This window comes from Arthrobacter sp. YAF17, assembly GCF_052113365.1.
GTDB lineage: Bacteria > Actinomycetota > Actinomycetes > Actinomycetales > Micrococcaceae > Arthrobacter.
Map to the genome: position 1 here is coordinate 56728 of NZ_JBFRDB010000010.1, position 56827 is coordinate 113554.

49 protein-coding genes, 1 tRNA gene and 1 other RNA gene (2 of these 51 running past the window's edge) are annotated in these 56827 nt (G+C 66.7%); 31 read left to right on the plus strand and 20 right to left on the minus strand.

Annotated features, from left to right (window positions below; translation table 11 throughout):
* On the plus strand, window positions 1-1061 hold the 3' portion of the coding sequence (gene tgt, locus AB4Y67_RS10175; protein WP_441405653.1) for a tRNA guanosine(34) transglycosylase Tgt. The gene continues 238 nt to the left of window position 1, outside the view; the window shows 1061 of its 1299 coding nt (coding positions 239-1299); its start codon lies beyond the left edge, outside the window; it ends in the stop codon at window positions 1059-1061.
* Between the two features lie 165 nt (window positions 1062-1226).
* On the opposite strand, the gene AB4Y67_RS10180 is transcribed toward tgt, so the two are convergent.
* Together AB4Y67_RS10180 and AB4Y67_RS10185 are read right to left on the minus strand one after the other, a co-directional pair.
* On the minus strand, window positions 1227-2246 hold the full coding sequence (locus tag AB4Y67_RS10180) for a sugar phosphate isomerase/epimerase family protein (protein ID WP_441405654.1): 1020 nt from the start codon (window positions 2244-2246) through the stop codon (window positions 1227-1229).
* A complete protein-coding gene (locus tag AB4Y67_RS10185) occupies window positions 2243-3421 on the minus strand; it encodes a Gfo/Idh/MocA family protein (RefSeq protein ID WP_441405655.1) in 1179 nt (392 codons plus the stop codon). Before AB4Y67_RS10185 ends, AB4Y67_RS10180 begins: the two co-directional genes overlap by 4 nt.
* Before the next feature lie 152 nt (window positions 3422-3573).
* Between AB4Y67_RS10185 and AB4Y67_RS10190 the strand changes: the two genes are divergently transcribed.
* Entirely contained in the window at window positions 3574-4587 is a 1014-nt protein-coding gene (locus AB4Y67_RS10190; protein ID WP_441405656.1) for a LacI family DNA-binding transcriptional regulator, read from the plus strand.
* Window positions 4588-4782: 195 nt separating this feature from the next.
* Complete coding sequence (locus AB4Y67_RS10195; RefSeq protein WP_441405657.1) at window positions 4783-5724, plus strand: type IV toxin-antitoxin system AbiEi family antitoxin domain-containing protein; 942 nt, start codon at window positions 4783-4785, stop codon at window positions 5722-5724.
* 106 nt (window positions 5725-5830) lie between these two features.
* On the opposite strand, the gene AB4Y67_RS10200 is transcribed toward AB4Y67_RS10195, so the two are convergent.
* Together AB4Y67_RS10200 and AB4Y67_RS10205 are read right to left on the minus strand one after the other, a co-directional pair.
* Window positions 5831-6526 (minus strand): queuosine precursor transporter, encoded by a 696-nt coding sequence (locus tag AB4Y67_RS10200; protein WP_441405658.1) that lies wholly within the window; start codon window positions 6524-6526, stop codon window positions 5831-5833.
* Window positions 6527-6763: 237 nt separating this feature from the next.
* The gene (locus AB4Y67_RS10205; RefSeq protein WP_441405659.1) at window positions 6764-8176 is read right to left on the minus strand and encodes an MFS transporter; all 1413 of its coding nucleotides are present in this window, start codon (window positions 8174-8176) and stop codon (window positions 6764-6766) included.
* 142 nt (window positions 8177-8318) lie between these two features.
* Between AB4Y67_RS10205 and AB4Y67_RS10210 the strand changes: the two genes are divergently transcribed.
* Together AB4Y67_RS10210 and AB4Y67_RS10215 are read left to right on the plus strand one after the other, a co-directional pair.
* Window positions 8319-9191 (plus strand): hydroxymethylpyrimidine/phosphomethylpyrimidine kinase, encoded by an 873-nt coding sequence (locus AB4Y67_RS10210; protein WP_441405660.1) that lies wholly within the window; start codon window positions 8319-8321, stop codon window positions 9189-9191.
* 30 nt (window positions 9192-9221) lie between these two features.
* Entirely contained in the window at window positions 9222-9584 is a 363-nt protein-coding gene (locus AB4Y67_RS10215) for an iron chaperone (protein ID WP_441405661.1), read from the plus strand.
* A gap of 41 nt (window positions 9585-9625) precedes the next feature.
* On the opposite strand, the gene AB4Y67_RS10220 is transcribed toward AB4Y67_RS10215, so the two are convergent.
* From AB4Y67_RS10220 to AB4Y67_RS10230, 3 genes are all read right to left on the minus strand, one after another.
* Entirely contained in the window at window positions 9626-10903 is a 1278-nt protein-coding gene (locus AB4Y67_RS10220) for a serpin family protein (protein ID WP_441405662.1), read from the minus strand.
* A gap of 252 nt (window positions 10904-11155) precedes the next feature.
* Entirely contained in the window at window positions 11156-12904 is a 1749-nt protein-coding gene (locus tag AB4Y67_RS10225) for a pyruvate dehydrogenase (RefSeq protein ID WP_441405663.1), read from the minus strand.
* A gap of 274 nt (window positions 12905-13178) precedes the next feature.
* A complete protein-coding gene (locus AB4Y67_RS10230; protein ID WP_441405664.1) occupies window positions 13179-14687 on the minus strand; it encodes a helix-turn-helix domain-containing protein in 1509 nt (502 codons plus the stop codon).
* Between the two features lie 140 nt (window positions 14688-14827).
* Here AB4Y67_RS10230 and aceA point away from each other — a divergent pair, with 140 nt between their 5' ends.
* From aceA to AB4Y67_RS10255, 5 genes are all read left to right on the plus strand, one after another.
* Window positions 14828-16156 carry an isocitrate lyase gene (aceA, locus tag AB4Y67_RS10235; protein WP_441405665.1) on the plus strand — a complete coding sequence of 443 codons (1329 nt, stop codon included), beginning with the start codon at window positions 14828-14830 and terminating at the stop codon, window positions 16154-16156.
* Window positions 16157-16405: 249 nt separating this feature from the next.
* A complete protein-coding gene (gene aceB / locus AB4Y67_RS10240; protein ID WP_441405666.1) occupies window positions 16406-18070 on the plus strand; it encodes a malate synthase A in 1665 nt (554 codons plus the stop codon).
* A gap of 428 nt (window positions 18071-18498) precedes the next feature.
* Entirely contained in the window at window positions 18499-19317 is an 819-nt protein-coding gene (locus AB4Y67_RS10245; RefSeq protein WP_441405667.1) for a hypothetical protein, read from the plus strand.
* A 2-nt stretch (window positions 19318-19319) separates the two neighbouring features.
* Window positions 19320-20639 carry an O-antigen ligase family protein gene (locus AB4Y67_RS10250; protein ID WP_441405668.1) on the plus strand — a complete coding sequence of 440 codons (1320 nt, stop codon included), beginning with the start codon at window positions 19320-19322 and terminating at the stop codon, window positions 20637-20639.
* Between the two features lie 236 nt (window positions 20640-20875).
* Window positions 20876-21385, plus strand: a complete 510-nt coding sequence (locus tag AB4Y67_RS10255; protein WP_441405669.1) for a hypothetical protein — start codon at window positions 20876-20878, stop codon at window positions 21383-21385.
* Between the two features lie 29 nt (window positions 21386-21414).
* Here the strand turns inward: AB4Y67_RS10255 and AB4Y67_RS10260 are convergent, their stop codons facing one another.
* The 3 genes from AB4Y67_RS10260 to AB4Y67_RS10270 all read right to left on the minus strand — a co-directional run bounded on the left by AB4Y67_RS10260 (window position 21415) and on the right by AB4Y67_RS10270 (window position 25245).
* On the minus strand, window positions 21415-22434 hold the full coding sequence (locus AB4Y67_RS10260) for a glycosyltransferase family 4 protein (protein ID WP_441405670.1): 1020 nt from the start codon (window positions 22432-22434) through the stop codon (window positions 21415-21417).
* Window positions 22435-22730: 296 nt separating this feature from the next.
* A complete protein-coding gene (locus AB4Y67_RS10265; protein WP_441405671.1) occupies window positions 22731-23924 on the minus strand; it encodes an MFS transporter in 1194 nt (397 codons plus the stop codon).
* A 109-nt stretch (window positions 23925-24033) separates the two neighbouring features.
* A complete protein-coding gene (locus tag AB4Y67_RS10270) occupies window positions 24034-25245 on the minus strand; it encodes an ROK family transcriptional regulator (RefSeq protein ID WP_441405672.1) in 1212 nt (403 codons plus the stop codon).
* Between the two features lie 261 nt (window positions 25246-25506).
* Between AB4Y67_RS10270 and AB4Y67_RS10275 the strand changes: the two genes are divergently transcribed.
* The 10 genes from AB4Y67_RS10275 to AB4Y67_RS10320 all read left to right on the plus strand — a co-directional run bounded on the left by AB4Y67_RS10275 (window position 25507) and on the right by AB4Y67_RS10320 (window position 35746).
* On the plus strand, window positions 25507-26703 hold the full coding sequence (locus AB4Y67_RS10275) for a Gfo/Idh/MocA family protein (protein WP_441405673.1): 1197 nt from the start codon (window positions 25507-25509) through the stop codon (window positions 26701-26703).
* 1 nt (window position 26704) lies between these two features.
* Window positions 26705-27724, plus strand: coding sequence for a sugar phosphate isomerase/epimerase family protein (locus AB4Y67_RS10280; RefSeq protein ID WP_441405674.1), 1020 nt, complete (start codon window positions 26705-26707; stop codon window positions 27722-27724).
* Window positions 27725-27792: 68 nt separating this feature from the next.
* Window positions 27793-29331: a sugar ABC transporter ATP-binding protein gene (locus AB4Y67_RS10285; protein WP_441405675.1), complete on the plus strand. Its 1539-nt coding sequence runs from the start codon at window positions 27793-27795 to the stop codon at window positions 29329-29331.
* Window positions 29328-30365 carry an ABC transporter permease gene (locus tag AB4Y67_RS10290; RefSeq protein WP_441405676.1) on the plus strand — a complete coding sequence of 346 codons (1038 nt, stop codon included), beginning with the start codon at window positions 29328-29330 and terminating at the stop codon, window positions 30363-30365. The genes AB4Y67_RS10285 and AB4Y67_RS10290 overlap by 4 nt, the downstream gene beginning before the upstream one ends.
* The gene (locus AB4Y67_RS10295) at window positions 30362-31474 is read left to right on the plus strand and encodes an ABC transporter permease (RefSeq protein ID WP_441405677.1); all 1113 of its coding nucleotides are present in this window, start codon (window positions 30362-30364) and stop codon (window positions 31472-31474) included. Before AB4Y67_RS10290 ends, AB4Y67_RS10295 begins: the two co-directional genes overlap by 4 nt.
* The gene (locus AB4Y67_RS10300; protein ID WP_441405678.1) at window positions 31474-32697 is read left to right on the plus strand and encodes a substrate-binding domain-containing protein; all 1224 of its coding nucleotides are present in this window, start codon (window positions 31474-31476) and stop codon (window positions 32695-32697) included. The genes AB4Y67_RS10295 and AB4Y67_RS10300 overlap by 1 nt, the downstream gene beginning before the upstream one ends.
* Window positions 32698-32827: 130 nt before the next feature.
* Window positions 32828-33649, plus strand: a complete 822-nt coding sequence (locus tag AB4Y67_RS10305; protein ID WP_441405679.1) for a sugar phosphate isomerase/epimerase family protein — start codon at window positions 32828-32830, stop codon at window positions 33647-33649.
* Window positions 33646-34182 carry a GNAT family N-acetyltransferase gene (locus AB4Y67_RS10310; RefSeq protein WP_441405680.1) on the plus strand — a complete coding sequence of 179 codons (537 nt, stop codon included), beginning with the start codon at window positions 33646-33648 and terminating at the stop codon, window positions 34180-34182. The genes AB4Y67_RS10305 and AB4Y67_RS10310 overlap by 4 nt, the downstream gene beginning before the upstream one ends.
* 55 nt (window positions 34183-34237) lie before the next feature.
* A complete protein-coding gene (locus tag AB4Y67_RS10315) occupies window positions 34238-34969 on the plus strand; it encodes a DsbA family oxidoreductase (RefSeq protein WP_441405681.1) in 732 nt (243 codons plus the stop codon).
* Between the two features lie 138 nt (window positions 34970-35107).
* Complete coding sequence (locus tag AB4Y67_RS10320; protein WP_441405682.1) at window positions 35108-35746, plus strand: TetR/AcrR family transcriptional regulator; 639 nt, start codon at window positions 35108-35110, stop codon at window positions 35744-35746.
* Window positions 35747-35780: 34 nt separating this feature from the next.
* Here the strand turns inward: AB4Y67_RS10320 and AB4Y67_RS10325 are convergent, their stop codons facing one another.
* A complete protein-coding gene (locus tag AB4Y67_RS10325; RefSeq protein WP_441405683.1) occupies window positions 35781-36461 on the minus strand; it encodes a LytR C-terminal domain-containing protein in 681 nt (226 codons plus the stop codon).
* Complete coding sequence (locus AB4Y67_RS10330; protein WP_354350719.1) at window positions 36454-36753, minus strand: type II toxin-antitoxin system VapB family antitoxin; 300 nt, start codon at window positions 36751-36753, stop codon at window positions 36454-36456. Before AB4Y67_RS10330 ends, AB4Y67_RS10325 begins: the two co-directional genes overlap by 8 nt.
* Before the next feature lie 179 nt (window positions 36754-36932).
* On the opposite strand from AB4Y67_RS10330, the gene AB4Y67_RS10335 reads away from it, so the two are divergent.
* Together AB4Y67_RS10335 and AB4Y67_RS10340 are read left to right on the plus strand one after the other, a co-directional pair.
* On the plus strand, window positions 36933-37847 hold the full coding sequence (locus tag AB4Y67_RS10335) for a hypothetical protein (RefSeq protein WP_441405684.1): 915 nt from the start codon (window positions 36933-36935) through the stop codon (window positions 37845-37847).
* A gap of 121 nt (window positions 37848-37968) precedes the next feature.
* Window positions 37969-39603: a stealth family protein gene (locus tag AB4Y67_RS10340; protein ID WP_441405685.1), complete on the plus strand. Its 1635-nt coding sequence runs from the start codon at window positions 37969-37971 to the stop codon at window positions 39601-39603.
* Window positions 39604-39634: 31 nt separating this feature from the next.
* On the opposite strand, the gene AB4Y67_RS10345 is transcribed toward AB4Y67_RS10340, so the two are convergent.
* From AB4Y67_RS10345 to AB4Y67_RS10360, 4 genes are all read right to left on the minus strand, one after another.
* Window positions 39635-40576 (minus strand): phosphodiesterase, encoded by a 942-nt coding sequence (locus AB4Y67_RS10345; protein ID WP_441405686.1) that lies wholly within the window; start codon window positions 40574-40576, stop codon window positions 39635-39637.
* 196 nt (window positions 40577-40772) lie between these two features.
* Window positions 40773-41984 carry a formaldehyde dehydrogenase, glutathione-independent gene (gene fdhA / locus AB4Y67_RS10350; protein ID WP_441405687.1) on the minus strand — a complete coding sequence of 404 codons (1212 nt, stop codon included), beginning with the start codon at window positions 41982-41984 and terminating at the stop codon, window positions 40773-40775.
* Window positions 41985-42208: 224 nt separating this feature from the next.
* Complete coding sequence (locus tag AB4Y67_RS10355; RefSeq protein ID WP_441405688.1) at window positions 42209-42694, minus strand: glutathione peroxidase; 486 nt, start codon at window positions 42692-42694, stop codon at window positions 42209-42211.
* Between the two features lie 108 nt (window positions 42695-42802).
* Window positions 42803-43954 carry a M23 family metallopeptidase gene (locus tag AB4Y67_RS10360; protein WP_441405704.1) on the minus strand — a complete coding sequence of 384 codons (1152 nt, stop codon included), beginning with the start codon at window positions 43952-43954 and terminating at the stop codon, window positions 42803-42805.
* A gap of 564 nt (window positions 43955-44518) precedes the next feature.
* On the opposite strand from AB4Y67_RS10360, the gene AB4Y67_RS10365 reads away from it, so the two are divergent.
* Window positions 44519-45430 (plus strand): oxygenase MpaB family protein, encoded by a 912-nt coding sequence (locus AB4Y67_RS10365; protein WP_441405689.1) that lies wholly within the window; start codon window positions 44519-44521, stop codon window positions 45428-45430.
* A gap of 106 nt (window positions 45431-45536) precedes the next feature.
* Here the strand turns inward: AB4Y67_RS10365 and AB4Y67_RS10370 are convergent.
* A tRNA-Ser gene (locus AB4Y67_RS10370) sits at window positions 45537-45621 on the minus strand.
* A 227-nt stretch (window positions 45622-45848) separates the two neighbouring features.
* On the opposite strand from AB4Y67_RS10370, the gene ffs reads away from it, so the two are divergent.
* The 4 genes from ffs (at window position 45849) to AB4Y67_RS10390 (ending at window position 51422) form a co-directional block, all read left to right on the plus strand.
* An RNA gene (ffs, locus tag AB4Y67_RS10375) (signal recognition particle sRNA small type) lies at window positions 45849-45945 on the plus strand.
* Window positions 45946-45972: 27 nt separating this feature from the next.
* Window positions 45973-49089, plus strand: coding sequence for a DNA polymerase III subunit gamma and tau (locus AB4Y67_RS10380; RefSeq protein WP_441405690.1), 3117 nt, complete (start codon window positions 45973-45975; stop codon window positions 49087-49089).
* Between the two features lie 48 nt (window positions 49090-49137).
* Window positions 49138-49737 (plus strand): recombination mediator RecR, encoded by a 600-nt coding sequence (gene recR / locus AB4Y67_RS10385; RefSeq protein ID WP_069950546.1) that lies wholly within the window; start codon window positions 49138-49140, stop codon window positions 49735-49737.
* A 326-nt stretch (window positions 49738-50063) separates the two neighbouring features.
* Window positions 50064-51422 carry an aspartate kinase gene (locus AB4Y67_RS10390; RefSeq protein WP_441405691.1) on the plus strand — a complete coding sequence of 453 codons (1359 nt, stop codon included), beginning with the start codon at window positions 50064-50066 and terminating at the stop codon, window positions 51420-51422.
* Window positions 51423-51542: 120 nt separating this feature from the next.
* Here the strand turns inward: AB4Y67_RS10390 and AB4Y67_RS10395 are convergent, their stop codons facing one another.
* Window positions 51543-51668, minus strand: a complete 126-nt coding sequence (locus AB4Y67_RS10395; protein WP_441405692.1) for a hypothetical protein — start codon at window positions 51666-51668, stop codon at window positions 51543-51545.
* Window positions 51669-51904: 236 nt separating this feature from the next.
* Window positions 51905-52138 carry a hypothetical protein gene (locus AB4Y67_RS10400; RefSeq protein ID WP_441405693.1) on the minus strand — a complete coding sequence of 78 codons (234 nt, stop codon included), beginning with the start codon at window positions 52136-52138 and terminating at the stop codon, window positions 51905-51907.
* Between the two features lie 80 nt (window positions 52139-52218).
* On the opposite strand from AB4Y67_RS10400, the gene AB4Y67_RS10405 reads away from it, so the two are divergent.
* Genes AB4Y67_RS10405 through AB4Y67_RS10420 form a run of 4 tightly spaced genes read left to right on the plus strand, consistent with a single transcriptional unit; the run spans window position 52219 to window position 54603 of the window.
* The gene (locus AB4Y67_RS10405) at window positions 52219-52692 is read left to right on the plus strand and encodes a MarR family winged helix-turn-helix transcriptional regulator (protein WP_441405694.1); all 474 of its coding nucleotides are present in this window, start codon (window positions 52219-52221) and stop codon (window positions 52690-52692) included.
* A 27-nt stretch (window positions 52693-52719) separates the two neighbouring features.
* Window positions 52720-53271 (plus strand): SSI family serine proteinase inhibitor, encoded by a 552-nt coding sequence (locus AB4Y67_RS10410; RefSeq protein WP_441405695.1) that lies wholly within the window; start codon window positions 52720-52722, stop codon window positions 53269-53271.
* Window positions 53240-54226, plus strand: coding sequence for a 3-methyladenine DNA glycosylase (locus tag AB4Y67_RS10415; protein ID WP_441405696.1), 987 nt, complete (start codon window positions 53240-53242; stop codon window positions 54224-54226). The genes AB4Y67_RS10410 and AB4Y67_RS10415 overlap by 32 nt, the downstream gene beginning before the upstream one ends.
* A complete protein-coding gene (locus AB4Y67_RS10420; RefSeq protein WP_441405697.1) occupies window positions 54223-54603 on the plus strand; it encodes a serine protease inhibitor in 381 nt (126 codons plus the stop codon). Before AB4Y67_RS10415 ends, AB4Y67_RS10420 begins: the two co-directional genes overlap by 4 nt.
* Before the next feature lie 97 nt (window positions 54604-54700).
* Here AB4Y67_RS10420 and AB4Y67_RS10425 read toward each other — a convergent pair whose 3' ends face one another.
* Window positions 54701-56827, minus strand: partial view of a S8 family serine peptidase gene (locus AB4Y67_RS10425; RefSeq protein WP_441405698.1) — the 3' portion only. It continues 1071 nt past the right edge of the window; 2127 of the gene's 3198 nt are visible here — the last part of the coding sequence; its start codon lies beyond the right edge, outside the window; its stop codon occupies window positions 54701-54703.

Below are 56827 nucleotides of genomic sequence, written 5' to 3' on the forward strand. Positions count from 1 at the left end.
AGTCAGTCGCCGAACTCGGCGCGCAGGCCGTGCTGGCCAACGCCTACCACCTGTACCTGCAGCCCGGGGCGGACATCCTGGATGAGGCCGGAGGCCTCGGTGCCTTCATGAACTGGCGCGGCCCCACCTTTACGGATTCCGGCGGGTTCCAGGTGATGAGCCTCGGCTCGGGATTCAAAAAAGTCATCGACATGAAGTCGGTGGACAATTCCGGGCCCGACGACGCCGTCGCCCCCGGCAAGGAGCGCCTGGCCCACGTGGACGAGGAAGGCGTGTGGTTCAAGAGCCACCTCAACGGCGACCGGCACCGCTTCAGCCCCGAGATCTCCATGAACGTCCAGCACCAGATCGGCGCGGACATCATGTTCGCGTTCGACGAGCTGACCACGCTGCAGAACTCCCGCGGCTATCAGGAGGAATCGCTGGAGCGGACCCGGCGCTGGGCCGAGCGCTGCATCACCGAGCACTTCCGGCTCACGTCCGAGCGCGCCGGCAAGCCCTACCAGGCCCTGTTCGGGGTGATCCAGGGCGCGCAGTACGAGGACCTGCGCCGGAAGGCGTGCCGCGATCTCGGCGCGATGAACTTCGACGGCTTCGGCATCGGCGGGGCGCTGGAGAAGGAGAACCTGGGCACGATCGTGCGCTGGTGCAATGAGGAGCTGCCGGAGAACAAGCCCCGGCACCTGCTGGGCATCTCCGAACCGGACGACATCTTCACCGCGATCGAAAACGGCGCCGACACCTTCGACTGCGTCTCCCCCACCCGGGTGGCCCGCAACTCGGCGTTCTACCACCCCACCGGCCGGTACAACCTCTCCGGCGCCATGTACAAGCGCGACTTCGGCCCGCTGCAGGAAGGCTGCGACTGCTACGCCTGCCTGAACTACTCGCGGGCCTACATCCACCACCTGTTCAAGGCCAAGGAAATGGTCTCCGCCACGCTGATCTCGATCCACAACGAGCGCTTCGTGGTGAAGATGGTCGACGACGCCCGGCTCGCCATCGAGGCTGGTAACTTCTTCGAGTTCAAGGCCGAGACCCTGGGCCGCTACTACTCGTAGGGGCCGCCGCCGCCGTCGCCGTCCCGCACTCTTGGGGCATCCCGCAGTCCAGGGCGTCCCGCCGTCATGGGCCGTCCGCCGTCGAGATCGCCGGAAGCGTGCGGGATCGCCGGAACGTTCCGGCGACCCCGCAGCTTTCCGGCGATCTCGCGGGCTACCGGGCCGTCAGGCCGTCGGGTGCAGCGACGCCGTCAACGCTGAGTCGGCGTCGCGCAGGACCTTGGCCGCCACCTGGAGCCCCTCGATCCGGCCCAGGGACACGTCCTCGTGCTCGATGTTGACCAGCATGTCCGGGTCCACCTCGTACAGGGCTCGGAGGAATTCGGTCCAGTAGGCGGTGTCGTGCCCGCGGCCGAGGGCCACGAAGTCCCAGGCGGAGTTCCTGGGCCACTCGTTGGCCCACTCGTCGCCGCCGAGGTTGGTGCGGTTTTCATCCGGCGAGAGCCGGCGGAAGCTGTTGTCGAGGACCCCGTAGACCGCTGCGTTCGCGGTGTTGACGCGGACGTCCTTCGCGGCTGCCTGAAAGACCAGCGGGCCGAGTTCGCGGACCACGGCGACCGGATCCATTTGCTGCCAGAACAGGTGCGAGGCGTCCAGTTCGACGCCGACATGGGTCGCGCCGGTGAGTTCAATGAGCCTGTGGACATCGGCGGTGTTGAACACGATGTTCTGCGGGTGCAGTTCCAGTGCAACCTTCACCCCGTGGTCCGCGGCGAGGCGGTCGGTCTCCTTCCAGAAGTCGGCCGCGATGCCCCACTGGTAGTCGAGCACGTCCAGTGCGGCCGAGTTCCAGGCGTTGACCACCCAGTTGACCGTGGTGGCCCCGGGCTCGCCGCCGGGCAGGCCGGACATGGTCACCACCCGGTCCTGGCCCAGCCGCTGCGCCAGCCGGATGGAGCGTCGGATATCCTCGGCATGTTTCTCGCCGATCTCACGCTTGGGGTGCAGCGGGTTGCCGTTGCAGTTCAGGCCGGCGATCGAGACGCCGGTCCCCTCAAAGATCGCCAGGTAGTCGTCGCGGGCAGCGTCGCTTTCCAGGATCTGGTCCATGTTGGGCACGTGGACGGCCGGCAGGAACCCGCCCGTGTTGATTTCGATGCCGGTGAGCCCCAGGCCGGCTATGACCTTGAGGGCCTCGGGAAGGGGCCGGTCGTGCAGGATCGCGTTGTAGACGCCGAGTTTCATAGCGTGATCTTCTTTCCGTTGTTGAGCGCGGATTCCGTGACGGCGCCGAGCAGTTCCATGTTTCGCACGCCCTCATCGAAGGTGGCGCAGCGGGGCAGCGAGTCGACTTCGCTGTGGCCGGCGACCTCCTCGAGGAACGCCCGGGCCTGGTAGCCGAAGGCGTCGTTCTGGCCGAACCCGACGCTGGGCGCGTCCATGGCCAGGCCGCCCGCGATGTAGGGGTGTCCGGGCCCGAGGATGACCTGGCGGTAGCCGTTCTCATTGGCCGGGCCGTCGTTGAGGAACAGTTCGATCTCGGCAGGGCGGCGTTGGTCGAACCGGGCGGCGCCGTTCTCGCAGAAGACTTCAAAAATGAGGCTGTTGGCGTGGCCGGCCGCGACCCGGGAGACCTCGAATCCGCCGGCGCCGTTCTCGAATTCGGCGGAGAACACGGCGTAGTCGTCGTTGTCGACTGGCTCGAAGGTGTCGCTGACCGCGGCATGGTCGTGGCCCATAACGGCGCCGAGCGGCAGCGGGCGCTTGTCGATCACGGTGCTGAGGCGCCCGCCGCTGATGGACTTGATGTCGCCGCAGAGGAACTCGGCAACGTACGTCAGGTGGCTTCCGACGTCGGCCAGCGCACCGGAACCGGGTCCGCCCTTGTACCGCCAGCTCATCGGGGCCGACGGGCTGAACCCGTAGTCGGTCCAGTAGCGACCGCTGAAGTGCAGGACATTGCCGAGGACACCGGACCGGATGAGGTCGCGGATGTAGGCGATGCCGGGGGTGCGGCGGAAAGTGAACCCGATGCGGGCAATCGAGCTGGCGTTGCGGGCCGCGTCCGCCATGGCGCGGGCGTCCTCGAGGGAGTCGCTCAGCGGCTTTTCGCACAGCACGTGCTTGCCGGCGGCGATCAGGCCCTCCACGACTTCGCGGTGAAGGGAGTTCGCAATGACCACGCTCACGACGTCGACGTCGTCGGCTTCGGCGATCGCCTGCCAGGACGTGTCGTTGCGTTCGTAGCCGAATCGCTGCGCTGCCAGGGAACCGAACTCGGCATTGACATCGCCGATGGAGACCAGCCGGATGGGCGGAAGGACCGGGCTGTAGAGCGCCGATGCCGTGCGGTATGCGGCCGCGTGGGCCTTGCCCGCCATGCCGGCGCCGATTACGGCGACCCCTAGACTGTCAGCCATCGATTTCTCCTTTGAAATTCGGCCAGGCCGCGGCCCGACTCCTAAAATTGGAGCGCTACAAAATGTGTTACTGATTAGAAGATTAGCTATGTCCATATGTCCTGTCAATGGTCGACTGGTTATCCTCGGATGAGACATGAAAGGCTCTGCAGATGACGCTGAACACCTCTCGAAACCGCCGCCCGACGATCTACGACGTCGCCAAGACCGCGGGCGTCTCGCCGTCGCTGGTGTCCCTGGTGCTGCAAAACCCGTCAAAGGTCAGCGAGAAGCGCAGGGCGGCCGTTCTGGCGGCGATGTCCGAGCTGGGCTACCGGCCGAGCCGCGCGGCGACGACGCTCGCCAGCAGCCAGACGAAAAGCATCGGGCTGGTCATTGACGACTTCCGCAACCTCTGGTTCGTGGACCTCCTGCGCGGGCTGGAATCCGCCCTCTCCCCCCACGGCTACCAGGTCACCCTCGCGGACTCGCGGCCGGGCGAGAACCGCATTACGGAAGCGACGGACGGCCTGCTGTCCATGCAGGTGGAGGGCCTCGTCATCGCGGCCGAACCGAGTGAGCCGATGATGGCCGGAACCTGGGTTCCCGCCGTCGTCGCGGGCTGGCGGGACGGTGTCCCCGCCGGGGCGGGCCTCATCACGAATGACGACGACGGCGGCGGCCGGATGGCGGCGGAGCACCTGCTGGGGCTCGGCCACACCCGGATCGGGCACCTCTCGGGCACCGGCGGTGCTGCCTACCACCGGCGGGAAGGCTTCCGCGGCCGCATTGTGGAGGCCGGCGTCGAGGTCCGGATCGCCGGCGAGTCCCAGGGGACCTCCGAGGAGGACGGCTACGCGGCCGCCTGCTGGATCCTTGACCACCACCCGGACACGACGGCACTGTTCGCGGCCAACGACTCCATGGCCCTGGGCGCCCTCGCCGCCGCCAAGGCACGCGGCCTGTCCGTCCCCGCGGACCTCTCGGTGATTGGCTACGACAACTCCCAGCTGGCCAAGTCGCGGTACCTGGACATGTCCACCGTGGACAACCGTAGCGACCTTGTCGGCGTCGACGTCGCCAACACCCTGTTGGCGCGGATCCAGGACCCCACGCTCGAGCCTGGGCGCAAGCTGATCGAGCCTGCCCTCGTCGCCCGCGGCACCACGGCCCGCGTTTCCGGCTGAGGGCCGGGGCCCCGGCGTCGCCGACCGGCCGCAGCCTGCGGCCCTGCACGGCGCCCTGCCGACGCCGAGATCGCCGGAAGCGTGCCAGATCGCCGGACGGTTACGGCGACCCCGCAACGAACCGGCGACCTCGCGTTGTCCACATAACGACGGCGGCTCCTCCCGCGTCCTCCGGCGGCCCGCGAAGCTGGTGGCATGACGCAAAACCACCCGCTGGAGTTGCCGCCGACGGGCAACCTCTGGCGCACGGAACAACTGCTCGACCTCGGCTACGGATCGCGGGCCATCCGCTCGCACCTGGATGCAGATACCCTCGTCCGGCTCAGGCACGGCTGCTATATACGCGCCAGTCTTTGGCAGGCCCAGTCATCGGCCGCCCGGAGCAGGCAGCTCATCTACGCCCATGCCCACGGAACGCGTACGACGTCGACCGGCGCCTTCCTCTACAGCCACACCTCGGCAGCGCGCCTGCGTCACCTCTACCTCTGGGACGTCGATGACAGGATCCATCTCCTCCAGAAGGTGCACCCTTCGAACGAGCGCCACGGCAAGGACGTTTGCTGCCACACGCGCCCCTTCGCCGAACATGACGTCGCCATGGTGAAGGGACTCCGGACGACTTCCCTGGAGCGAACGACGGCCGACTGCGCCATGATGCTGCGCTTCAGGCAGGCGCTGGTCCTCACAGACCATGCACTTCGTCTGGGCGCTGACCCGGCTGCCCTGCTCGCCATGGCCGATGCGCTGGAGGGCCGCCGGGGGATCCGAACCTTCCGCCGCGTCCTCGCAGCCGCCGATCCACGGTCCGAGTCTCCCGGCGAAACCTTGACCCGCGAGCTGATCCTTCGGTGTCGGATCCGGCCCCCTGAGCTGCAGCTTGAGGTGCCAAGTCGCGCCGGTCGCCATCGTCTGGACTTTGCGTGGAAGGAGGAAATGGTCGCCCTCGAGTTCGACGGAAAAACCAAGTACTTCGACTACAAACCCACAGCCGAAGTGCTCTTCGAGGAACGGCGCCGCGAGAAGGCTCTGACCGAAGAAGGCTGGAGGTTCGTCCGCGTCGAGTGGAAGGATCTCTTCCGCGAGCAGGAATTCAAGAGCCGACTCTTGCGGGCGTTGGCAGACCGGCCCCGCCCCTGAGTCGCGAATTCGCCGGTACCCTGCGGGGTCGCCGGACAGTTACGGCGACCCCGCAGGGTACCGGCGAACTGGCCGACCCGGGCGGCAATATACCTGCGGCCCTGCCTTACACCCCGTAACTCGGTTCGCGCTTCTTGATCCAGCCGATCGCGGCCGCGGTGACCGGGACGAAGAGGAACTCCACGAGGGTCTTGTAGAGGAAGCCCACGGCGACATAGTTCACGAAGGTGCCGACGTCGGTAATCCCGATCACGGAGGCGGCGATGCTGCAGAAGATCAGGGTGTCCACGAACTCCCCGGCCACCGAGGAACCCATGATGCGCGCCCACAGGGACTTCTCCCCCGTGCGGGCCTTCATTTTCACGAGAATCCAGGCGTTGATGGTCTGCCCGGCGAGGAACGCCAGCAGCGAGGCGAGCACGATCTGCGGAACCGGTCCAAGCGCGCCTTCCAGCGCGGCCTGCTTGGCGACGCCGAAGTCGTCGTCGAACCCTGGCAGCGCAATGACGATCCAGTAGCAGAGCGACGCAAAGACCGAAAGCGCGAATGTGGTGATGATGGCCTTGCGCGCCACCTTGAAGCCGTAAACCTCGCTGATGACGTCGCCCAGGATGTACGCCAGCGGGAAGAGGAAGAAGCCGCCGTCGGTAATGATCGGGCCGATCGCCACACCCTTGGATGCCCCGATGTTGGACAGGATCAGCACCACGGCCATGACAGCCAGCAGGATGCCGAAGTAGGGGGAACCGATCGAGGCGAACTTCGGCGGCGCGGCGGCCGGGAAAGTCTTGGCGGAAGTCATGGGTGGTCCATTCATAGTGGTTCGCTCGGCCGCGCGGAGGTCTTGAATAGGCCCGTGCGGCCGGCTGTATTAGCACTGGATGGCTCCTTGCGGGCTGACCGCCGGAACCGCCTTCCATTCTCTCACCCCGGCCCCCACGGTTAACGACGACGGCGGGTCGCCAGCTGCCGGGACCGAAGTCCAGTAGCCGGCGACCCGCCGTCGGACGCGCCGCCCGTTCGCGAGCGGCCCGCGAACCTAGCGGCGCGAGGAGTCGACGAGGTCCTTGTCGTCGTCCAAGCGGCCGTCGCCGGACCCGGCCGTTCCGGCGGCAGGCTCCCAGGCGTGGCCCTGTTCGTGGTCCAGGTGGGTGGACTTCTTGTTCTTCAGCGCGAAGATGTAGACCAGCAGCGAAATGCCGATGCCCAAGGTGATGTAGGTGAAGAAGATTTCCACCTGGCCAGCCTTCTGGAACGCGGCGCCCACCAGCGGCGTGGTGCCGCCGAAGAGCGAGTTGGCGATTGCGTAGCCCAGGCCCACGCCGAGGGCCCGGATGGAGGCCGGGAACAGCTCGGCCTTCACGAGGGCGTTGATCGAGGTGTAGCCGCCGACAATGAGCAGGCCGCCCATCATGAGCAGGAACGCGGTGAACGGATCCTTCGTGCCGGCCAGCGCGGACAGCAGCGGCCAGGTCAGCAGCACACCGGTGATCCCGAACCAGAGCAGCAGCGGGCGGCGGCCCACCCGGTCCGAAATCATGCCGTACACCGGCTGCAGCAGCATAAAGATGAACAGTGCCCAGAAGCTGATAACGGACGTGGTTTCCTTGGCGATGCCGCTGGTGTTCTGCATAAAGGACAGCGTGAAGTTGGTGTAGGTGTAGAACGCCATGGTCCCGCCCAGCGTGACGCCGATGCAGATCAGCAGGGCCTTCCAGTGCTTGGTGAACAGCAGCTTCATGGTGCCCGGCTGGGCTTCTCCGCCGGCTGTTCCGGCCTTGGCTGCGGCAGTCTGCTCCGCCGAGATGGTCTCTTCCATTGACCGGCGCATCCAGAGAACGACGAGCGCAGCAACGCCGCCGATCGCAAACGGTATCCGCCAGCCCCACTCACCCAGCATCTCCTTGCCGAGCGTCCGTTCCAGGATGACGAGCACCAGGAGGGCCAGCATCTGCCCGCCGATGAGGGTGACGTACTGGAAGCTGGAGAAGAAGCCGCGCCGCTTGGCGGTGGCGGCCTCGGACATGTACGTGGCGCTGGTGCCGTACTCGCCGCCTACGGAGAAGCCCTGCAGCAGCCGGATGAGGACCAGGAGGACCAGCGCCCAGATGCCGATGACCTCTTTGGTGGGCAGCAGCGCGATGGCGAAGGAGCCCGCGGACATCATCGTCACGCTCAGGGTCAGCGCGGCTTTCCGTCCGTTGCGGTCGGCGTAGCGGCCAAAGAACCAGGCGCCGATCGGGCGCATCAGGAACGTCACCGCGAAGACGGCCATCGCTTCAAGGTTGCTCTGCAGCGGGTCCTTGGAGCTGAAGAAGTGGACGGCAAAGTACGCCGAGAATGCCGTGTAGATATAGACGTCGAACCACTCGACGAGGTTGCCTGCCGAGCCTTTGAGGATGTTGCCGACGGCTCGTCTCGTCTGTGCCGATTCGGACAGTTGGGTGCTCATCAATGAACCTTCCTGGATCCGGCGCCGCAAGGAAGCAACACCGTCCGCCACCTTAGTCTTGGTGATCCGGAACACTCGCGTTTTGGTCATACTGGTCATGAGCACAATGCGGGCGGCTTTCCGGGGGTGGCAGGATGGGCTCATGACTTCCACCGCATTCGACGCTGCCGCCCTTGCGGCTTCCGACGCCCCGGCCAGCCCCGCCGTCGCCCTGACCATTGCCGGCTCCGAAGCGACCGGGGGCGCCGGCGCGCAGGCCGACCTGAAGACCTTCCAGGAACTGGGCGTCTTCGGCATTGCCAACCTGACGTGCATTGTGTCTTTCGACCCTCAGGACAACTGGAACCACCGCTTCGTCCCGGTCGACCAGGAGGTCATTGCCCACCAGCTGGAGGCGACGACGGCGGCGTACGGTGCCGCGTCCGGCGCGCCGTCGATTCTGGACACGGTGAAGATCGGCATGCTGGGCAGCCCGGCGACGATTTCCACGGTCGCCGAGGCGCTGGCCGCGGGCGGTTTCGCCAATGTCGTGCTGGATCCGGTGCTGATCTGCAAGGGCCAGGAGCCGGGCCACGCGCTGGACACGGACCAGGCGCTCAAGGGCCAGATCCTGCCGTTGGCCACGTTCGTCACGCCGAACCACTTCGAGGCCGAGTCCCTCTCCGGACTGGCCATCACCGACCTCGAATCGCTCAAGGCCGCCGCCGTCCGGATCCACGAACTCAGCGGCGCCGCGGTGCTGGCCAAGGGCGGCGTGCGCCTGGCCGGGCCGGACGCCGTCGACGTTTACTACGACGGCGAGACGCTGGAAGTCCTGTCCGCCCCGAAGGTGGGCGAAGTGGCCGTGTCGGGCGCCGGCTGCTCGCTGGCCGCTGCCGTGACGGCCGAGCTGGCCAAGGGCGCGACGCCGCTCGAGGCTGCACGGACCGCCAAGGCGTTTGTCACCGCGGGCATCCGGAACCGGGTTGCTTCGGGGGCGCCGTTTGATGCGCTCTGGCAGGGCGGCCCGCGCTAACTATTCCTGGACCACGCGGAAGGAACGGCCATGGCACAGCACTTTGAGTCCGTCGACGAGTACATCGCCTCGTTCCCCGCCGGCGTGCAGGAAATCCTTCAGGAAATCCGGCGCTGCTGCCATGCCGCGGTACCTGATTCCGGCGAGATGATCAGCTACGGCATCCCGACCATTACGCTCGGCGGCCAGTACGTTGTGTACTTCGCCGGCTGGACGCACCATGTGTCCGTGTACCCCGTGCCCGACGGCGACGGGGCGTTCCGCGAGTCCATCGCATCGTACAGTGCGGCCAAGGGAACGCTGAAGTTTCCCCTGGCGAAGCCCGTGCCGTACGAGCTCATCGGGCAGGTGGCGGCGCTGCTGGCGGCGGAACGCCGGAGCGAAACACCCTAAGCAACCCGGCTCGACGGGGTCGCCGGGATGTCGGCGCGGGCTCAGGGTCCTGAAGGACGGGGGTCGGACACCCTGCCCATAAAGAGTGGCAGGCCGGTCTCGACGTGGACGATCTCATACTGGAACGGCCGGTCGAAGCGGATCACTTCCATCGCTGCCACGCCGCTGACGGCCCGGGCGTTGATCTGGGTCACGGCGGCGGCAACAGTGCCCTTCTCGGCCACGGTGATGCTGGCGGACTGTGCTGCCGCCTGGATCTTGAGTCCGCGCTGGATTGAGTCGAAGTCGGTAGCGGTGTTGAGCATTTCCCGCAGCCCCAGGTCCGTGAAGATTTTGCGCAGCTCAAAGCTGCTCTCCTGCTCCCATTTGGGCAAGATGATCTGCACGGGCGCCGGGGCTGCGGCTTCAAGGGCCACGGAAGCGTCGGCGGTGTCCTTGGCTCCGGGCCCGGAAGTCCCGGAATCCGGGAGCACGAGTCGCATCACAAATCCCTCGGCGTAGGGCAAATCGACAGCTTGCCAGCCTGCACCCCGGGCGTAGGCAAGGTCCTGGACGCCCGACATGGTGGGGACGGAAACCTGCCCGCCGTCGGGCGTCGTAAACGGCAGGTCAACGGTGTCCGCCGGGTCGAAGGGGACCTTCCACGCCGAGGCGAAGTACCCCGCGTTGAGCACGCTGAAGGTGTCCCTGCGGTCGTACTTCGCGGGCGCCTTCTTGATCCGTCCGCCGGTGTTCTGGTTCACCCAGGCGTCGATTGCCGGCTTGGTGGCGGCCTCGTCCTGGAAGTCCACCGGGTACACGCCTGTTCCGTAATGCCGGGCTAGGGACCGCAGATAGCGTTCCCCCGTGGGCTCGCTCATATCCACGAACAAGCCGTTTGCCGTGTGCAGGACTGGCCGGCGCGGCGGGTCCTTTTCATCCACCGAACCGGGGTCGCCGTCGAAGGCGTCCAGGGACGCCAGCAGCGCATTCAGGGCTTCGTCGCGGCGCTCCGCGGGGAGGCCCAGCACGCTGTCCATCTCGGCAGCGGTTGCGCCGGATGCACCCACCCGGAGCATGGCCAAGGCAATCAGCAGGCTGCCCGGGGACGAAACCACGTTTCCGTTTCCGCTGTCCCCGCCGTCGGCCAGCAGCGCGGCACCCAGCATCCGTGCCGACGCCCGGAGCTGGGCAAGGTCGGCCGGGTAGGCGGCCCGATCCGCCGAAACGCGTTCGACGTCGGCCTTCACCAGCGCCGGCGGCGAGGCGGAACAGGCCGTCAATGCCACCGCCAAGGCGGCCGCCGCGGCAGTCAACCGCGCTGTGGTCTTCTGTTTCATCGCGCCCCCAAAGGCCCGCACAACAGCGAAAGTAGAAGGGCGGAGATCCGCCTACGGCCAGTCAAGCAGCGGACCCGGAAAAGTGCGACCACTCCCGGGTCACGATTCGACGCCGCTTTTCCTCCGAGCGTTCTGCGCCGGAGTTGTCCGGTTCGTGCCACCCGCGCCACCTCTCCCGGTTCGCCGGTAACGGGCGGGCTCGCCGGAACCTTTCGGCGAACTCGGGCATTTCCGGCCCCGGCGACGGCGTTGTCAGCGCCGCGGTATGTTTCTCAGGTTGCTCCGCGCCATACTGACGGCCTCGCCGGCGCCCCGGTTCAGGACGACTTTGGACATGGCCGTGGCGAAGCCCAAAACCTGCGCGCCCTTGATCTTCGGCGGAAGGGACAGCGCCTTGGGGTCGGTGATGAGCTCCACGAGCGACGGGCCGGGGTGGGCGAAGGCTTCCCGGTAAGCGGCCTCGATGCGGGACGGGTCCGTGACGCGGACGGCGTGGAACCCCAGGGCGCGGGCCACCGCGGCGTAGTTCGCATCGGGCACGTCCACGCCGAAGTCGGGGAGCCCGTCCACCAGCATTTCCAGCTTGACCATGCCCAGGGTGGAGTTGTTGAACACCACCAAGTTGACGGGGAGCCGGTGGGCGGCAACGGTGATCAGCTCCCMCAGCAGCATCGACAGGCCGCCGTCGCCCGATACCGACACGACCTGACGGCCGGGGTAGGCCAGCTGGGCGCCGATCGCGTGGGGAAGTGCGTTCGCCATGGAGCCGTGCAGGTACGAGCCGATCAGGCGGCGTGTTCCCAGCGGATTGATGTAGCGGGCGGTCCAGACGTTGCACATGCCCGTATCGGCGGTGAAGACCGCGTCACGCGCTGCCACCTGGTCCAGCATCGATGCCGCGTATTCCGGGTGGATCGGCTGTATGGTTTCCACCTTGCGCGTGTAGGCGCCGACGGCCTTGTTCATAAGCCGGTCGTGCTTCTTGAGCATCGCGTCGAGGAAGCGGCGGTTCTTCTTCGGCTTCAGCAAAGGCATCAGGGCCGCCAGGGTGGGGAGCACGTCACCGTGCACTGCGATGTCGACGTCGGTCCGCCGGCCCAGGTTCTGCGCCGCCCGGTCCACCTGCGCCGTGCGGGTTCCGGGCAGGAACTGGTCGTAGGGGAAGTCCGTGCCAAGGAGGATCAGCAGGTCCGCGTCCTCGATTCCTTCGGCCGCCGCGCCGTAGCCCAGCAGCCCGGTCATGCCGATGTCGTAGGGGTTGTCGTACTGCATGAAGTCCTTGCCGCGGAGCGAGTGCCCGATCGGGGCGTTCACGGCTTCCGCGAGGGCGATCACCTCGTCGTGGGCGCCCTCGACGCCGGCGCCGGCGAAGATCGCGACCTTGTCCGCGGCGTTGATGGCCTCGGCCAGTTCCCGGACGCTGGCCGGGTCCGGGACCATTGCGGCAGGCCGGAAGGCCGCGGGCGCCGGCGTTTCGGCGGCCGCCTCCAGCCCGGCAATGTCCCCGGGCAGGGTCACGACGGCGACGCCCCGGAGGGCGACGGCGTGCTGGATGGCACTGTGCATCACCCGCGGCGCCTGCTCGGGCGTGCTGATCAGTTCGGAGTACACCGAGCACTCGTTGAACAGCCGGTCAGGATGGGTTTCCTGGAAGAAGCTGCTGCCGATCTGCTTGCTGGGAATGTGCGAGGCGATCGCCAGCACCGGGGCTCCGGAGCGGTTGGCGTCGTAGAGTCCGTTGATGAGATGCAGGTTTCCCGGCCCGCAGGAGCCTGCGCAGACCGCGAGACGGCCGGTCAGTTGTGCCTCGGCCGCGGCGGCGAACGCGGCAGCCTCTTCGTGCCGGACGTGAATCCAGTCGATCCCGCCCTTTGCAGCACCGCCGGTCTTCCGGACGGCGTCGACAATAGGGTTGAGGCTGTCGCCGACTATGCCGTAGATGCGCTGCACGCCGGCGGCTTGGAGTTGTTCGATGAGCTGGGTTGCAAGTTCCTTGGCCATGGGTGCACGCTCCCGCAGTCGAATCCGTTAGCTGACACGGCCAATATAGTCCGCTCAGCTTCAGCCACGCCCGGGGAACGCTCCCTCAGCTTCGGCAACTGGCCACCGGACGCTCCCGCACGTTTGGCAACAAAACACCGGATGCTCCCTCACCTTCGGCAACAGATCATCCTTGGGCCCCTCACCTTCGGCAGCTGACCGCCCACCTCTTCAGCGCCGGACGTGCGGGAGCGTCACGCCAAAACCCGCCGGACGTGCGGGAGCGTCCGGAGGGTCAGTTGCCGGAGTGCGCCTGCAGGAAGGAGTAGACCTCGGTCTCGTCCACGCCGGGGAAGGCTCCCGGGGGCATCGCGGCGAGCAGGTGCGAGTGGGCCCGCGCCGAGGGCCAGGCGTTTCCGGCCCACTCGGAGGTCAGGGCGGCTGGAGGCCTGCGGCAGCAGCTYTCGTCCGGGCAGGTCGACTTGGACCGCTCSGTGGTGTCGCGGCCGCGGAACCACTTCACCTGCGCGTAGGGCACCCCCACGGACAGCGAAAACTCGCCATTGGCGGAGCGCTCGGTCCGGGCCGTGCACCAGTAGGTCCCCGCCGGGGTGTCCGTGTACTGGTTGTAGGCGCTGAACTTGTCCGGCACGTCGAAGACCACCCGGGAGGTCCAGTTCTTGCACGACGGCTGGCCCTCGATCGCGCCGGTGTGGTCCTGCGGGAACGTCACGCCGTCGTTCTCATACGCCTTGTAGATGATGCCGCTCTTGTGCGTCTTCTGGAAGTGGGTGCGGATGTCCAGGTGCTGGGTGGCGAGGTTGGTGAAGCGGTGTGCCGCAGTCTCGTAGGACACGGCGAAGGCGTCCCGGATGTCCTCGACGGCGATTTCCTTGGCCTGCTTGGCGCGCTGCAGGAATTCCACGGTCGCCTCCTCGGGCAGCAGGAGGGCGGCGGCGAAGTAATTCGTGGCCACCCGCTGCATCAGGAAATCGCCGTAGTTCGACGGTGTCTGGTGCCCCAGGACGTAGTGGCCCAGCGCCTGGAGCAACACCGAACGCGGGTCGTGGTCGCTGCGCGCGTTCTGCGTCAGGTAAATCCGGCGGTTCTTCAGGTCGGTCACCGAGCGGGTGGAATGCGGCAGGTCGCCCACATGGTGGAGGCTGAACCCGAGGTGCCCCGCAATATCGGCGATGACGTGATGGGACAGCGGGCCGGACGTGTGGCCCACGGAGGCGAGGACCTTTTGCGCCTCGGCCTCGTACTCCGGGAAGTAGTTGTTCCGTTCCCGCATCATGGCACGCAGCTCGCCGTTCGCGCGGCGAGCCTCTTCCGGCGTCGCAACCTGCTCGTTGAGCCGGCGTTCCAGCTCGTGCTGCAGCCCCACCATGGACTCGAGCACATCCATCGGAAGCCGCGAGCTGATGCGGATCTTGGGCAGGTTCAGGGACTCGTAGATGGGGCTGCGCTGGTAGCGTTCCAGCTCGATCTCCAGGGCGGCGCGGCGGTTGGGCGGCTCCGCACCGAGCAGTTCGTCAATGCTCACGCCGAGGGCCGCCGCGAGCTGCTGCAGCAGGCCGAGTTTCGGCTCGCGCTTGCCGTTCTCGATCAGGCTCAGCTGGCTGGGGGCCGTTCCCACGGTGGCGCTCAGGTCATCCAGCGTCAGCCCGGCGGCCTTGCGGAGGTGTCGGACCCGGCGGCCCATGCTGATGACGTCCACCTCAGGCCCGGTGGACGACGGCGACAAGACGGGGCGGTTCCAGCTGGCGGGATGCATTTCTTGAGAATACGCGAAGAAGTGCATTTCTTTCCAGAGTTTTGATCTAGAAAGCCCCTTGAAAGTACAGAAAAGTAGGTCTTACGGAAAGATTCAGCATCCGGATCAGCCGCTTGAACTGCGAGGACGCAGCCGAGCCGGCCCCGGACCCCACCAAGGAGACAACGATGACTGCAGCATTTGAGCCCACCCAGCAGCCGTCCGGCCAGGACACAACACAGCAGGCCGCCGCCCTGGAGCTCGAGTGGGCCGCCAACCCGCGCTGGGAAGGTGTCACCCGGGACTACAAGGCTTCCGACGTCGTCCGCCTCCGCGGCCGCGTCTCCGAAGAGCACACCCTGGCCCGCCGCGGCTCCGAGAAGCTGTGGAAGCAGCTCACCGAGGAACACAGCACCGGCAAGTACACCAACGCCCTCGGCGCCCTGACCGGCAACCAGGCCGTGCAACAGGTCAAGGCCGGCCTCCGCGCCATCTACCTCTCCGGCTGGCAGGTCGCCGCCGACGCCAACAACTCCGGCCACACCTACCCGGACCAGTCCCTGTACCCGGCCAACTCGGTTCCCACCGTGGTCCGCCGCATCAACAACGCCCTGCTCCGCGCGGACCAGATCGAGTTCTCCGAGGGCGTCCAGACGGTCGAGGACTGGATGGTCCCGATCGTCGCCGACGCCGAGGCCGGCTTCGGCGGCCCGCTCAACGCCTACGAGCTCATGAAGTCCATGATTCAGGCCGGCGCCTCGGGCGTGCACTGGGAAGACCAGCTCGCGTCGGAGAAGAAGTGCGGGCACCTCGGCGGCAAGGTCCTGATCCCGAGCCAGCAGCACGTCCGTACCCTGAACGCCGCCCGCCTGGCGGCCGACGTCGCCGGCACCCCGTCGGTGATCATCGCCCGCACCGACGCAGAGGCCGCCACCCTGATCACCTCCGACGTCGACGAACGGGACCAGGAGTTCATTACCGGCGAGCGCACGGCGGAGGGCTTCTACAAGGTCCGCAACGGGATCGAACCCTGCATCGCCCGCGCCAAGGCCTACGCCCCCTACGCCGACCTCATCTGGATGGAGACGGGCACCCCGGACCTGGAACTGGCCCGCAAGTTCGCCGAATCCGTCAAGGCCGACTTCCCGGACCAGATGCTCTCCTACAACTGCTCCCCGTCGTTCAACTGGAAGAAGCATCTCGACGACGCCACCATCGCCAAGTTCCAGCGCGAACTCGGCGCCATGGGCTTCACCTTCCAGTTCATCACCCTGGCCGGCTTCCACGCCCTGAACTACTCGATGTTCGACCTCGCCCACGGTTACGCCCGTGAAGGCATGAGCGCCTACGTCGAGCTGCAGGAGAAGGAATTCGCCTCCGAATCCCGCGGCTACACCGCGACAAAGCACCAGCGCGAAGTCGGCACCGGCTACTTCGACGACATCGCCACCGCGCTCAACCCGAACGCATCCACCCTCGCATTGGTCGGATCGACCGAAGAGGGCCAATTCCACTAGTTCCCGCCCAAGGTGAGCCGTTCATTCCGCTCACTCGAAGGCACGACGGAGGCGGGCACCCATGGTGCCAGCGCCATCAGGGGCCGGGGAAGGTGATCCGGAAGCGTGCGTAAAAGGGGCCCTGTCCCCGCCCGGCCGAGCTCTGCGAGGCCCAGGCGGGGATGGGGAATAGCACGCGGAGGATTGCCTTTTTCGGCCCCAAACCGCACCCGCCGTCGAACCTGCTTCTTCCTATATAGGAGATTTGAAATGAACAGCTTCACTGACAACTTCACTATCAATGGGATCACGCTGACCGCGCAGCCGATTTGCCGGCAGGGCGAGGTCCTGACGCCGGACGCGCTGGCGTTTGTGGCCAAGCTGCACAAGGCGACGGCGGGACGGCGGCTGGAGCTGCTGCAGGCACGCCGTGACCGCCGCCAGCAGATCGGCAAGGGCCAGGATCCGCGGTTCCTGCGGGAGACCGAGTCCGTCCGCAACGATCCGAACTGGCGCGTCGCTCCCCCGGCCCCGGGCCTGACGGACCGCCGCGTGGAGATCACCGGCCCGGTGGACAAGAAGATGACCATCAACGCGCTGAACTCCGGCGCCAAGGTGTGGCTCGCGGACATGGAGGACTCCTCCACCCCGTCGTGGCGCAACGTCATCCAGGGCCAACTCAACCTCACCGACGCGCTGGAGCGCCGGATCGATTTCACGTCCCCGGAGGGCAAGGAGTACAAGCTCCGCTCCGCCGAGGAGCTCCCCACGATCGTGGTCCGGCCACGCGGCTGGCACCTGCCGGAAAAGCACATGCTTATTGACGGCACCCCGATTGCCGGCGGAATCGTCGACTTCGGCCTGTACTTCTTCCACAACGCCCGCCGCCTGATCGCCCAGGGCAAGGGACCGTACTTCTACCTGCCGAAGATCGAGAACCACCTCGAAGCCCGGCTGTGGAATGATATTTTCGTCCTTGCCCAGGATCTGCTGGGCATCCCGCAGGGCACCATCCGCGCCACCGTGCTGATCGAAACCATCACGGCCGCGTTCGAGATGGAGGAGATCCTCTACGAACTGCGCGACCACGCCGCGGGACTCAACGCCGGCCGCTGGGACTACATCTTCTCCCTGATCAAGAACTTCCGCACCCGCGGCCCGCGCTTCGTCCTGCCGGACCGCAGCCAGGTGACCATGACCCAGCCGTTCATGCGCGCCTACACCGAGCAGCTCGTCCGGGCCTGCCACAAGCGCGGCGCCATGGCGATCGGCGGCATGGCCGCGGCCGTCCCCAACCGCAAGGATGCGGACGCCAACGCGATCGCCATCGAGAAGGTCCGTGCGGACAAGACCCGTGAGGCCGGCGACGGCTTCGACGGCTCCTGGGTGGCCCACCCCGACCTGGTTCCGGTCTGCCGCGAAGTGTTCGACGGCGTCCTCGCCGACCGCACGAACCAGCTGGACCGCCTCCGCGAGGACGTCACCCCGGATGACCGCGCACTGCTCGATATCGCCTCCACCACCGGCACCATCACCGAACAGGGCATCCGGAACAACATCGAGGTCGGCATCCGCTACATCGAGTCCTGGCTCCGCGGGAACGGCGCCGTCGCCATCCACAACTTGATGGAGGACGCCGCCACCGCGGAGATCTCCCGCTCGCAGCTGTGGCAGTGGATCTTCTCCCGCGCCATCACGGACCACGGCGACGTCATCACCCGCGAATGGGTCGAGGACATGCTGGACGAGGAGTTCGCCAGGCTGGAACGTTTCGAGGGCGACCGCTTCGCAGATGCGAGGGACATCTTCGAGGAAGTCACGCTCACCCCGTCGTTCCCCGCCTTCCTGACCCTTCCCGCCTACGACCGGTTCCTGCATGAAGCGCGCGACGGCGCAGAAGTCCCCAGCGAGGACCCGGCGCTCGTCCCCGCCTAACGGCAGGGCACAGATTCCGTCTGCTGGGCTGCCATGCCCTTCGCAACAGGCACCCCGAGATCCGGGGCGGCGGCCCAGCGACGGAAGACCCCCACTCCCGACAACGGCGTCGAGGTGACAGTTGAGGCCCATGGTCCCCGTGAACATGGGCCTCAACTGTCACCTCGGCGGCCCGTGGGCCCGGCTGCGACCCCACATGTGAAGTGGTCCTTCTTAGTGGCAGTACCTGCCATTTTGCGTGGACTACTTGACTTCCCTGTGACTACTGTCGCGCCAAGGTGCCCAAGGTTACGATGTGACAACGTGGATGCATCAGCCCGCTCGTTAGCTCTCGGCGCCGCAACGGAGGCAAGCAATGGAACTCAGATCCTACCCAGAGGCGCCGAGACCGGTCCGCGGCTGCATCCCGCCCGTATCAAGTGGCGCCTATGCTTCTGCATGACCTGGGCAGGGGTCTCCTGCGACGCTGGTACTTCGTCGTCATCGGGGTCTTGCTGACGGCTTGTGGCGCGCTGCTACTGGCGTCGGTGGTCCCGCCCACACACCGCGCCACCGCGAGAGTCGTGCTGATTCCGCCGCCCTCGCTGGTGTCCGCGGACGGCAATCCCTATCTGTTCCTGGGTGGACTTGAACAGGCGCTGGGCGTCTTGACCGTAAAGTTGGGTTCCGAAGCGACTAGCGAGCAGATCCTGGAGGCATACCCGGACGGCTCCTATACCGCGGTCAAGGACACATTGTCGCCCGGGCCAATCATGCTCATCACAGCGGAAAGTGAGAGTTCGGACGGCACCCTGCAGGTCCTTGACGCGGTGCTGAGGGTGGTGCCTGAAAACTTGGAGAACATGCAGGACCAGCTCAACATTCCAGACGCGTCCCGGATCACGGCCTTGACCATTGTCCGTGAGGATGCGACAACAAAGGTTCTGCAGAGCCAACTTCGCGCTGTATTGGGCGGCGTCGCACTTGGACTTTCTATGACAGTGCTGCTGACCGGACTGCTGGACCGGCTGCTCACCTCCCGAAAGAAAAAAGCGGGTCGGCGTCACGCGTCGGGCCCGGGAGTTGAACTCCACGAAGAGCCATCCCCAGCGGCCGACGACCAAGTGCGGATGTCGCGGCGCGGGACCAAACGCAGCCGCCGTCCAGCACCGGAACCGGAAGCAATGGAACCTCCGGCAGCCGAGGATGGCTCCGACGGGCCGGAGCGTGACAAGGACGAACTCCCCACCATGGTTACGAATCAGTAGCCGTGGCTTCAGCGGCAACGCCCCGTGAAATGACGGCGGCAAGATCCAGCCAGCTCAGCCCGCCCGACGGCGTTACCGTCCTCACCTGCTTCGCGGTCCTCCTTTACTTGGTTCCGGCCGACCGCAGAATAGAAGCACTCGGCGGCGCCGGTGCCCCTGCCTACCTTGTTGCCCTGGTGGCCTTGTTGTGGTGGGCGTGGCACCACCTCCAAAAGCCGGCCGCCAGCGGGCGCCAGCAGTTGCAGTGGGTCCGGGTTGCTGCCTTCCTTTTCGTCGGGGCCTGTCTGGCCAGCTATGCGAAGGCCGCGCTTACGGCCCTTCCAGCAGCCGACATAAGCGTCGCCGACCTGGGGCTGGTTCGCATCGCAGCGCTGGTCGGCATCCTGCTGGTGGCCAACGACGCAATAGGCAGCGAAGACCGTTTCATGGTCCTGATCCGAAGGCTGACCCTGTTCGCCGGCCTCTACGCCACGCTCGGACTGTTCCAGTTCTTCACGGGCATGAGCATTGTGGACACGTGGCAAATTCCAGGTTTGTCCGGACCCGGAGAGAACGGCATCGGCGCCAGATCAGGATTCGTGCGGTCCGCGGCGACTGCCACCCACCCTCTGGAGTACGCAGTGGTCTTGACCATGATGCTCCCCTTCTGCCTTACCGTTGCCATTCGCGACCGCTCCCGCCCGGCCTTTCTGCGCTGGTTTCCGGTAGCGGTCATTACGCTCTCCACCGTGCTTTCCGTTACCAGGTCGGCTTTGCTCGCCATGGCAGCGGTCTACCTGGTGTTGTTTCCGTCCTGGCCGCCGGTGGTCCGCAGGGCCGCGGGCGCCACGTTGGCGCTCGGGGCCGTTGCCGTCTATGTGGCCGTTCCGGGCATGGCCGGAACGATCCTGGGAATGTTCTCGGCCAATGATTCGAGCATCACCTCGCGGACGGACAGTTACGACGAAGCAATCCAATTCTTCCTCGTGAGCCCCTTCGTTGGCCGTGGCTTCGGGACGTTCCTGCCCGCCTACCGGATTCTGGACAATCAATACCTGGTGAGCGCCGTGGAGATCGGGATCGTCGGAGTGCTTGCCCTGCTCGCCATCGTATTTTCCGCGATGGCGGCGGCGTATTCCTCCCGCCGCCTTTATGCCGAAGAACCTATGAAGGCAATGGGACTGGCCTTGGTCGCCTCGATGCTGGCCGGAAGCCTGAACTTCGCGCTCTTCGATGCCTTCGCTTTTCCGCAGGCCTGCGGCACAGTGTTCATGGTTGCCGGCTTGTGCGGCGCCTACGCCAACATCGGCCGAAATCCAGCCATGCCCAGCGGGCTGTCGTGAAAATACGGGAACGGCTCGGGCGCCGCCTGAGAAAGGGGCGGAATGCCATTGCGCGCAGATGGTACCTGGCTCTGGGCACCGTGGTTGTTATGCTCCCTCTTCTCTTCGCGGCCAGCACGGCCACTGGCATTTACTACAGCAAGACAGATGTGCTTTTCCTGTCTCCGCGCGCGCCAGGCAGCGGCAACGCCCTGCAGGAAGACCCAGCTCAAATACTGGCATTCGCTTCAGTGGTAATGCATCGCTTGAATGCCGATGCCGGAAAGACAGTTCCAACCAGCACGTCCTCCCCGCTGTACGGTTCAGGCATCCGCAGCGGTCACCTGGTGTATATCCCCAGCTCTGGCGGCCAATGGCAATTGAGCTACAACCGCCCCGTCATTACGATCGAAATCGTGGGTGAATCCATGGATGAGGTCGCAACTGAGCGCCAGCAAATCCTGGACCGGATTTCCAGCATTGCCAAGGACTCCCAGCAGGAACTGGGCATCAAGCCGGCCGCCAATATCACCACCGAGCCGGCCCCCAGCGTGGAGTTCGTAGCCTACGTCGGTGTGCGGAACGCGACGGCCGTCCTCGCACTGACCCTCCTGACGATCGGTCTGGCCGCGGGGATACCGCTCAGTGTCGACCGCGCCCTGGCCGGCAAGCGCAGACCAGGCGCCGGCCGCCGACCGCAGCCCGCAGCTGGTGGCCCGGATGCTCCGACGTCAATACTTCGTGCAGACTCCGGGGCGCTCTCCTAGGCCCACCGCGGGGAGGGACTGGCCGCGGGCTACGTGGTCCGCAGTCTCGCCTTCCCGGGAAACGGGAGCCAGCCCCTGGACCGCATTCCTGCCAGCTCCTCCGTGCTGGCCCGGACGTGCTCGATGAAGTCCTCCAGGCGGTGGTACTTCTCGACATAGGCCCGGCCGCGCCGTCCCATGTCCTCCGCAGCATGGGGATCGTTGAGGATCATTTCGATCTTTGCCCTGAGCGCCGCAACATCGCCGGGGGGAACCAGCATGCCGGTTTCCCCGTCCTGTATCACGTCGATCTGCCCGGCTGTCCGCGTCGAAATCACCGGTCGTCCCATGGCCATGCCCTCAAGAATGACGTTCACACCCGCGTCGATATCGGTGGGCAGCAAGGGGACCACAACCACCTTCGCTTCCGCATATGAGGCCCGAAGCTGCGACGAGTCCAAGGATTCGACTTCAACGTCGTCGGACGTGTCGAGATGCTGCCGGACGTCCGTCGTGGTGACCTTGAACCCGTTGAGGGCGACGACCAACGATGCCGCGATCCGGAGCGGAATGCCCAGTCCCCGGGCGGCCGCCACGAGGGTGTCGAAGTCCCGCTGGGTTGATCCGGCGGAGAAGAGGATGTTCCGTGCCCTGTCCTCGGGGCGGAAAAATTCCTGGTCCACCGGATGGCGGACCAGGACGACAGTTTCAGGGCCGAACCCGATCCTTTCGACCGCCACATCGCGCTGGACCGAGCTCCACGTAATGATCCGGTCGACGCCGGACCGGAACACTCGCAGCGGCAGGCGCACCGACGGCTTGGACAGCCAAAACATCAAGGCCAGATGCGGGGTAGGAAGGCGCAGCACGGCAAAGAGAGCGGCGACGGCTACGGTGTGACGCTCTGACCAGGTCACCACGACGTCGTACGACCGGCTCAGCCTGCCGGCCTCCACGGCCTGGGCTACGAAGGTTGGCAGCTTCCGATACACCCTGCCCCGCCGCCCTGGGACTGCCGCTATGGCTGCTTCGTCGAGGACGTCGCAGCCCAGGGTGTTTTGAAACAGCATGCTGCGGGGATCTTCACCCCGTTGTTCCCGTCGCAGGCGTTCCTGGCTGTCCAGTGTCGCCCGTCCCCGGGTCTTGACCAGCAGTATTTTGGGGCGCCCGCCGGGCCCGCTACCCACGAGACAGGCTTCGTTCGGACGTCGACGCGCGCGGCTCTGCTTTCGGCTCCATGCGGTCATCCTAGCAATTCGGCAACTTTTGGGAATGACCTGCGTCACATCGTTTGCGACAGCCCGGCGGGGCCATGCGTGCGCTCCCTCACGAGACGGCTCGGCGCAAGGGGGCGAACAAGGAGTCGTCAGTGCACCTTGGGGACGTGCCGGAGCGACAGTCCGGTGCCGAGGATGAACAGCGCCACCGAGCAAAGCACCATCAGCAGCGGGCCGGTCCAGGATCCGGTGACGCCGTGCGCATAACCCAGCAGGGTCGGGGCCAGGGCACCGAAGGAGTAGCCCACACCCTGCACCACGGCGGACATCCGTCCGGCCGAGGCCTGGTCCCGGGCCAGCCGGATGATGGCAATGAAAATCAGCGTGATACCGCCGCCCTGGGCGATCCCGCCGAACGAGGACCACAGCCACCACAACTCCGGCGCCAGCAGCAGGCCCAGCGGAACGGTCACCCAGAACAGCCCGAGGGTGAGTCCGACCGCCGTCGTGCTGGCGAAGCGGGCCGCGAGCGGAACGCCCAGCCCGCCCACGATGGCAAGGATCTGGAACAGCGAGGATCCGGCGCCGGCACCCGCGGCCGTCATGCCCAATTCGTCGGCGAGGATGCTGGGCAGCCACGCGGTCACCCCGTAATAGGAAAACGCCTGCCCTGCGAAGCCCACGGTCAGTCCGACCGTGATCCAGCGCGACGCCGGCTTGGCCCCGGCACGCGGCGGACCCGGGCCGGGAACCGGTTCGGGGCGGAACGCCCGGCCGCCGACGGCGAGCACCCACGCAGCCAGCGCCGCGACGGCGAAGAGGCCGCAGGCAGCAAGGGCCAGCCGCCAGCCGAACAGCTCGGCCAGCGGAGCCATCACCATGGCGGTGATGAACGAGCCGATGTTCAGGGCGGCGGTGTAAATGCCCATCGCGGTGCCCTGCCGGGCCGGGGCGAAGTCCCTCCGGATGATCAGCGGAACGGCAATATTGCCGATCGTGATGGCGACGCCGAGAATCACCGTGCCCAGCATCACGACGGCGCTGTCACCCGCCGAGCGCACAATCACGCCGAGCAGCACACCCAGGAGCGTGAGGGTGATGGCGACTTCCGCGCCGAGTTTACGGCCGGTCAGCGAGGCCAGCGGCGAGGCCAGTGCGAAGCACAGCACCGGGATGCCGGTCAGGAAGCCAAGTTCCACCGGGGAGAGGCCGAGCTCCTGCTGCATCAGTCCGACCACCGGGGCCACGGCCACGAACGGTCCGCGCATGTTCAGTGCAATGAGCCCGATGGCGGCCAGCAGGATCCAGCTGCGCGGCACCTTCGCCAGGACGCTTGCGCTCATGGGTGCCGCGGCCCGGCCGACAGGCAGAAATATGATTTCATCAGTCCCATTGCTATCACGTGCCCGCGCCGGACCTGCCGATTGTGACTCCCCCGGGGTCGCGACGGCGTCAGCCCGCGGACTGCAAGGTCGCCTCGATCACAGCGGGCGAAAGCACAAACTGCGTGACCATCTGGCTGGCGCCCAGGATGGCGGCCTGGTCCCCCGCCATGGAAAGACCAATCCGCAGGTGGGTGGTCGCAAGCGGCAGCGACCGCCGGTAAACCACTTCTCGGACGCCCGCCATGAGGTGTTCACCGGCCTGGCCCAGGCTTCCGCCGATCACAATGACGGAYGGATTGAGCAGGTTCACCACGGTGGCCAGCACGTCGCCCAGGTCCCGCCCGGCCTGGCGCAGGGCCTGGATGGCCTGCAGGTTCCCCTCGGCCACGAGCCGCAGCACGTCGCCGCCGTCGTCCGCCGTCACGCCTTGGAGCGTCAGGGACTGCGCGACGGCGGGGCCGGAGGCGAGCGCCTCAAGGCAGCCGTAGTTGCCGCAGCGGCAGAGCACATCGTCGCCGCGCGGCACCCGGACGTGGCCGAGGTCCCCCGCCGTGCCGTCGGCGCCGCGCTGGAGCTGGCCGCTGCTGATGATGCCGGCGCCGATTCCGGTGGCGACCTTGATAAACAGGAAGTTGCCGTCTTCCGGCCAGTAGGAGGTCTGCTCGCCGAGGGCCATGATGTTGACGTCGTTGTCCACCAGCACGGGGACCGGCAGCGAGCGCTGGACGTGCCGGACGACGTCGAACCCGTCCCAGCCGGGCATGATCGGCGGCTTCACCGGCCTCCCGGTGGCGTGTTCCACGGGGCCGGGCAGGCCGATGCCGATGCCGGCGAGGTCCTCCGTGCCGCGGCCCGCTTGTCCGAGCAATTTGGTCCCTTCCGACACCACCCGGTCCAGCACGGCAACCGGGCCGTCGGCTACGTCCTGGCCCAGCCGCCGCTCCGCCAGCACAGTCCCATTCAGGTCCGTGACGGCAATGTTCACGTGGGTGGCGCCGACGTCGACCGCCAGCACCACGCGGGCGGCGGGGTTGAAGGCAAAGCGCGACGGCGGCCGGCCGCCGCTGGAACTGGCCTCGCCTGCCGGCCCGACCAGCCCGGATTGCATCAGTGCGTCAATGCGGGACGCGACTGTGGAACGCGCCAGGCCGGTGGTGAGGGCCAGCTCGGCGCGGGTGCGGGCCTTGCCATCGCGCAGCAGTTGGAACAGGTCCCCGGCACGGGACATGCTGCCCGCGGCCTCGGGGGCGGCGGCGTCGGTGCCGGTAGGCGAAGTCATGAGTCAGTGATAGCACGGGCACTTCTGCGTGTCACGTTCTACAAATCCGGAACCCAGTTTTCAACTTTTGCTTGACGATCGACAGAAGTAGTCCTAGCTTGGGTGTGAGGCAGCTCATACCCCGACGACGAGGAGAGACAGTGCCATTCCCGATCCCGCTGTACACGGTCGAAAGCTCCGCTCCCGCATCCGCAGCCCTCCCGGAGGACTGGGATCCCATGGCGTCCACCCTCTAGGCCCGCCATGCCTCCCGAGGAAACCATGCGTCTGCAGGAATCCATGCCCGGCCGGCACCCGCTCGGCGTAGCCATGATCGGGTACGCATTCATGGGCAAGGCCCACTCGAACGCGTGGCGCAACGTGGCCAGCTTCTTCCGCGTCCCGGCCTTCGAGCAGCGGGTTCTCGTCGGGCGGGATCCGGAAGGAGTCGCCGAGGCCGCGCAGCGGTACGGCTGGGCGGAATCCGCCACGAACTGGCGGGATGTCGTCGCCCGCGACGACATCCACGTGGTGGATATCTGCGCCCCTGGCTTTCTGCACGCAGAGATCGCCCTCGCGGCCCTCGCCGCAGGCAAGCACGTCCTCGTGGAAAAGCCGCTGGCGAACACGCTGGCCGAGGCCGAAGCCCTGGCGGCGGCGGCTCTGGAAGCGCAGTCCCGCGGAGTCCAGTCAATGGTCGGCTTCAACTACCGCCGGGTTCCCGCCCTCGCCCTAGCCCGAGAGCTGATCAGCGAGGGCCGGCTGGGGGCGGTCCGACAAGTCCGGGCGGCTTATCTGCAGGACTGGCTGGTAGACCCGGCAACGCCCATGACGTGGCGGCTGCAGAAGGACACCGCAGGTTCCGGCGCGCTGGGCGACATCGCCTCACACGCCATCGACCAGGTGCTGTTCCTGCTAGCGGACCAGGTGACCGGCGTTTCAGGCCGGCTGCGGACTTTCACCCCGCACCGGCCGGGCGCCCGCGGGCTGGAGGAAGTGACGGTCGACGACGCCGCGTGGGCGACGCTGACCCTTGCCTCCGGTGCCGTCGCCTCGATTGAAGTCTCACGCGTGGCCCTCGGAAAGAAGAACTCCCTCACGCTCGAGGTCTATGGCGACAAAGGCTCCCTCCTGTTCGACCTCGAGAACTTGAACGAACTCCACTTCCTGGACGCTACTGACCCTGCCCGCGAGCAGGGATTCCGGCGCATCCTGGTCAGCGAACCCGAGCACCCGTACCTGCCCGCGTGGTGGCCGCAGGGCCACATCATCGGCTGGGAACACACCTTCACGCACGAAATCCGCGACTTCCTCCTGGCGATTGACTCCGGAGCAGAGCCTTCACCGTCGTTCCAGGATGGACTGGCAGTCCAGCGCATCCTGGCCGCGGTCGAGGAAAGTGCCGGGGCCGGGAGCTCCACGGTTCAGTTGGCTGACTCCCGGGCAATTGCCGTCCCTGTCCCCAGTGAAGGAGCCTGACATGGCCCGCCCGTACACACTGTTCACCGGCCAGTGGGCCGACCTGCCGTTCGAGGAAGTCGCAAGGCTGGCCTCCGGCTGGGGCTACGACGGCCTGGAGATCGCCGTCTCCGGCGACCACCTTGACGCCTGGCGCTGGGACGAGCCGGGCTACGTCAAGGCCAAACTCGCCGTCCTGGAAAAGTACAACCTCAAAGTCTGGGCCATCTCCAACCACCTCAAGGGCCAGGCCGTTTGCGACGACCCCATCGACTTCCGCCACCAGGCAATCGTCGGCCCCAAGGTCTGGGGCAACGGCGACCCCGAAGGCGTCCGCCAGCGCGCCGCGGAGGAAATGCAGCACACCGCCCGGCTCGCCAAGGCCCTGGGCGTGGACACCGTCGTCGGGTTCACCGGCTCGTCCATCTGGCAGTACGTCGCGATGTTCCCGCCCGTCCCTGCGTCTGTGATCGACGCCGGCTACCAGGACTTCGCAGACCGCTGGAACCCCATCCTTGACGTCTTCGACGAGTGTGGCGTCCGGTTCGCCCACGAAGTCCACCCCTCCGAGATCGCCTACGACTACTGGACCACCGTGCGCACCCTCGAAGCGATCGGCCACCGCGAAGCCTTCGGGCTGAACTGGGACCCGTCCCACTTCATGTGGCAGGGCATCGACCCGGTGTCCTTCATCTGGGATTTCAAGGACCGGATCTACCACGTGGACTGCAAGGACACGAAGTTGCGGCCCACCGGCCGGAACACCGTTCTGGGCTCCCACCTGCCCTGGGGCGACCCGCGCCGCGGCTGGGACTTCGTCTCCGCCGGCCGCGGCGACGTGCCCTGGGAATCCTCCTTCCGCGCCCTGACCGCGATCGGCTACGACGGCCCCATCTCGGTCGAGTGGGAGGACGCCGGCATGGACCGCCTCCACGGGGCTCCAGAAGCCCTGGCCGCCCTCAAAAGATTCGACTTTCCGGCGTCGAGCAGCTCCTTCGACGCCGCGTTCAGCGCCGCGGACCCGGCCGAACGGCCGCAATAGTGGGCGCTCGCGTATTCCTGAACGGAACACAATCAGCCCTTGTCACAGTTAGCCCGGAGGACGCATCGATGGAGAACCACAACTCCCCGGCACCACCGCCGATCCTGGAGGTCCGTGGACTGACCAAGAGTTTTTTCGGCATTCCCGTCCTGGAAGACGCCCATCTCAGTCTTCACCGTGGCCAGGTGCACGGCCTCATGGGGGAAAACGGGGCCGGGAAGTCCACCCTGATGAAGGTTCTGGCCGGTGTGTACCAGCCCGACGCCGGAACCGTGCTCCTGGAGGGCCAGGAAGTCAGCTTCAGCCACCCCACCAAGGCCCACGAAGCCGGGCTGTCGTCGGTGTTCCAGGAATTCAACCTCCTGCCTGACCGGACAGTGGCCGAAAACATCTACCTGGGCCGGGAGCCGCGCCGGGGACTGCTGGTGAACAAGGCCCTGATGAATTCGAAAACGGCGGAGCTGCTTGAGTCCTTGGGCATCACCGAGATCCGGCCCACCACGCAAGTCAGGAGCCTGACTGTGGCCGAGCAGCAGGTCGTGGAGATCGCGAAAGCGGTCAGCTATGACGCCCGGATCATCTCCATGGATGAGCCCACAGCCGCCCTGGCCGGCGCCGAGGTTGAACTTCTCTACGGAATCGTGGCCCGTCTGCGTGAACGCGGAACGGCGATCCTTTACGTCTCCCACCGCCTTAGGGAAGTGTTCGACCTCTGCGACGTCATTACCGTCCTGAAGGACGGCAAGGTGGTGAGCACCCAGCCCGCGGCCGAACTCGACGACGCCCGGCTGGTCCGGTTGATGGTGGGCCGGCCAATCTCGGCTTACTTCCCGGACAAGCTGCCCCGGGAGCACGTGGAAGCCGCCGGCGTTGGGGAGGAGCCGATCCTCGAGTTGGCGGGTGTTGGCAACGGCCAGCTGGACGGGATAAACCTCAGCATCCGGCCCGGCGAGATTGTCGGCCTGGCGGGGCTCCAAGGGTCCGGCCGTACGGAATTGCTGCACGGCATCTTCGGCGCAGCACCCTTCACGCGCGGAACGATGAAATTGGCGGGCCGGGACTTGCTGCCCAAGTCGCCGCGCCAGGGCGTGCGGGCACGGATGGCCCTGATTACCGAGGACCGCAAAGCTGAGGGCCTGAGCCTGAACCAGTCCATCCTGGACAACGCCCTCAGCGTGATCCGGTCCGTTTTTCCGGGCCGCACCGGGTCCGTCAGGACGGAAATCCCGGGCGTGTTTTCCTCCCTCGAAGTGATCGCCCGTGACCTGGACCAGGAGGTGCAGTACCTGTCGGGCGGCAACCAGCAAAAAGTGGTCCTCGCCAAGTGGCTGGCGATCCGGCCCCGGCTCGTCCTGCTGGATGAACCCACCCGCGGCATCGACGTCGGGGCGAAAGTTGCCGTGTACCGGCTGATGCGGCAGCTCGCGGCGGAGGGGAAGGCCATCCTGATGGTGTCCAGCGAGCTCCCGGAGGTCATCGGCATGTCTGACCGGATCCTTGTCATGCGCGATGGCCGGCTGGCCGGTGAACTTCCCGCCGGAACGTCAGAAGAAGCCATCCTGCAGATGGGGACCGGCGCCAGGACGGCACCCGAAGGAGAGGCATGACACAGCGAGCGGGATTCTTCCAGAAACTGTCCTCCACCCAGATCGTCTACGTCGTCGCGCTGGTGACCCTCATCCTGGGCGCGGTGCTGGTGAACTCCGTGGGGCGGAATTTTTTCAGCGCGGGAAATATCTCCAGCATCCTGACCGGAACCAGCGTCCTGGGCTTCATCGCGATCGGTCAGACGCTGGTCATCCTGGCCGGCAGCCTGGATCTGTCGGTTCCCTATGTCACGAGCCTGGCCAGCCTTATCGCCGCGGGGGTGATGGCCAACAACCCCAACAACGTCCTGTCCGCAGTCCTGTTGACGCTGGGGGCAGCAGCCGTCATTGGCCTGGCGAACGGACTGATCGTCGCCCGCCTCCACGTGCACGGGTTTATCGCCACGCTCGGCGTGGGCCTGATAATCAGCGGCTTCCTCGCCACCAACTTCAAGGGCAGCTTCGGCCAGACACCGCTGGCGTTCCGCTTAGTGGGGGCCACGGGACTCGGCCCGGTTCCGATCTCGACGATCATCATGCTGGCCTGCGCGGGCCTGGCCGGGCTGCTCCTGCACCGCACACGCGTCGGGCACCATCTCTACGCTGTCGGCGGCGACATCGCCGTGGCTCGCACCTCGGGAATCCGCGTTGATGTGCCGGTCATTACTGCCCACGTCATCTGCTCGGTGCTGGCAGCCATGGCCGGGCTGCTGCTTGCCAGCAGGCTGGGCGTGGGCAGTCCCACTGTGGGTTCCCAGGGCGGCTACGATCTGCTCTCCATCGCCGCAGTCGTGCTCGGCGGCACGTTGCTCTCCGGGGGGAAGGGGACCATCGCGGGCACCCTCGGGGGCGTGCTGATCTTTGCCATGCTGGACAACATCATGTCCGTCATGCAGGTCAACCCGTTCCTGAAGGACGTGGTCAGGGGCGTCGTCATCGTCGCGGCCGTCGCCGTCTACGCCGGGCGCCGGATCGTGAGCAGACCGGAACGGTTCGCCTCGAAAGGGTCCGCGGAAACGCCCGCTGCCCGGCCTGTGTCCGTGGAGGGGCCATGAGTACGGCAGTGAACTCCGAGCGTGGCGCGGTTCTCAAGCAGAACCGTGCGAGCCGTTCCGAGCGGCTGCTGCGCGCCGTGCGCACCCCGGGCGGCGCCGTCTTCGTCCTGCTGATCGGCCTCCTGGCGGCCATCATTGTGCTCAATCCTTCTTTCGGCGAGCCGAGCTCCTTCATCCGGTTCATCGGCAGGACTGCCCCCATTGCCATCGCCGCCATCGGCCAGTACTTCGTCATTGTCGGCGGGGAATTCGACCTGTCGATGGGCTCGGTCGTGACCATGCAGGTCATCGTTGCCGGCAACCTGATCGGGCAGGACGATTCCAAGGTGATCCCCGTACTGGTCCTGATGATTGTGCTGGGCGCCTTCATCGGGCTGGTCAACGGACTCATCACCACCTTGCTGCAAGTCCCGAGTTTCATTGTCACGCTCGGCATGATGCTGGCGTTGCTCGGGCTGGTCCTCTATTGGACCGGCGGAGCGGCCCAGGGCAACCCTGCGGCCAGCTTCCGGCAGATCGGGCGCGGCGGTATCCAGGGCGTACCGGTCCTGGACATCATTCCTTACCCGGTCATTATCCTCACAGCGGTGGCCGTGGCGGCGTCCGTCCTGATGCGGCGCCCGTTCGGCCGCATGTTGATCGCGGTGGGCGACAATTCCGTTGCGGCCGCGCTCGCCGGCTCAAGCGTGTGGTGGGTGCGGACCCGGGCCTTCATAATGTCCTCGCTGTCGGCAACCGTGGCCGGAATCCTGCTCGTGGGTTACGCAGGCGTCCACCCGTCGGTGGGGCGCGGCTACGAGTTCACGGCCATCACCGCCGTCGTTCTTGGGGGCGTCGTGCTGGGCGGCGGGCGGGGCTGGGTCCTGTCCGCTGCGGCCGGGGCGTTCGCCCTCGAGTCGCTATTCACCCTCCTGAACTTCATGGGGGTCCAGGCGACCTGGCGGGACACGGTCCAAGGAGTCATCATCATCATCGCAGTGGCCGCAGCATCCAGATCATGGCAGCGCAAGCGCAAGGGGGCCAGTTCCGCTGCCCATGACGAACAGCACCAACTGGCCGCAGCACCCACGCCCGACAAGGGCACCGAACAAGGAGGAGAAAGAGTCTGATGCGCAAAAACCCTGTCCGCGTGATCGCCCTTGCCGCAGCATTGCCGCTGGCGGCCCTGACCGCGTGTACCACCACCGACCCGTCCGTCACCCAAACGACGGCGGCCGGCACCGGCTCCCCGGCAGCCAGCACTCCAGCGAGTAAAGATTGGTTTGACCAGTCTCTCTACGACACCCAGAACCAGCAGCGCTCTGCGACCTTTGAAGGGGACCCGGAGCAGCCGTACCTGCAGTACATCGCAGGCGCGATGACGGACACGTCCAAGTTCGCCGCCCAGGGAGCCCAGAAGGTGTGCTTTGCGAACGCCTCCATCTCCAACCCCTGGCGGCAAACGGGCTGGATCACCATGAATCAGCAGCTCAAGGCGCTCCAGGCCTCGGGGGTCATTTCCGAAATGGAAACCCGTGACGCCAAGGACAACGACAACACCCAGATCGCGGACATTGACTACTTCATCGCCGAAGGCAAATGCGGTGCGTTCGTCATTTCGCCCAACTCCACGGCGGCCCTCACCCAAGCTGTCGAGCGTGCCTGCCAGACGGGGAAACCCGTGGTGGTGTTCGACCGGGGCGTGGAGACCAAATGCGCCACTTCGTTCATCCACCCGATCGGCGGCTTCGCGTGGGGCATCGACACCGCCACCTTCCTCAGTGAGAAGCTGAAATCGGGCGACAAGGTGGTGGCCTTGCGTATCCTCCCGGGCGTGGACGTGCTGGAGCACCGCTGGGCGGCGGCCAAGAAGATCTTCGAGGAAAAGGGAATTCAGGCCAAGGACTACTTCACCGGCGCGGATCCCACGGAGATCAAAAAGATCATCTCCGATGAACTGGCCACGGGTGACGTCAAGGGTGTCTGGATGGACGCCGGCGACGGTGCAGTGTCTGCCCTCGAGGCCTTCGAGGACGCCGGCAAGGCCCTGCCTGTAATGACCGGCGAGGACGAGATGAGCTTCCTGACCAAGTGGAAGCAGACCGGGATCACCGCCATGGCCCCGGTCTATTCCAACTTCCAGTGGCGGACCCCGCTGCTGGCCCTGGAAAAGATCTTCAAGGGCGAGCAGGTTCCGACCGAATGGGTCCTCCCGCAGAAGCCCATCCTGGCCGACGAACTGGACGACTGGCTGCAGCGCAACGAGGGCATGCCAAGCGGGCACTACGCCAAGTTCGGCGGCGAGGACCTGGACGGCTACCCCGAGGTCTGGCAACAGCGGCAGATGCCCTGACCGGGACTGGCGGTCCCGCGGGGTTTCCGCGGGACCGCCACAGCCTGGAATCGGCAGCAGGACATGTAGATGGGAGAAGGCAGCATTGGCGCGTCCAACAGGAATCAGCACGTGGGTCTGGGAATCCCCCTTGACCGACGCCAACCTCCCCGGGCTGCTGGCGAAAATGGCCGGCCTGGGTTTTGACGCCGTCGAACTACCGCTGGAAAACGCGGGCGACTTCTCTTCCGGCACCGCACTCAAATCCCTTGCGGATACCGGCCTGAAGCCTTACGTAGTGGGAGCCATGGCGCCGGGGCGGGACCTGGTGGCCGCGGATCAAGCCGCCGTGGAAAGGACCCAGGCCTACCTGGGCGACTGCATCACGATGGCCAGCAGCATCGGTTCCCCGACGGTGTGCGGACCCTTCTACGCCCAAACCGGCAGGGTCTGGCGGATGTCGCGGGACCAGCGGCGGGACGCCTACGCCGAGCTGCGCCGAAACCTCCAACCGGTCGCGGCCCGCGCCCAGGAGTCAGGGGTGGTGCTGGGCATCGAACCCCTGAACAGGTACGAAACGTCGCTGATCAACACAGTGGAGCAGGCGCTTGAGGCGCTGGAGCCCCTGCTCGGGAACGGCGTCGGCCTCGCGCTGGACACCTACCACCTTCACATCGAGGAGCGCTCCGTGGCTGCGGCCGTCCGGGCTGCCGGGGAACATCTGGTGCACGTGCAGGTCTGCGGAAACGACCGCGGCGCCCCCGGCGGGGACCAGACGGACTGGGAAGGCCTCCTGCAGGTCCTCGATGAGGTGGGCTACACGGGACCACTCAACATCGAGAGTTTCACCGTCGAAAATGCCGCCATTGCCGTCGCGGCGTCGATCTGGCGTCCGCTGGCCCCGAGCCAGGATCAGCTGGCTGAAAACGGACTGGCCTTCCTCCGCAGCCTGTGCCGCGACAATGGAGTATGACCCACGTAATCCGCAGAGCAACAACGGACGACGCCGGCCGGCTGGCCGGGCTCGCCGCCGTCACCTTCCCGCTGGCCTGCCCGCCCAGCTCGACGGCGGCGGACATCGCCGCGCACCTCGCTGCCGCCCTCAGCGAGGACAACTTCCGCGCCTACCTGGCCGATCCGGACATCACCATCCTCGTGATCGACGCCGACGGCGAGCTCCGCGGCTACAGCCTCCTCGCCGCCCGGCCCGCCGGGGACCCGGACGTGGCCGCCGCCCTGACCATCCTGCCTTCAACCGAGCTGAGCAAGTGCTACGTCCACCCGGACCACCACGGGCTGGGCGCCGCCGCCGAACTGATGCACGCCAGTATCGTCGAAGCCGCGGGGGCGGGTGCCCGCGGTCTCTGGCTCGGCGTGAACGAGCTGAACGCCCGCGCCATCCGCTTCTACGAAAAGTCCGGCTTCCGCAAGGTCGGCACCAAATCGTTCAGGCTCGGCAGCACCGTAGAACACGACTTCGTGCTGGAGCGCCCGGCCACGCCGTGACCAAGCCGACAGGTCGTCCGGGAATGGCGCCGCACCCGGCGGGGTTGACGCCAGCATGAAGATTGAGATCTGGTCCGACGTGGCCTGCCCCTGGTGCTACATCGGCAAGCGCCGCTTTGAATCCGCCCTCGCTGCCTTCCCGCACCGGGATTCCGTCGAGGTGCAGTGGCGCAGCTACCAGCTGGATCCGTCGCTGCCGGAGCACTACGACGGCACCGAACTGGACTACCTGAGCACCCGCAAGGGCATGGCCCCGGCCCAGGTCGCCGGAATGTTTGCGCACGTGGCGGAGCAGGCCAGGGGCGAGGGGCTCAACTACCGCTTCGACGACGTCGTCGTGGCCAACAGCTTCACCGCCCACCGGCTCATCCACCTCGCCGCGGCCCACGGGAAACAGGACGCCGCGAAGGAACGCCTGCTCAGCGACCACTTCGAGAACGGTAAGGACATCGGCAGCCGGGAGTACCTCACCTCCCTTGGCCTGGACCTCGGGATCGGCGCCGTCGAACTGGACGAACTGTTCACCACCGACAAGTACGCCGACGACGTCCGGCTGGACTTCGAGGAGGGCCAGGCCCTTGGCATCAACGGTGTCCCGTTCTTCGTGATCGACCGGAAGTTCGGGCTCTCCGGCGCCCAGCCGGCCGAGACCTTCACCGCGGCCCTCGAGCAGGCGTGGCAGGAAGGCCAGCCGCTGGTGATGGTGGGAGCCTCCGACGGCGGCGAAGCCGGTACCGCGCCTGCCGCCACCGGCGAATCCTGCGGTCCGGACGGCTGCGCCGTCTGAGGCCCCCGCCGACGTCGGACTCGCCGAAAGCGTCCGGGGTCGCCGGAAGTTTCCGGCGACCGGGCCGGTTTCCGGCGAACCCACGCCCTGGCCGCCGTCGCAGCCGATTTTGCTGACAGATCGCGCTAAAGTGTCTGTATGCCCAGGATTTCGGCCGCGAGCAACGCCGCCCAACGCGCCGAGACCCAGCACCGCATCCTGACGGCCTTCGGCGAGCTCCTCTTCACCCATGGGCTGCCGGGGCTGACCATGACCGACGTCGCCCGTCACGCACGGATCGGCCGCACCGCGGTCTACAACTACTACGCGGACATCGAAGAGCTCCTGATCGCCTACGCGCTGGACGAGACCGAGCGGTTCCTGGTTGACCTGCGGGAATCGCTGGACTCGCTGGAGAACCCGGTGGACCGCCTGGCCCTGTACGTGCGGGCCCAGGTCGAGGACCTCAGCCGGCGCCACCTGCCGCCAGGACCCGCCATGGGCGCCGTGCTGTCCCCGGCGTCGTTCGCGAAGCTTGCGGACCACGTCGGGGAACTCAGTGTGCTCCTGCAGGGCATCCTGCGGGACGGCGTCGCCCAGGGTTTCCTGCCGGAGGCGGACATTGCCCAGCTCGCGCAGCTCATCCATGGAACCCTGTCCTCCAGCGCCGCCCGTGGTGACGGTGCGGGCCAGGACGCGGAGGCGGAAGCCCGGCTGGCCCGCACCGTGCAGTTCGTCCAGCTCGGCGCCGGGGCCCGGTTCGACGACGACGGCCGTCCCCTCCGCCTGCACTCCTGACGCCGCGTGGGCCCGGAGTGCCGGGTGGACAAAGCTAGCTGCCGGGAGCCGGCGTCGCCGTCGGCAGTACGGGCCACTCCGATTCGTCCACGATCCGCCGGTCCTCGCGCGGGCAGGTGAGTTGGCCCGGCGTCTGGTCGACCAGTTCCGGCTTGGCCAATTCCTTGAAGTCTCCGGTGAGGATGACGTCCACGCTCGGGTCCGTCCGGGCGTCCTGGAAGTAGTCCGAGCCGGGCAGGTTGCGCTGGACACTGAACGCCGCAGACTGGCCTGCGGCGCCGGAAACAATCAACGCCACTCCCCGGTAGCTGGACGTCGTGTTGGCGACGTTCCCGACCATGAATTTGCGGGCCGCGAATTCGTCGGCCACGGACCGGGCCAGGCCCGGACGGGACGTCGAGTTGAACACGTTGAGATTAACCTTCTCCGGCGGGGTGTAGTCATACATCGCCTCCGGGCAGACGGACGCGGCAGCCTGGCTGCGCTCCGCCGTCGGGATCTTGATCTGGCCGTTCATGATTGCTATCGCAACCACAATTCCGGCGGCAACCAGCCCGAGCAGCAGCACCAGGACCACGCCGTGCAGGATACGCCTCCGCATTCTGAAAGGGTTGACGCGCAGTTCGTCATCCTCCACGAAGGTGGCGCGCAAATCCGCGCCGGAAATGACCTGGTGCCCGTGCAGGACGGTGACGTCCTTCGGCTTCCTAGCCATTTATCACCAGCACGCGCGCGTGGATCGCCGTGCGCTGGTGCAACGCGGTGCGGACAGCCCGGTGCAGTCCGTCCTCCAGGTACAGGACGCCGCGGTACTCCACGACGTGGGGGAACAGATCGCCGAAGAACGTCGAGTCCTCCGCCAGCAACGCCTCAAGGTCCAGGGTGCGCTTGGTGGTCACCAGTTCGTCCAGCCGGACCGGCCGCGGCGGCAGGGCCGCCCAGTCCTTGGGCGTGCTGTAACCATGGTCGGGGTACGGGCGTCCCTCGCCCACGGCTTTGAATATCACCCTGCAAGCCTAAGTAACTTGGACTGCCAAAGGAATCCGCGACTCCCCGCGTCGGGAGGTTGTAGCCAAACGGTAACCATTTGTCACACCGTCCTGCCCTTGCTGTCACAGTGAAGACCTTGCCGGCGGCACGGTCCACAACACATGCAAAGACGCCCGCCGGCTGGGAGAATGGAGCCATGACACCTCCCGAGACCCCAGCTTCCCACTCGCCGTCGGCCCCGCCCCTGGCACTGCTGCTCGACGTCGACGGTCCCGTGGCGAGTCCCGTCACCCGCGCGGTACAGCCCGCGATCATCGCGGACCTCCTGGCGCTGGCCGCTGCGGGAATCCCGGTCATTTTCAACACCGGCCGTTCCGCCGCGTTCATCCGCGAGCAGGTGATGGAGCCGATGATGGCCGCCGGGATGCCGGAAGACATCCTCATCCACGCCATCTGCGAGAAGGGCGCGGTCTGGTTCAGCTACACCTCCGCCGGCCCCGGCGCAGTCCACGTCGATCACGACCTGGCCATCCCGCGGGCGTTCGGCGACGACGTCCGCCGGCTCGTGGCCGAGGACTACGCCAGCCACATGTTCTTTGACGAGACCAAGCTGGCGATGGTCTCCGTGGAGCAGCACATCTCGGTCGAGAACTCCGACTACCGGGACGAGCAGCAGCTGTTCGACGCCGATGCCATGGAACTGATGGGCCGGCATGGCCTTGGAGTGGTGCGGCTGGACCACCATGCCCCCGATTCCGATGACCGGATCGACTACCGCGTGGATCCGACCATCATCTCCACCGACATCGAATCGGTCCGGCTCGGCAAGGACCTCGGCGCGAGCCGGGCTGTGGAACTGCTGGCGGCCCAGGGCGTCACCCCGCAGGCCTGGCGCACCGTGGGCGACTCCCGCACCGACTACGCCATGGCCGACTGGCTGCACCACAACGACCACCCGGTGAAACACGTCGACGTCCGTCCTGCCGACGGCGTCCCGGTGAAACCATACGAGGTGCTCACCGCGGCAGATCTGGGGCTGGGTGAGGACATCATCCACGACGACGCCGGGGCGGCCTTCCTGCGCGGCTGGCGCACTGCCCTCGCCGGCTGAACCGGCGGGCGGAACCACCCTGCGAACGCAGGGTGGCAGGGCAGGACGAAGGGCCGTTGCGGCCCACACCGGCGGCGTTTCAACCGCGGATTCTCACGGCGATTTTGGAGCGGGCGATATCATGCAAGCAGGGACACATCCACGCAAAGAATCACGGAGAAGCGACATTACAGACTCATTGGTCCAGGACGAGATCTACTACGGCAGCCAGGCATCGGTAGAAGCCCACGATGAGGTCACCTCCGCGGCCGCCGTCGCGAGGTTCCGGACCCGCCAGGACGTTGTGCGCCGGCGCGGCCGGTACGGCCTGATCAATGAGAACCGTACGCCGTACCAGGCCATGGTCGAGGACCTGATGTTCATCCGAGCACTGCTTGATGGCGCCGGCCTCGACTATCTCCTGGTCCGCGGGAACAACCACCGGCCGGTCATTGCCGTGGACTGGAAGGACCGGAAGGAACTCCGCGATGCGCTCGTGGCGGCCTGCCACGACGAGCCTTTCTACTCGATGAGCGTCGACGCGAAAAAGAAGTCCTCGGTGCTGGTGGCCGACGGGGAGCTTTCCCCCAACCGGCAGTCCCGGATCTTCCGGCTGTACCGCCCCCGGGTCGAACCGGAAGGCGGCTTTGAGTTCGGCGCCTCAGCCGGCGTGCAGCTGGAACTGTGGAGTTTCGAAGGCGACCAGCTGATCCTCCCGATCGAGAACTCGCTGACCCGCCGCACGCTCCTGGCCCAGGACGCCGTCCGCGGAACCGTGGAACGCTACGGCAGCACCTGGCCCACCATCGAGAACATGTTCGCGGACCACGCCAGTGACATCAGCTTCGATGTTGATCTCGTGTTCTCCTGGGTCGATGGCAGCTCCCCGGAATACATTGCGGCCCGCCGCGCGCGGATGGCCGGCGTCGTCGTGGGTGAAGGCGACGACCACGAAGCCCGGTTCCGGCAGATCGACGAGCTCAAGTACGCGCTGCGCTCGGTGTACATGTTCGCGCCCTGGATCCGCCGGATCTTCATCGCCACCGACTCCCCCACCCCCTCCTGGCTGGCCGACCACCCGGGCGTCACGATAGTCCGCAGCGAGGAGTTCTTCGCGGACCCCTCCGTGCTGCCCACCCACAACTCGCAGGCCGTGGAGTGCCAGCTCCACCACATCGACGGCCTGTCCGAGCACTTCCTGTACTCGAACGACGACATGTTCTTCGGCCGCGCGGTCGGACCGGACATGTTCTTCACCCCCGGCGGCATCACGAAGTTCATCGAGGCGGAAACCCGGATCGGGCTCGGCGACAACGACGCCGAGCGCAGCGGTTTCGAGAATGCAGCCCGGGTGAACCGCAAACTGCTGTGGAACCGCTTCGGCCGGATCACCACCCGGCACTTGGAACACACGGCCGCCCCGCTGCGCCGCAGCGTCGTGGCCAAGATGGAGCAGGAGTTCCCGGCGGAGTTCGCCAAGACGGCAGCCAGCACGTTCCGCGCGGCGGACAACATCTCGGTGACCAACTCGTTCTACCACTACTACGCGCTGCTGACCGGCCGGGCCGTCACCCAGACGGCGGCCAAGGTGCGTTATGTGGACACCACCGCCAGGGCAGGGCTCAACTACCTGCCCAAACTGCTCGCCAAGCGGAACATGGACTTCTTCTGCCTCAATGACGGCAGCTTCCCCGAGGTCGCGGCCGAGGAAAGGGCCGAGATCGTGACGGACTTCCTGGAGAAGTATTACCCGATCAAGGCGCCCTGGGAAAAGTAGCCTGACAGAGGCAGCCGCCAGCAGCCGGCGGTCAGTTGCTGGCGGTCAGCCGGCGGTTGCCCGGGGTCCTGGCCGGGTCCTCGAGCTTCGCCTTGGAAGGGATCCGGATTCCTGCCGCCGAGATCCTCCGCTGCGTCTCCGCTGCGGTGACGAGCTCGCCGACCGCCGGGGTGTCGCCGAGGAGAACCACGGAATGCACAACCGTGTGCTCGTAGACATGCACGAGGTTGAACGCCTGGCCGCCGTCGCGTCCGCGGGTTCCGCCTACCTCTACGTTAAGGTCCTGCGTGTAACAGGTGGCTGACGCGACGGAGACCGGGATCCCGGCGAAGGTCGCCGTCGTCGAGTAGTGCAGGTGGCCTCCCAGGATGGCCCGGACGTCGGAGTTCCGCAGGACTCCGGCCAGTGCCGACTGGTTTCGCAGCTCCACCAAGACGGCGAGGTCAAGGACCGAGGGTACCGGCGGGTGGTGCAGGGCAAGGATCGTTCCGTCCGGCGCGGGGGTGGCGAGTTCGGCCCCAAGCCACTCCAGCTGTTCAGGGCTCAGCTCGCCGTGGTGGAAGCCCGGGACAGAGGTGTCGAGGGTGATGATCCGCAGCCCGTTGATGAAGTACGTATGGTCCACGGGGGCATCGTCGGCCGGCAGATCCAGCAGGCCGGTGCGGAAGTTCTCCCGGTTGTCGTGGTTTCCCATCGCCCAGATGACCTTCGCGCCCAGCGCCTGGCAGGCGGGCTCCACGATGGCCCGCAGCTTCGCGTAGGCCTCGGGTTCCCCCCGGTCGGCGAGATCGCCGGTGAAGATCACAGCTTCGGGGCGCGCGCCGGAAGCCAGCACTTCGTCGAAGAGTTGTTGGAGCAGGGCGTCGCTGTCGACCACACCATGCAGCGGTGCCGTACCTCCCAGCAGATGGGGGTCACTCAGATGGAGTAGAAAATGACGTGGCCGGGGGTGCTCGGCCTCGATGGGCTCCATTGCTACCTTCCTGGTTGGGTGGGGGCGGTAGCCCCCTGCTTCCCTCTCAGTAATATCTATCCAATCAGACATTCGGCCAACAATGTGCAAACTCCAGTAGGCATGTTTGAAAAAACGGCAACAACGAGTAATCCGGCGGACACATACCTGCCTCGGTATGTGTCCGCCGGAAACTCCTTACTCAGGTACTTGGCGGCTAGTTCAGGTAGCCGTTCGGGTTCAGCACGTACTTCGTGGCCGCGCCGGCGTCGAATTCCGCGTAACCCTTCGGCGCATCCTCCAGCGTGATCGCCTTGGCGTTGACGTTCTTGGCGATGTGGACCTTGTCATGCAGGATGGCCATCATCAGCTGGCGGTTGTACTTCATCACCGGACACTGGCCGGTGGTGAAGCTCAGCGACTTGGCCCAGCCGGTGCCCAGGCTGAGTGAGAGGGCGCCCTTCTTGGCCGCCTCATCGATGCCGCCTGGATCCCCGGTGACGTAGAGCCCGGGGATGCCGAGCGCTCCGCCGGCCGCCGTGATCTCCATCAGCGAGTTGAGCACCGTTGCCGGAGCTTCCTTGGCGTCGTGGCCATGTCCCCTGGCTTCGAATCCGACGGCGTCGACGCCGCAGTCGACTTCCGGAACGCCCAGGATCTGCTCGATCTGCTCGGCGGGCCCGCCCTGGGAAAGGTCGATGGTTTCGCAGCCGAAGCTCCGCGCCTGCTTCAGCCGGTCCGCATTCATGTCGCCGACAATCACGACGGCGGCGCCCAGCAGCTGGGCACTGGTCGCCGCGGCCAGCCCGACCGGGCCGGCTCCCGCGATGTACACGGTGGAGCCGACTCCGACGCCGGCAGTGACGGCGCCGTGGAAGCCGGTCGGAAAGATATCTGACAGCATCGTCAGGTCCATCATCTTCTCGAGGGCCTGGTCCTTGTCCGGGAACTTCAGCAGGTTCCAGTCCGCGTATGGCACCAGGACGTAGTTGGCCTGGCCGCCGACCCACCCGCCCATGTCCACATATCCGTAGGCCGCACCGGGGCGGGCCGGGTTGACGTTCAGGCAAATGCCGGTCTTGCGCTCCTTGCAGTTCCGGCAGCGTCCGCAGGCGATGTTGAAGGGGACGGAACAGATGTCCCCCACCTTGATGAACTCGACGTCCGGCCCGACCTCCACCACTTCACCGGTGATTTCGTGACCGAGCACCAAGTCAGAAGGCGCGGTGGTGCGGCCACGGACCATGTGCTGGTCCGAGCCGCAGATGTTCGTGGCGACGGTTTTGAGGATCACTCCATGGCGCACCGGGCGCCCTACGTTCGCGGGGTTGACCCCCGGGCCGTCTTTAAGTTCGAAGGTGGGGTAGTCAATGTCGATCAGTTCGACCTTGCCCGGCCCCTTGTAGGCAACGGCTTTGTTCCCTGTCATCACTTTCCTCCTGGTTACACGGACCCCCAATAAGAGTGTCCAGTTGTGATTTCCGAAGCGTGCTGATGTACCTTCCCCGGGCGTTCGGCGGCAGTCCGGCCGGCGCGCTGACGCGCGTCGGGGACGTGGGCGTGCCCCATTTACTTGGAAGGTCCGGCCAGTCTAGGCGGGAAGCATGCTTAGGGATAGGGGCCCTTGTCCCCTTGCGGTCTGGGAGTCGGCTCTCAGCTGAGAGCCGACTCAACCGCCTCAATGACGTCCGGCGCGTCCGGCTCCACCGTCGGGGCGAAACGGGCCACTACGACGCCGTCGCGGTTCACGAGGAACTTCTCAAAGTTCCATTTCACCAATCCCGGCAGGACGCCGTTCCTGAATTTGGTGAGCTCGGCGTAGAGCGGGTGCTGCTTCCTGCCGCGGACATTCGCCTTGGTGGTAAGCGGGAAAGTGACGCCGAAGTTCCGTTCGCAGAATTCGGCGATCTCGGAGTCCGCGGCAGGCTCCTGGCCTGCGAACTGGTTGCACGGGACGCCGAGGACCTGGAAGCCCTGATCGCGGAATTTGTTGTGCAGGGCCTCAAGTCCTGCGTACTGCGGAGTGAACCCGCACTGGGACGCGACGTTCACCACCAGCACCACTTCGCCCTTGAAGCGGCCAAAGTCGGTGTCCGTTCCATCTATCAAAGTGAGCGGAATGCTGTGGAGAGAGGTCATGGGCGGGTTCCTCGCGAAGTCGGAGTGAAGATCGTGTTCCGGACGGTGTCCGGGGTTAATTTCGATAGTCATTCGATACCAACGCGCGAGTGTATGGGTTTATGCCTGCTACGGTCCGGGTGTCAACGACGGGTCAATGGGCGCCGACGGTTCAGTGGACTGGGTGGGCGGTGCAGGTGCCGACGTGGGCACCGGCGGTGGCGGCGGTGGCGGCGCAGGTATCACGACGGGCGGAGGTGGCGGCGGAGGTATCACGACGGGCGGAGGCGGCGCGGGAATAACGACGGGCGGAGGCGGCGCAGGTATCACAACGGGCGGAGGTGGCGGCGGAGGCGCAGGATCGCCGGTGGGTGCCAACGTGGGCGGTGGCAGCACAGGTTCCTCAACGGGAGGCGGCGGCACGGGTTCCACAACGGACGGGGGCGGCACTGGCGGCGTGGTGGGCTCCGGGGACAGAGTCGGCGTCGGGGTTTCCGCGGGCGGCGGCGTTGTAGTGCCGGGCGGCGGCGTTGTAGTGCCGGGCGGCGGGGGGTTGCTTGCGGAGGGGGTGTCACTCGGAAAATGGAAATCTCCCGGCGCTGTGGTTCCCCCTGGGGATCCGCTCGGCGGCTGGCTGGGTTCAGGCGTGGGCGTGTCCGATCGGGTCTTCGTCGGTGACAGGGCGTCCCCGGTCGGCGAAGTGGGCGCGGCCGCAGGCGAAGACGGCGTGCCAGACCACGCCGAGGCGGGCGATTCGTTGGCTCCGCCGGCCACCACGTGCGTCCTGTCTTCGGACACCGGAATGGCCCAGCCGAGGGACGTGTTGGACGGCTTGCCGGCGTCGGGGGCGTAGCTGATCATGTCGATGGTGCCCAGCTGGTCAGTCTGTGTGATCGGCAACAGCGTCCAGTCGTGGGGGTTCTTGTGGGAACCGTTCAGGATGGTCTCAAAATGCAGGTGGCAGCCGGTGGACGATCCCGTGGTCCCCACCCGGGCAATGACCTCGCCCACCCGAACCGAGTCCCCCTTCTGGACGGCGATCGCTTCCAGGTGATTGTAAGTGGTGATGAGCCCGTTGCCGTGGTCGATTTCTACGCGGTTTCCGCCACCCCACGGGTGCCAGCCGACTGCGCGCACAACTCCGGAGTCTGCTGAATATACCCGGGTGCCACAGGCCGCGGCGTAGTCCTGCCCCCAGTGAAATTCACCCGATGACCCTGTGATTGGGCTGGTCCGCAGCCCGAACGGCGAGGACTCGAAAAGCGATTCTAGGGGCGCCATAAGAAAGCCCTCTGCCGGCCGCCTCAGCCCGGCGGACGCTACGTTGAGTTCACCTGGAACGCCGTCTTTGGAGGTCGTCACGACCGTGGACCGGGTGTAGGCCACGAGCGCCAGGGCGTCTGCCGTGAAAGTTGACGGGGCCACGGCCTCAGCGCCCGGGCCGGTGGGAGCGCCGGTGGTTCCCGGGTCCAGGACGCCGGGTCCCACAACGCCGGAGGCCAGCGCCGGGGTCGGCGTAACCGCGGCTCCGGTGCCGGACAGGCCCGGGACTCCAAAGGTCAGGACCGCCAGCGAAAGGCAGAAACCCCCGGACAAACAGCGCACAGCAACGATGCGCGCTCTGACTGCCTGCTCACTCGATGAGTTTCCCCAGTGTTTTCCCACGACGTGACTCCTGCATTCTGTCCGCCAGTCCCCCTTTTCGCGGACTCACGTTCCTATGGGACCACAATCGGGTGGCACTGGGAACCGTAAAAGCTACCCCTTTCAAACACAAGTGGCGGCCCAGTAGCACTAGGTATCGTGGCAAGTACTGGGCATGGCAGCCGTGGGCGAGAATGGAGTATGCGCAACGTCCTTAGGGAATGGCAGGCCGAACTCAAGCAGACGTTTACCGGGACCCGGGACGCCGTGCCGGAGTGGGTGCCGCGGCTGGCGGAAGGCGACGATCCTGGTTTCCACCGGCCAGGTTCCGCGGTCTGGGCCGTGCATGGGGACATGCCGACGATTGTGGCGGGCATTCGGGCCCTGCTGATGCAGGCGCTCCATCCCGGCGCGCTGGCCGGCGTCCATGACCACTCCCGATTCCGCGAGGATCCGCTGGGCCGGCTTGCGGGAACCATCCGCTGGATCTTCACGGTGTCCTATGGCTCAACCGCCGCGGCCCGGGCAGCCTCCGACTGGGTGCTCCGGCTGCACGAATCGGTGCGCGGGGACTATGTGGACGGGCACGGGATTCCCCGGAGCTACATGGCGAATGATCCGGAACTGCTCCGCTGGGTCCATATCGCATTCACCGACGCGTTCCTCTCGGCGCACAAGATCTGGGGCCGGACGATCCCGGGCGGCCCCGATGCCTACGTGCGCGAGTGGGCGCAAGCCGGCGAATTGATGGGTGTGGAGTCCCCGCCGCGCAGCGAGGAGGCCATGCGCCGTCAGCTGGACCACTGGTACGACGCCGGTGAGCTCCGTTCCGACGCAAGAGTCGCCGAGACGGTGGCGTTCATCCGTAATCCGCCGCTCCACCCCGCGCTGAGGCCGGGCTACCGGGTACTGTTCGCGGCGGCCGTGTTGAGCCTCGAGCCCAAATACCGCGAGCTGCTGGGCCTCCGGACCGCGCGGCTGGGCCCGCTCCCCTTGCCTGTGCGCCTGGCCACCAGGGTGACACTCGGCGTCGTTCATCTTGCACTGGGCCGGATGGGACCGAGCGAGCAGGCTGCCCGGGCCCGGCTCCGCAGGCTGGGCTACCAGGCCTGAGGACTGAACGGTCCCGGTCCGGGGTCGGGCCGGGGTCGGGGAGGGGAGTCCCGGGAACTGCTAGGGGATGCAAAAAGGCCCCGGTCCAAGGGACCGGGGCCAACCGCGGAGAATGGGGGATTTGAACCCCCGAGGGCGTTAACCCAACACGCGTTCCAGGCGTGCGCCATAGGCCGCTAGGCGAATTCTCCAGTAGCTTCTGAATCAAAAGCAGATACTAGACTACCTGAACTTCCCGGCATCGCCCAATTGGCTCTCAGCCCCCCCCGCACCAACGGGACATGCCCCGCTCCCGCCGCGACCGACGGACACCCTCCTGCCATGCCCACTCCGGCAGCCAAAACGGGCATGTCCGCCGTGATTTCCCGGGCCAAAAGTGCACGATTCGGGGCACACTCGATCGTCGGGTAAACTTGCTGACGGCCCCTCATGTGGCGTCATCCTGTTGAACTCCCCCAGGACCGGAAGGTAGCAAGGGTAAATGGGCTCTGGCGGGTGCATGAGGGGTCTTTTATGTCTGTGCCGATTGGTAGGGTTTAGCTGTGACTGTTACTACCGCTCTTTACCGTAGATACCGCCCCGATTCGTTCGCGGACGTTATCGGGCAGGAACACGTCACCGAGCCGTTGATGACGGCCCTGCGCAAGAACCGCGTGAACCACGCCTACCTCTTTTCGGGCCCGCGCGGTTGCGGAAAAACGACATCGGCCCGCATCCTCGCCCGTTGCCTGAACTGCGCCGAGGGCCCCACGGACACCCCCTGCGGCAAGTGCCCCAGCTGCGTCGAGCTCGCCCGCGGCGGCTCCGGATCCCTGGACGTCATCGAAATCGACGCCGCCAGCCACGGCGGTGTGGACGACGCCCGCGACCTCCGCGAACGGGCCACCTACGCCCCCGTCCGGGACCGCTACAAAATCTTCATCATTGACGAGGCCCACATGGTCACGTCCGCCGGCTTTAACGCCCTGCTTAAGATCGTCGAAGAACCGCCGGAACACATCAAGTTCATCTTCGCCACCACGGAGCCGGACAAGGTCATCGGAACCATCCGCTCCCGCACGCACCACTACCCGTTCCGGCTGGTGCCGCCGGAGCCGCTCATGGCTTACCTCGAGCTGCTCTGCACGCAGGAGAACGTCCCCGTTGCGCCCGGCGTGCTCTCGCTCGTCATCCGCGCCGGCGGCGGTTCCGTCCGTGACTCGCTCTCCGTACTGGACCAGCTCATGGCCGGCGCCGGACCAAACGGCCTGGACTACGAACTCGCCGTCGCCCTGCTGGGCTACACCCATGCCTCCCTCCTCGACGACGTCGTGGAGGCCGTGGCTGCCTCCGACGCCGCCACCGTGTTCCGCGCAGTGGACCGCGTCATCCAGACCGGACATGATCCCCGCCGTTTCGTGGAGGACCTGCTCGAGCGCTTCCGGGACCTCATCATCGTCCAGGCCATGCCGGAAAGCGCCCAGTCGATCCTCCGCGGCATGCCCGCAGACCAGATCGCGCGCATGCAAAACCAGGCCCACAACCTCGGCGCGGCCGAGCTGTCCCGGGCAGCGGATGTCACCAACACCGCCCTGACCGAGATGACCGGCGCCACTTCCCCTCGGCTGCACCTCGAGCTGCTGTGTGCCCGCATCCTGCTGCCGTCCTCCGAGCAGACTGAGCGCGGAATTGCCGCCCGCATCGACCGCGTGGAACGGCGCCTGAATTACGCCGGGAACGACGTCGGGGCTCCCGCGGCTCCGACGGCTCCGGTCCCGGCGGCGGCAGCCCCGGCGGTTCCGGCAGCGGCAGCTCCGACGGCCGCCACCCCTGGCTTGGCACCTGAGCGCGACGCCGAACCGGCCAGGGAAACGCTTACCCCGCCGCGTGTCAGCACCGGCGACTGGCCCGTCGATGAGCCCGCCGTAGCCAACCGCGCGGCTTCCGGGCGAGCCACGGCTCCCCAGGCTTCCGCGCCCGTGCCGCCGGCTCCGGYACCCGTCGCGTCACCCGCTCCGGCTCCCTCCGGCACGGCCCCGGCGGCACCTGTCCCCTCCGCGCCCGCCCCGTCCGCGCCCGCTCCGTCCGCACTGGCAGCTGCAGCACCGGTCCAGAACCAGCCGGCCCCTTTGCCTCCTGCGGCAGCGCCCGYCGCGGTGTCCGGTTCCGGTTCCGGATCCGGTCCCGACGTCGAGGTCCTCCGCCGTGCCTGGCCGGAGATCCTGCAGACGCTGACCAAGATCAAACGGAGCACCTGGGCCCTCGTCGAACCGAATGCCCAGGTGGGCCACTTCGAGGACCACGTCCTGACGCTTGCTTTCACCACCTCCGGGCTGGCCGGGGCGTTCGGCCGGGCGGACCACTCCGAGAACCTGCGGCAGGCGATCCACAAGACCATCGGCATCGAATGCCAGATCACCGCAGTGGCCAGTGGAAGCAACAGCGCAGCGAGCTCTGAGCCAAACCCAAAAGCACCCGTTAGCCGGGACGTCCCGGCCACGTCCACCGACGCTGACTGGGGTCTGCCCCCGGCGGACGTCGCGGTTCCATCCGTCCCGGTTCAAGCCGCCCCGTCGCACGCCGAGGCACCGAAGTCGGCGCCTGCCGCCCAGCCGCCGTCGGCGCCCGCCGCCCAGCCCCCGTCGGCTCCGGCTGCAGCGACCATTGCCGTCACTCCGGCTCCTCCAACTGCAGCGACCTCCCCGGTTGCCCAGGCTCCCGCATCTCCGGTGGCTCCGCCCCGGGCACCAGCTACCCAGGCGCCGTCCCCCGCTCCGGGGACTGTTGCCCCTTCGGAAACCCCCGTGCCCGCGCCGGCAAACGAACCGCCGGGCGCCTCGTCTGAGGGCGCCGGATCCTACGCCTACCCGGACGATGACTGGGGCCCGCCGCGCGACGAGGACGCGCCGCCACTGGACGAGGAGCCGCCCATGGACTGGGACCCGTCGGCGCCCGCCGTGGTGCGGTCCGTCCAGCCGGCCGCCGCGCCCGCGACCGTTGGCCAAAAGAAGGCCGCGCCGGCCCGCTCCCGCGCCGCGTCCAAGCCGGCCCCTGCCAATGGTCCTGCCCCCCAGACGCCGGATACCGCCGACGACCCGTGGGCACGCGCCGTCGAGGAGGCCCCAGGGATCTGGGCTGTCGGCACGGATTCCAATATCGGGAGCCACCGGCCGGACGAGCCTGTGGCGCCCGAGCCCACCCCTGAGCCGGAACCGCCGCATTACGAACCCGCGGCGGCCCAGGTCCCGCACTACGCCGCAGCAGTGTCGGCGTCCACCGCCTATGAGCCAGTGGAGACGTCGTCGAACGGCTGGGGAGACTCCGTCGAGTTGGTGCCGGCCGGCGCCGCCATAGCTTCAGCCCCGGCAAGCGCTTCGCTCACCACAGCAGCAGCCTCACCACTTGCGGCCCCTGCACCCCCGGCCGAACCAACCACGACGGGCCGGCAAAGCCTCTACCAGCGGCTGTCCAACAGCCCCGAAGCCGAGGCCGGACGCGCCAAGGCTCCGGCCCGCGCCGCGGCCGCCACCGCCACCTACGTCCAGGACATCCCGAGCGCGGACGACGAAACGATCGAGGAATCGGGCGTCTTCGGGCGGGCCGCCGTCGAACGCATCCTGGGCGGAAAACTCGTGGAAGAGCGCTCACTGGACGGAAGCCCGCTGCCGCCGCGCTTCTAGCCCCCGCCGAACTTCGGCCCGCCATCACCCCCAACGAACGAGGACATTGTGTACGAAGGTGCAGTTCAAGAGCTGATCGACGAGCTCGGACGCCTTCCCGGAGTCGGACCCAAGTCCGCCCAGCGGCTGGCCTTCCACATCCTTGAGGCCGACCCGCAGGACATGAAACGTCTCGTGGACGCCATCACCACGGTCAAGGAACGGGTCAAATTCTGCACGGTGTGCGGCAACGTGACGGAGCAGGAACTCTGCAATATCTGCCGCGACCCACGCCGGGACCCCTCGATCATCTGCGTCGTCGAGGAATCCAAGGACGTCCTCGCCGTCGAACGCACCCGCTCCTTCCGCGGCCGGTACCATGTGCTGGGCGGGGCCATTAACCCCATCGCCGGCATCGGGCCCGAGCAGCTCCGGATCCGCGAACTGCTTACCCGCCTCAACGACGGCGCCATCCAGGAAATCATCATCGCGACGGACCCCAACCTTGAGGGCGAGGCCACCGCGACCTACCTGGCGCGCATGCTGAAGTCGATCGGCATCGCCGTCACCCGGCTGGCATCGGGCCTGCCGGTGGGAGGAGACCTCGAGTACGCCGACGAGGTCACCCTGGGCCGCGCCTTCGAAGGCCGCCGCAACGCCCTGAGCTGAGCGGGGACCCCGGATCACATCGGTGACATCCTCCGCCCCGATGTAACCCCGCTGTGGACATGCCCAGCTCCTGCGCCCAGGAATGGACATAGTGCCGATATGTCCATCCGCCGGCCCTGCCGGAGGGCATGTGCGGACGGGTCGGAGCGCATGTCCGGTCGTGGGCCGCGACGGAGGGCATGTCCCGTGGAGCCGGAGCCCAGGTGTCTGGCATGCGGTCACAATTCAGCAACCGGGGCACCACGGCGATAAACTGGGCGGAGAAGTTACGCCGTCGCGCCGTTTGGTTGCTTGGCCCATAACCCCGATCCAGTGAGGGTGCGCGCATGAGTTTGCCCACTACAGAAGTCCACCCCGGACCGCAGCCACAGGAGCTGCCCGTCTCTGCCACCACCACGAAGCATCTTGTGGTGAAGAAGTTCGGCGGTTCCTCCGTGGCGGACGCGGAGGGCATTAAGCGCGTGGCCCGGCGGATCGTGGATGCCCAGAACGCCGGCGACGAGGTGGTCGTGGTTGTGTCTGCCATGGGCGACACCACCGATGAGCTCCTGGACCTCGCATCGCAGGTCACCGATTCTGCCCCGGCCCGGGAAATGGACATGCTCCTTTCCGCCGGGGAACGCATTTCCATGGCACTGCTCGCCATGGCCATCAACAAGTTCGGCGCCTCGGCCCAGTCCTTCACCGGCTCCCAGGCCGGCATGATCACCGACGGCATCCACGGCAAGGCCCGGATCATCGACGTCGACCCGCACCGCATCCGCACCGCCCTGGACAAGGGGCATGTTGCGATCGTCGCGGGATTCCAGGGCATGAGCCGGACCACCAACGAAGTTACGACCCTGGGCCGCGGCGGCTCGGACACGACGGCAGTGGCGCTGGCCGCCGCCCTCGACGCCGATGTGTGCGAGATATATACCGACGTCGACGGGATCTACACCGCCGATCCTCGCGTTGTGCCGTCCGCCCGTAAGATTGACCGGATCTCCAGCGAGGAAATGCTCGAGCTCGCGGCGTCCGGCGCCAAGATCCTGCACCTGCGCTGCGTTGAATACGCGCGCCGTTTCGGTGTGCCCCTGCACGTCCGTTCCTCATTCAGCCAGAACGAAGGCACCTGGGTCCTGCCCGGCGCCGACGACAAGATCACAACGCAAGAGGGAGTCGCCTTGGAGCAGCCAATCATCTCCGGAGTTGCACACGACCGTTCCGAGGCCAAGGTCACCGTTGTGGGGGTTCCCGATATCCCCGGCAAGGCCGCCGCGATCTTCCAGGTCATCGCCGATGCGCACTCGAACATCGACATGATCGTCCAGAACGTCTCCACCCACGGCACCGGCCGGACCGACATTTCGTTCACGCTGCCGATCGTGGAAGGCGCCGACGCCCTGGCCGCCCTGCATGCCGCGCAGGACCGGATCGGCTTCGAGAGCATCGAGTACAACGAGAAGATCGGCAAGCTGTCGCTGATCGGCGCCGGCATGCGCTCCCACCCCGGCGTCTCGGCGCGGTTCTTCGCGGCACTTTCGGAGGCCGGGATCAACATCAACATGATTTCCACGTCGGAGATCCGGATTTCCGTCGTCACGCACGCGGACCTTCTGGACGACGCCGTGCGCGCGATTCACCGGGCCTTCGACCTGGACAGTGAAGACGAGGCCACGGTCTATGGCGGCACCGGCCGCTAAGGCGCCCCGCCTGGAGTAGCACCAAGGCTCAACCGGCAAAGGGAGCGGCGTCCGCCGCTCCCTTTGCCATGTCCGCCCTTTGTTGGGCCCCGCGCTTTTCATGTCCCCGCGGGCCCAGGTTCAGATTTCCTCCTTGGGAAGGTCTTCCTTCCGGACCGCGTAGCGATGTCCCTGCGCGTCGGTCTCCACTTCGAAACCGGCAAGGTCCGTTTCGGAGGCGTGCTCGTAGTCGTCATTTTTGTGCACGACCGGCGCCGCGGTATCTCCCCGCGAGGCAGGGCCGAAAAGGAAGCGTGCCCAGGAGGACGGGTGCAGGTGCTGTCTCAGTGCAGCTTTTCTCAGAGCAAGTGCCACAATTCCCACCCCCTCTCCAGCCTTCGAGTCATGCGGAACGGCCAGTGCCCTCATTTTACGCCCGACGGCGGGAAAAGGAATGGCCGCCGACAGGTGGGAATCTCAGCCTGGGGCCAGGCCGGGTAAACCTACCGCAGCGACTTGTCCCCCGGGTCGCGGGGCACGACATAGGTGCTGCCGTCGGGGCGGCGGAGTGTTTCCCACTGCAGGGTTTCGGCTTCGCGCTGGGCCAGCAACTGCCGGTTCTGCTCGGTCATCTCGTGCCCAAGGGCGCTGCGGTTGGCCGGTCCGAAGATCATGCGGAGCTTGCCCATCCTGTGCATGAACCTCTGGGAGGCGTTTGCGGTACTTTCCTCTGCCATCACTATCCACTCCTCTGAACGGGACGTCCCCTTCAGTGTACGCTAATGATTAGTGCACTAACTATCTAGGGAGGGCCCACGTGACAGATGTGACCGAAGGAACCCAGGACGACCTCCTGCTGGAACACCAGCTCTGCTTCGCCCTCACTGTGGCCTCGCGCAGCGTGGTCGGCGCGTACAAACCCGTACTGGACAAGCTCGGACTGACCCATCCCCAGTACCTCGTAATGCTGTGCCTCTGGGAATCCAGCCCACGTTCCGTTCGCGACATCAGCGACGCCCTCGCCCAGGAACCGGCGACCATCTCGCCCCTCCTGCGCCGCCTGGAGACGGCCGGTTTCATCACCCGCCAACGTGTGCCCGGCGACGAACGGACCCTTGCCGTGGGCCTGACCCCGGAGGGCGCAGCGCTCCGGCAACAGGCCACGGCCGTGCCGGGAACCATGATGGACCGGCTGGGCCTGACCCGCGAACAGGTCACCCATCTACATGCCGCCATGATGGATCTGATTGCAGCCACGAACACCGTCCCCGGGGGCCCGCCCCGGCGGTAGACTGGGCGAAACACAGGAGGACAGCTAATGCGCAAGCAAGTGAGACACGCGGCCCTGGTTCTGATGGTGGCGGCCGGACTGGCAGCATGCTCACCAGGCGGCGGTCCCGCCCCCACAGCCAGCGCCCCCACTGGCACTGCGAGCCCGACCGCGACGGGCACCCCGTCACCGGACACCGAAACCAAGACTCCTGCCCCCTCGCCGTCCGCCGCACCCGTAACCTCCGGACCCGGCCAAGGCAACGCCGAACTCGCGATCATGGTCAAGCCTTCCGAGACCGGAACCCCGGAGAACTACACGCTCGTGTGCGTGGACGGCGTCCCTTCAGCTGAAAGCCAGCATCCCGACGCTGCCGCCGCCTGCCTCGCCCTGAAGACCAACGCCGCGATCCTCAGCCCCGCGCCCCGGCCCACGGACCAGGCCTGCACCATGCAGTACGGCGGCCCGCAAGTGGCAACAGTGACCGGCGTCGTGGACGGCCAACCTGTCGAAGTTAACTTCAGCCTGCGCGACGGCTGCGAGATCGCCACCTGGAACGCCGCCAAGGATGTCCTTGGCACCACCGGCGGAGCTGTCTAAGCTGCAACACCTCCCCCAGGACGACTGGTCGACCCGCCAGGCCGCCCATCAGGCGCGCGTCCGGCGCTATGCCGACCCGTACCTCGCCCGGAGGTCGGCGGGCCAGAAACACCCGGTCGAGGACTTCCTCTTCACGTATTACACGCAGAAACCGGGCCAGCTGCTGCGCTGGCACGCGGGCGCCGGCGTCGTGCTCTCCGGTCCTGCCGCGGCAGAGCGCGCGGGCTGGAAATACTACCGCGTGCCCGACGACGGCGAACTCGCCGCCGCCGGGCTGCCCGCGGGCACGCCCGCCGCTACAGTCGACGTCGAAGCGTTCGCGCGGGACCGCCGGGACGCCCTGCAGTTCGCCGGGATCATCCTGGCCGGGACGGCGGCGAGGCCGGCCCAGTTCGGCTGCTTCGGGCTGCACGAATGGGCCATGGTCTACCGGCAGGACAAATTCGAGCTCCGGCACGAATACCTCCGGCTGCGGCTCGGCTCCGAACGGACCGATCAGGTGGTCGAGGACAACCGGATCCGCTGCTCGCACTTCGACGCCTTCCGCTTCTACACCCCGGACGCCGTCCCGCTGAACAGCCTGGAGCCGAGCCGGGAGAACCAACGGACCATGGAACAGCCGGGCTGCCTGCACGCCAACATGGACCTGTACAAGTGGGCCTACAAATTGGCGCCGCTGCTCCCCAGCGAGCTGGTGATGGACTGCTTCGAGCTCTCCTGGCGGATCCGGGCCATGGACATGCAGGCGTCCCCCTACGACTTGAACGCGTGGGGCTATCCCGCCATCCTGATCGAGACCCCCGAAGGCAAAGCCGAGTACGTCGAGTACCAGCGGGCTTTTTCCGCCGAATCGCAGGAACTGCGGCAGCGTCTCCTGCGGGAGCTGTCGCCCGCGCTCCAGTTGACGGGCTCCGGCCGGAACCCTGCCCCCGATAGCAAGGAAGGACCGCTATGACAGCCGCTCACAACAGTCACCGCCGCCACGAGATAGACCTGACCGTCCGCCTGACGGAGGCGCCGGAGGCCCCGGAATACGTCTTCCGGCTGGCGGCAAGCGGCGGTGCCCTCGCCGAGGAGTGCACGCTGCCGGATTCCGCGGCCGCCCTCGCGGCCGTGGAGCAGCACGGGGAGGACATCTTCTTCCCCAAGCCCGGTCCGCCGAAGATGTGCACCCAACAGTACGGAGGCCCGCAGGTGGCTGTGGTGACCGGCTGGTTCCTGGGCCGGGAGGTCGCCAGCCAGTTCAGCCGCACCGACGGCTGCGAGATTGCCCGGTGGCGTGCCATGGCGCCGTTGCTGGGCGGCATTGCCGGTTCCACCGGAGCAATCTAAGACGACAGCCGCCAACTGGCGGCCCGGGACGTTAAACGGCAATGGCCGGCGGTGGGAACCGCCGGCCATTGCCGTTGCTGTCAGGCTGGAACCGCGCCTAGATGGCGTTGTTGGGACCGGCAAGCTCCTCGTACTGGATCTTGCCCTTCTCCTGCTTCACCTTCTTGCCCTTTTCCTTCTTTTCTTTCTTGTCCTTCTTGCCGTCGTCGCCGCTGTCACCGGGACCGTTGTTGCTGTCCTGGTCCTCGGATGTCGGCGGAACGACGACTCCGCCGGACGAATTGACCAGCACGCTGACGAACGTCGGCTCACTGGCACCGGCGAAGGTCACCCGACCGATGTACGAACCGGCCGCCAGGTTCTTCCAGTTCATCGTGACGACGCCGGACTTGCCGTTGGCGAGCCGCAGCGGGCTGGGCGTCAGAGTCGCATTTCCGACGTTGGCGCCCAGGACAGCCGCATCAACGCTTGCCTTGGTGGCCTGGCCGTTGGGGCTGTCGTACAGGTGCACGAAGATCCGGTAGGTTCCCGGGGCCGGGTTGGGGATGGAGAGTGACTCGCTCGCGGACGAGGTTGCCACCTGGATCAGCTGGTTGGCCGGGTTTACCACGTACATGTCGTAGTCGGCGTTCGGGTCCGCGGAGTAGACCGAGAGCTTGGCCAGCGGGCTGCCCGCCGGAACCTTGACATCCTTGGCGAAGTTCGAGGCATTGGTTGCCCCCAGGACTCCCGGGCCGGGAACCAGTTCAATGGCGGAGGAGTCCGCCTTGGACAGGCCGTCGAGGGTCATGTTGATCGGGTTGTTGGTGCCGGAGACAACCTTAAGGTCGCCGGAGCCGGTGCCGCCCGCGGAGGTGAAGGCAACATCATTGGACGTGACCACCGACTGCGGGCGGACCGCGATCGGGGACATGACGTTCTTGTTGGCACCCTGCCAGGTCAGCGAACCCATGGCGAACTTGCCCAGGGCTGCATTCTGGTTTTCGAACGACACCTTGAACGTCTTCTTCTCACCGGCCGCGCCGAAGGTCAGGATGGACGGGGTCACGGTGACCTTGACGCCCGGGACGTCGGTCTTGACCCGGTACGTGCCCGGCGTCAGCGCCGTCAGGGTGCGGGTGACCTCGATCTTGCCGGTCAGGTTGCCCAGCGAGAAGGACGGGACGTTCATGTCGCGGGCCTTCGTGGAGCCGAGCTCCGGAATGCCGAGATCGACTCCGGTGCCCTGGATGAACTTCAAGTAGTCGTCGCTGTTGGCGTCGTAGACCAGGCCCGGATCCAGCACGCGGGCCGGGTCGACCTGGCCGGCGCCGGTGGCGAGGACATCGGTGTTCTTGCTGCCGTCGGCATTCTTGACATCACCAGCGGTGGTCATCATCGCGGACTTGACCGTCGCCGGGGACCAGTTCGGGTTCTTGCCCAGGATGAGGGCGCCAAAGCCGGCCACATGAGGCGCGGCCATGGAGGTTCCGGACATGAATCCGAAGTTGTCCCCGCCCGTACCGATCGGCGATACGCCGGCCAGGACTGCCACGCCGGGAGCGGAGACGTCGGGCTTCAGCAGGTCGGATCCGGTGGCCAGCAGCGGACCTCGGGAAGAGAATCCTGCGATCTGCGGCTGGGCTTCAAGCGGCAGGCCGGTGGTGTCCTTGTTGACCAGGGACACGGTGATGGCCGGGTTGGCCGTGACCTTGGCCTTGATGGTCTCGGTTGCCGGCGGGTTAACGTGGACGGTGGGGACGGCGTGCTTGTCGGTGTCCAGCGAGGAGTTGCTGAGGTTCACAAGGATCATGCCGACGCCGCCGCCACGCTTGACTTCGGCGCTCTTGGCCACGCGGTCAAAGACGCCGCGGTCACAAACCACAACCTTGCCGGCGACCTTCGCGGGGTCCAGCGTGTCCGGGCCGCAGAGGGCCGCATTTGCGTTTCCGGCCGTGATGGCCGCATTGGCAGCCAGCACGACGCCGGCACCCTTGACTTCGCGGTTCATGATGCTGGCGCCGCGGAACTTGCTGCCGTCGGAGAATTCAACGGTGCCCTGCAGCTCCTGGGAGAAGCTGCTGGCGGCGACCGTGGTGACCCACGGTGCGCCGTGGTTGACGGTGCTGGCGGTGGGGCCGGAGTTGCCGGCCGAGGCCGCGACGAAGATTCCGGCGGAGGCCGCGGACAGGAACGCCATGGCGACCGGATCCGTGGTGGTGGTCGTGGAGCCGGAGATCGAGTA

Bases quoted from the DNA above. Each gene is read 5' to 3' on its own strand.
- AB4Y67_RS10180 (WP_441405654.1), bottom strand. From the start codon at position 2,246: ATGAAACTCGGCGTCTACAACGCGATCCTGCACGACCGGCCCCTTCCC.
- AB4Y67_RS10185 (WP_441405655.1), bottom strand. From the start codon at position 3,421: ATGGCTGACAGTCTAGGGGTCGCCGTAATCGGCGCCGGCATGGCGGGC.
- AB4Y67_RS10190 (WP_441405656.1), top strand. From the start codon at position 3,574: ATGACGCTGAACACCTCTCGAAACCGCCGCCCGACGATCTACGACGTC.
- AB4Y67_RS10195 (WP_441405657.1), top strand. From the start codon at position 4,783: ATGACGCAAAACCACCCGCTGGAGTTGCCGCCGACGGGCAACCTCTGG.
- AB4Y67_RS10200 (WP_441405658.1), bottom strand. From the start codon at position 6,526: ATGACTTCCGCCAAGACTTTCCCGGCCGCCGCGCCGCCGAAGTTCGCC.
- AB4Y67_RS10205 (WP_441405659.1), bottom strand. From the start codon at position 8,176: ATGAGCACCCAACTGTCCGAATCGGCACAGACGAGACGAGCCGTCGGC.
- AB4Y67_RS10210 (WP_441405660.1), top strand. From the start codon at position 8,319: ATGACTTCCACCGCATTCGACGCTGCCGCCCTTGCGGCTTCCGACGCC.
- AB4Y67_RS10215 (WP_441405661.1), top strand. From the start codon at position 9,222: ATGGCACAGCACTTTGAGTCCGTCGACGAGTACATCGCCTCGTTCCCC.
- AB4Y67_RS10220 (WP_441405662.1), bottom strand. From the start codon at position 10,903: ATGAAACAGAAGACCACAGCGCGGTTGACTGCCGCGGCGGCCGCCTTG.
- aceA (WP_441405665.1), top strand. From the start codon at position 14,828: ATGACTGCAGCATTTGAGCCCACCCAGCAGCCGTCCGGCCAGGACACA.
- aceB (WP_441405666.1), top strand. From the start codon at position 16,406: ATGAACAGCTTCACTGACAACTTCACTATCAATGGGATCACGCTGACC.
- AB4Y67_RS10245 (WP_441405667.1), top strand. From the start codon at position 18,499: ATGCTTCTGCATGACCTGGGCAGGGGTCTCCTGCGACGCTGGTACTTC.
- AB4Y67_RS10255 (WP_441405669.1), top strand. From the start codon at position 20,876: ATGCATCGCTTGAATGCCGATGCCGGAAAGACAGTTCCAACCAGCACG.
- AB4Y67_RS10260 (WP_441405670.1), bottom strand. From the start codon at position 22,434: ATGCTGTTTCAAAACACCCTGGGCTGCGACGTCCTCGACGAAGCAGCC.
- AB4Y67_RS10265 (WP_441405671.1), bottom strand. From the start codon at position 23,924: ATGAGCGCAAGCGTCCTGGCGAAGGTGCCGCGCAGCTGGATCCTGCTG.
- AB4Y67_RS10275 (WP_441405673.1), top strand. From the start codon at position 25,507: ATGCGTCTGCAGGAATCCATGCCCGGCCGGCACCCGCTCGGCGTAGCC.
- AB4Y67_RS10280 (WP_441405674.1), top strand. From the start codon at position 26,705: ATGGCCCGCCCGTACACACTGTTCACCGGCCAGTGGGCCGACCTGCCG.
- AB4Y67_RS10285 (WP_441405675.1), top strand. From the start codon at position 27,793: ATGGAGAACCACAACTCCCCGGCACCACCGCCGATCCTGGAGGTCCGT.
- AB4Y67_RS10290 (WP_441405676.1), top strand. From the start codon at position 29,328: ATGACACAGCGAGCGGGATTCTTCCAGAAACTGTCCTCCACCCAGATC.
- AB4Y67_RS10295 (WP_441405677.1), top strand. From the start codon at position 30,362: ATGAGTACGGCAGTGAACTCCGAGCGTGGCGCGGTTCTCAAGCAGAAC.
- AB4Y67_RS10300 (WP_441405678.1), top strand. From the start codon at position 31,474: ATGCGCAAAAACCCTGTCCGCGTGATCGCCCTTGCCGCAGCATTGCCG.
- AB4Y67_RS10310 (WP_441405680.1), top strand. From the start codon at position 33,646: ATGACCCACGTAATCCGCAGAGCAACAACGGACGACGCCGGCCGGCTG.
- AB4Y67_RS10315 (WP_441405681.1), top strand. From the start codon at position 34,238: ATGAAGATTGAGATCTGGTCCGACGTGGCCTGCCCCTGGTGCTACATC.
- AB4Y67_RS10320 (WP_441405682.1), top strand. From the start codon at position 35,108: ATGCCCAGGATTTCGGCCGCGAGCAACGCCGCCCAACGCGCCGAGACC.
- AB4Y67_RS10325 (WP_441405683.1), bottom strand. From the start codon at position 36,461: ATGGCTAGGAAGCCGAAGGACGTCACCGTCCTGCACGGGCACCAGGTC.
- AB4Y67_RS10335 (WP_441405684.1), top strand. From the start codon at position 36,933: ATGACACCTCCCGAGACCCCAGCTTCCCACTCGCCGTCGGCCCCGCCC.
- AB4Y67_RS10340 (WP_441405685.1), top strand. From the start codon at position 37,969: ATGCAAGCAGGGACACATCCACGCAAAGAATCACGGAGAAGCGACATT.
- AB4Y67_RS10345 (WP_441405686.1), bottom strand. From the start codon at position 40,576: ATGGAGCCCATCGAGGCCGAGCACCCCCGGCCACGTCATTTTCTACTC.
- fdhA (WP_441405687.1), bottom strand. From the start codon at position 41,984: ATGACAGGGAACAAAGCCGTTGCCTACAAGGGGCCGGGCAAGGTCGAA.
- AB4Y67_RS10355 (WP_441405688.1), bottom strand. From the start codon at position 42,694: ATGACCTCTCTCCACAGCATTCCGCTCACTTTGATAGATGGAACGGAC.
- AB4Y67_RS10360 (WP_441405704.1), bottom strand. From the start codon at position 43,954: ATGGCGCCCCTAGAATCGCTTTTCGAGTCCTCGCCGTTCGGGCTGCGG.
- AB4Y67_RS10365 (WP_441405689.1), top strand. From the start codon at position 44,519: ATGCGCAACGTCCTTAGGGAATGGCAGGCCGAACTCAAGCAGACGTTT.
- AB4Y67_RS10390 (WP_441405691.1), top strand. From the start codon at position 50,064: ATGAGTTTGCCCACTACAGAAGTCCACCCCGGACCGCAGCCACAGGAG.
- AB4Y67_RS10400 (WP_441405693.1), bottom strand. From the start codon at position 52,138: ATGGCAGAGGAAAGTACCGCAAACGCCTCCCAGAGGTTCATGCACAGG.
- AB4Y67_RS10410 (WP_441405695.1), top strand. From the start codon at position 52,720: ATGCGCAAGCAAGTGAGACACGCGGCCCTGGTTCTGATGGTGGCGGCC.
- AB4Y67_RS10415 (WP_441405696.1), top strand. From the start codon at position 53,240: ATGTCCTTGGCACCACCGGCGGAGCTGTCTAAGCTGCAACACCTCCCC.
- AB4Y67_RS10420 (WP_441405697.1), top strand. From the start codon at position 54,223: ATGACAGCCGCTCACAACAGTCACCGCCGCCACGAGATAGACCTGACC.